This window comes from Candidatus Vesicomyosocius sp. SY067_SCS001, from assembly GCF_014706615.1.
Lineage (GTDB): Bacteria > Pseudomonadota > Gammaproteobacteria > PS1 > Pseudothioglobaceae > Ruthia.
Window position 1 is genome coordinate 1 of sequence record NZ_CP054877.1, and the last position, 57,671, is coordinate 57,671.

Annotated in this window: 53 protein-coding genes, 3 tRNA genes and 1 pseudogene (1 of these 57 running past the window's edge); 30 read left to right on the forward strand and 27 right to left on the reverse strand. The window is 31.2% G+C overall.

The features are described from left to right. From dnaA to HUW60_RS00020, 4 genes are all read left to right on the forward strand, one after another. Entirely contained in the window at window positions 1–1,293 is a 1,293-nt protein-coding gene (gene dnaA, locus HUW60_RS00005) for a chromosomal replication initiator protein DnaA (protein ID WP_190600414.1), read from the forward strand. 216 nt (window positions 1,294–1,509) lie between these two features. Next, the gene (dnaN, locus tag HUW60_RS00010) at window positions 1,510–2,613 is read left to right on the forward strand and encodes a DNA polymerase III subunit beta (protein WP_190600415.1); all 1,104 of its coding nucleotides are present in this window, start codon (window positions 1,510–1,512) and stop codon (window positions 2,611–2,613) included. A gap of 78 nt (window positions 2,614–2,691) precedes the next feature. Beyond that, window positions 2,692–5,109, forward strand: a complete 2,418-nt coding sequence (gene gyrB, locus HUW60_RS00015) for a DNA topoisomerase (ATP-hydrolyzing) subunit B (RefSeq protein WP_190600416.1) — start codon at window positions 2,692–2,694, stop codon at window positions 5,107–5,109. Window positions 5,110–5,128: 19 nt separating this feature from the next. Beyond that, window positions 5,129–6,007: a phosphoribulokinase gene (locus HUW60_RS00020; protein ID WP_190600417.1), complete on the forward strand. Its 879-nt coding sequence runs from the start codon at window positions 5,129–5,131 to the stop codon at window positions 6,005–6,007. A gap of 50 nt (window positions 6,008–6,057) precedes the next feature. Here HUW60_RS00020 and leuS read toward each other — a convergent pair whose 3' ends face one another. Next, on the reverse strand, window positions 6,058–8,505 hold the full coding sequence (leuS, locus tag HUW60_RS00025) for a leucine--tRNA ligase (RefSeq protein ID WP_190600418.1): 2,448 nt from the start codon (window positions 8,503–8,505) through the stop codon (window positions 6,058–6,060). Next, the gene (locus HUW60_RS00030) at window positions 8,502–9,479 is read right to left on the reverse strand and encodes a dihydroorotate dehydrogenase (RefSeq protein ID WP_190600419.1); all 978 of its coding nucleotides are present in this window, start codon (window positions 9,477–9,479) and stop codon (window positions 8,502–8,504) included. Before HUW60_RS00030 ends, leuS begins: the two co-directional genes overlap by 4 nt. 39 nt (window positions 9,480–9,518) lie before the next feature. Here HUW60_RS00030 and bioD point away from each other — a divergent pair, with 39 nt between their 5' ends. After that, complete coding sequence (gene bioD, locus HUW60_RS00035; RefSeq protein ID WP_190600420.1) at window positions 9,519–10,169, forward strand: dethiobiotin synthase; 651 nt, start codon at window positions 9,519–9,521, stop codon at window positions 10,167–10,169. Here the strand turns inward: bioD and HUW60_RS00040 are convergent. From HUW60_RS00040 to HUW60_RS00065, 6 genes are all read right to left on the reverse strand, one after another. Then, window positions 10,158–10,493: a stringent starvation protein B gene (locus HUW60_RS00040; RefSeq protein WP_238924476.1), complete on the reverse strand. Its 336-nt coding sequence runs from the start codon at window positions 10,491–10,493 to the stop codon at window positions 10,158–10,160. The two genes, bioD and HUW60_RS00040, sit on opposite strands and share 12 nt — an antisense overlap. Window positions 10,494–10,498: 5 nt before the next feature. Beyond that, entirely contained in the window at window positions 10,499–11,128 is a 630-nt protein-coding gene (locus tag HUW60_RS00045) for a glutathione S-transferase N-terminal domain-containing protein (protein WP_190600421.1), read from the reverse strand. A 38-nt stretch (window positions 11,129–11,166) separates the two neighbouring features. After that, window positions 11,167–11,853 (reverse strand): cytochrome c1, encoded by a 687-nt coding sequence (locus HUW60_RS00050; protein ID WP_190600422.1) that lies wholly within the window; start codon window positions 11,851–11,853, stop codon window positions 11,167–11,169. 5 nt (window positions 11,854–11,858) lie between these two features. Beyond that, on the reverse strand, window positions 11,859–13,082 hold the full coding sequence (locus HUW60_RS00055; protein ID WP_190600423.1) for a cytochrome b: 1,224 nt from the start codon (window positions 13,080–13,082) through the stop codon (window positions 11,859–11,861). Between the two features lie 13 nt (window positions 13,083–13,095). Continuing rightward, window positions 13,096–13,692: a ubiquinol-cytochrome c reductase iron-sulfur subunit gene (gene petA / locus HUW60_RS00060; protein WP_190600424.1), complete on the reverse strand. Its 597-nt coding sequence runs from the start codon at window positions 13,690–13,692 to the stop codon at window positions 13,096–13,098. Between the two features lie 108 nt (window positions 13,693–13,800). Further along, window positions 13,801–14,106 carry a hypothetical protein gene (locus HUW60_RS00065; RefSeq protein ID WP_190600425.1) on the reverse strand — a complete coding sequence of 102 codons (306 nt, stop codon included), beginning with the start codon at window positions 14,104–14,106 and terminating at the stop codon, window positions 13,801–13,803. A 51-nt stretch (window positions 14,107–14,157) separates the two neighbouring features. Between HUW60_RS00065 and secA the strand changes: the two genes are divergently transcribed. After that, complete coding sequence (gene secA / locus HUW60_RS00070; RefSeq protein WP_190600426.1) at window positions 14,158–16,857, forward strand: preprotein translocase subunit SecA; 2,700 nt, start codon at window positions 14,158–14,160, stop codon at window positions 16,855–16,857. 774 nt (window positions 16,858–17,631) lie between these two features. Continuing rightward, on the forward strand, window positions 17,632–18,660 hold the full coding sequence (gene pyrC, locus HUW60_RS00075; protein ID WP_190600427.1) for a dihydroorotase: 1,029 nt from the start codon (window positions 17,632–17,634) through the stop codon (window positions 18,658–18,660). A 389-nt stretch (window positions 18,661–19,049) separates the two neighbouring features. On the opposite strand, the gene ribF is transcribed toward pyrC, so the two are convergent. The 7 genes from ribF to HUW60_RS00110 all read right to left on the reverse strand — a co-directional run bounded on the left by ribF (window position 19,050) and on the right by HUW60_RS00110 (window position 25,612). Further along, a complete protein-coding gene (gene ribF / locus HUW60_RS00080; protein ID WP_190600428.1) occupies window positions 19,050–19,952 on the reverse strand; it encodes a bifunctional riboflavin kinase/FAD synthetase in 903 nt (300 codons plus the stop codon). A 502-nt stretch (window positions 19,953–20,454) separates the two neighbouring features. After that, entirely contained in the window at window positions 20,455–21,510 is a 1,056-nt protein-coding gene (gene metA, locus HUW60_RS00085) for a homoserine O-succinyltransferase MetA (RefSeq protein WP_190600429.1), read from the reverse strand. Continuing rightward, window positions 21,510–22,346: an ATPase gene (locus tag HUW60_RS00090; RefSeq protein WP_190600430.1), complete on the reverse strand. Its 837-nt coding sequence runs from the start codon at window positions 22,344–22,346 to the stop codon at window positions 21,510–21,512. The genes metA and HUW60_RS00090 overlap by 1 nt, the downstream gene beginning before the upstream one ends. Before the next feature lie 28 nt (window positions 22,347–22,374). After that, window positions 22,375–23,562 (reverse strand): alanine transaminase, encoded by a 1,188-nt coding sequence (gene alaC, locus HUW60_RS00095; RefSeq protein WP_190600431.1) that lies wholly within the window; start codon window positions 23,560–23,562, stop codon window positions 22,375–22,377. A gap of 30 nt (window positions 23,563–23,592) precedes the next feature. Next, a complete protein-coding gene (locus tag HUW60_RS00100) occupies window positions 23,593–23,919 on the reverse strand; it encodes an FKBP-type peptidyl-prolyl cis-trans isomerase (protein WP_190600432.1) in 327 nt (108 codons plus the stop codon). Between the two features lie 11 nt (window positions 23,920–23,930). Next, a complete protein-coding gene (locus tag HUW60_RS00105; RefSeq protein WP_190600433.1) occupies window positions 23,931–24,731 on the reverse strand; it encodes a DUF2797 domain-containing protein in 801 nt (266 codons plus the stop codon). Between the two features lie 5 nt (window positions 24,732–24,736). Next, entirely contained in the window at window positions 24,737–25,612 is an 876-nt protein-coding gene (locus HUW60_RS00110) for a phosphoribosylaminoimidazolesuccinocarboxamide synthase (protein ID WP_190600434.1), read from the reverse strand. A gap of 110 nt (window positions 25,613–25,722) precedes the next feature. On the opposite strand from HUW60_RS00110, the gene HUW60_RS00115 reads away from it, so the two are divergent. Beyond that, window positions 25,723–26,340, forward strand: a complete 618-nt coding sequence (locus tag HUW60_RS00115; protein ID WP_190600435.1) for a hypothetical protein — start codon at window positions 25,723–25,725, stop codon at window positions 26,338–26,340. Here HUW60_RS00115 and HUW60_RS00120 read toward each other — a convergent pair. From HUW60_RS00120 to uppS, 4 genes are read right to left on the reverse strand one after another with little or no spacing between them, the layout of a single operon-like run. Next, the gene (locus HUW60_RS00120; RefSeq protein ID WP_190600436.1) at window positions 26,300–27,472 is read right to left on the reverse strand and encodes a M23 family metallopeptidase; all 1,173 of its coding nucleotides are present in this window, start codon (window positions 27,470–27,472) and stop codon (window positions 26,300–26,302) included. The two genes, HUW60_RS00115 and HUW60_RS00120, sit on opposite strands and share 41 nt — an antisense overlap. Beyond that, on the reverse strand, window positions 27,447–28,598 hold the full coding sequence (dxr, locus tag HUW60_RS00125) for a 1-deoxy-D-xylulose-5-phosphate reductoisomerase (protein ID WP_190600437.1): 1,152 nt from the start codon (window positions 28,596–28,598) through the stop codon (window positions 27,447–27,449). The genes HUW60_RS00120 and dxr overlap by 26 nt, the downstream gene beginning before the upstream one ends. Continuing rightward, a complete protein-coding gene (locus HUW60_RS00130) occupies window positions 28,595–29,395 on the reverse strand; it encodes a phosphatidate cytidylyltransferase (RefSeq protein ID WP_190600438.1) in 801 nt (266 codons plus the stop codon). The genes dxr and HUW60_RS00130 overlap by 4 nt, the downstream gene beginning before the upstream one ends. A 7-nt stretch (window positions 29,396–29,402) precedes the next feature. Continuing rightward, on the reverse strand, window positions 29,403–30,104 hold the full coding sequence (gene uppS / locus HUW60_RS00135) for a polyprenyl diphosphate synthase (protein WP_190600439.1): 702 nt from the start codon (window positions 30,102–30,104) through the stop codon (window positions 29,403–29,405). Between the two features lie 85 nt (window positions 30,105–30,189). Between uppS and hisF the strand changes: the two genes are divergently transcribed. The 4 genes from hisF to HUW60_RS00155 are packed head-to-tail and all read left to right on the forward strand — an operon-like array spanning window position 30,190 to window position 32,642. Then, entirely contained in the window at window positions 30,190–30,957 is a 768-nt protein-coding gene (gene hisF / locus HUW60_RS00140; RefSeq protein WP_190600440.1) for an imidazole glycerol phosphate synthase subunit HisF, read from the forward strand. Window positions 30,958–31,011: 54 nt separating this feature from the next. After that, the gene (locus HUW60_RS00145) at window positions 31,012–31,542 is read left to right on the forward strand and encodes a redox-active disulfide-containing membrane protein (protein ID WP_190600441.1); all 531 of its coding nucleotides are present in this window, start codon (window positions 31,012–31,014) and stop codon (window positions 31,540–31,542) included. 14 nt (window positions 31,543–31,556) lie between these two features. After that, entirely contained in the window at window positions 31,557–32,450 is an 894-nt protein-coding gene (cyoE, locus tag HUW60_RS00150; RefSeq protein ID WP_190600442.1) for a heme o synthase, read from the forward strand. Beyond that, window positions 32,451–32,642 carry a DUF2970 domain-containing protein gene (locus tag HUW60_RS00155; RefSeq protein ID WP_190600443.1) on the forward strand — a complete coding sequence of 64 codons (192 nt, stop codon included), beginning with the start codon at window positions 32,451–32,453 and terminating at the stop codon, window positions 32,640–32,642. It begins immediately after the preceding gene. Window positions 32,643–32,759: 117 nt separating this feature from the next. Here HUW60_RS00155 and HUW60_RS00160 read toward each other — a convergent pair whose 3' ends face one another. Together HUW60_RS00160 and HUW60_RS00165 are read right to left on the reverse strand one after the other, a co-directional pair. Beyond that, entirely contained in the window at window positions 32,760–33,749 is a 990-nt protein-coding gene (locus tag HUW60_RS00160; protein ID WP_190600444.1) for a COX15/CtaA family protein, read from the reverse strand. A 99-nt stretch (window positions 33,750–33,848) separates the two neighbouring features. Further along, on the reverse strand, window positions 33,849–34,673 hold the full coding sequence (locus HUW60_RS00165; protein WP_190600445.1) for a DUF2189 domain-containing protein: 825 nt from the start codon (window positions 34,671–34,673) through the stop codon (window positions 33,849–33,851). A gap of 209 nt (window positions 34,674–34,882) precedes the next feature. Here HUW60_RS00165 and coxB point away from each other — a divergent pair, with 209 nt between their 5' ends. The 10 genes from coxB to HUW60_RS00220 all read left to right on the forward strand — a co-directional run bounded on the left by coxB (window position 34,883) and on the right by HUW60_RS00220 (window position 43,667). Beyond that, window positions 34,883–35,992 carry a cytochrome c oxidase subunit II gene (gene coxB, locus HUW60_RS00170; RefSeq protein WP_190600446.1) on the forward strand — a complete coding sequence of 370 codons (1,110 nt, stop codon included), beginning with the start codon at window positions 34,883–34,885 and terminating at the stop codon, window positions 35,990–35,992. 25 nt (window positions 35,993–36,017) lie between these two features. Beyond that, window positions 36,018–37,619: a cytochrome c oxidase subunit I gene (ctaD, locus tag HUW60_RS00175; RefSeq protein ID WP_190600447.1), complete on the forward strand. Its 1,602-nt coding sequence runs from the start codon at window positions 36,018–36,020 to the stop codon at window positions 37,617–37,619. A gap of 90 nt (window positions 37,620–37,709) precedes the next feature. After that, complete coding sequence (locus HUW60_RS00180) at window positions 37,710–38,243, forward strand: cytochrome c oxidase assembly protein (protein WP_190600448.1); 534 nt, start codon at window positions 37,710–37,712, stop codon at window positions 38,241–38,243. Window positions 38,244–38,260: 17 nt separating this feature from the next. Then, window positions 38,261–39,145: a cytochrome c oxidase subunit 3 gene (locus HUW60_RS00185; RefSeq protein WP_190600449.1), complete on the forward strand. Its 885-nt coding sequence runs from the start codon at window positions 38,261–38,263 to the stop codon at window positions 39,143–39,145. Window positions 39,146–39,210: 65 nt separating this feature from the next. Then, complete coding sequence (locus tag HUW60_RS00190) at window positions 39,211–39,438, forward strand: twin transmembrane helix small protein (protein WP_190600450.1); 228 nt, start codon at window positions 39,211–39,213, stop codon at window positions 39,436–39,438. Beyond that, entirely contained in the window at window positions 39,435–40,136 is a 702-nt protein-coding gene (locus HUW60_RS00195; RefSeq protein WP_190600451.1) for an SURF1 family protein, read from the forward strand. The genes HUW60_RS00190 and HUW60_RS00195 overlap by 4 nt, the downstream gene beginning before the upstream one ends. 117 nt (window positions 40,137–40,253) lie before the next feature. Then, window positions 40,254–41,672 carry a cytochrome-c oxidase, cbb3-type subunit I gene (gene ccoN / locus HUW60_RS00200; RefSeq protein ID WP_190600452.1) on the forward strand — a complete coding sequence of 473 codons (1,419 nt, stop codon included), beginning with the start codon at window positions 40,254–40,256 and terminating at the stop codon, window positions 41,670–41,672. Window positions 41,673–41,686: 14 nt separating this feature from the next. Continuing rightward, complete coding sequence (ccoO, locus tag HUW60_RS00205) at window positions 41,687–42,418, forward strand: cytochrome-c oxidase, cbb3-type subunit II (RefSeq protein WP_190600453.1); 732 nt, start codon at window positions 41,687–41,689, stop codon at window positions 42,416–42,418. A 156-nt stretch (window positions 42,419–42,574) separates the two neighbouring features. Then, window positions 42,575–43,477, forward strand: a complete 903-nt coding sequence (gene ccoP / locus HUW60_RS00215; RefSeq protein ID WP_190600455.1) for a cytochrome-c oxidase, cbb3-type subunit III — start codon at window positions 42,575–42,577, stop codon at window positions 43,475–43,477. 114 nt (window positions 43,478–43,591) lie between these two features. Next, window positions 43,592–43,667 (forward strand) — tRNA-Thr (locus HUW60_RS00220). Between the two features lie 185 nt (window positions 43,668–43,852). Here HUW60_RS00220 and HUW60_RS00225 read toward each other — a convergent pair. Together HUW60_RS00225 and HUW60_RS00230 are read right to left on the reverse strand one after the other, a co-directional pair. After that, window positions 43,853–44,101: pseudogene (locus tag HUW60_RS00225) on the reverse strand (hypothetical protein); the annotation flags it as partial. Window positions 44,102–44,204: 103 nt separating this feature from the next. Then, window positions 44,205–46,472, reverse strand: a complete 2,268-nt coding sequence (locus HUW60_RS00230; protein WP_190600456.1) for a DNA translocase FtsK — start codon at window positions 46,470–46,472, stop codon at window positions 44,205–44,207. Window positions 46,473–46,520: 48 nt separating this feature from the next. Here HUW60_RS00230 and trxB point away from each other — a divergent pair, with 48 nt between their 5' ends. Then, a complete protein-coding gene (gene trxB / locus HUW60_RS00235) occupies window positions 46,521–47,465 on the forward strand; it encodes a thioredoxin-disulfide reductase (protein WP_190600457.1) in 945 nt (314 codons plus the stop codon). A gap of 21 nt (window positions 47,466–47,486) precedes the next feature. Continuing rightward, window positions 47,487–47,562 (forward strand) — tRNA-Phe (locus HUW60_RS00240). 292 nt (window positions 47,563–47,854) lie between these two features. Here HUW60_RS00240 and HUW60_RS00245 read toward each other — a convergent pair. From HUW60_RS00245 to HUW60_RS00255, 3 genes are read right to left on the reverse strand one after another with little or no spacing between them, the layout of a single operon-like run. After that, window positions 47,855–48,814 (reverse strand): aspartate carbamoyltransferase catalytic subunit, encoded by a 960-nt coding sequence (locus tag HUW60_RS00245; RefSeq protein WP_190600458.1) that lies wholly within the window; start codon window positions 48,812–48,814, stop codon window positions 47,855–47,857. Then, entirely contained in the window at window positions 48,795–49,223 is a 429-nt protein-coding gene (gene ruvX / locus HUW60_RS00250) for a Holliday junction resolvase RuvX (RefSeq protein WP_190600459.1), read from the reverse strand. The genes HUW60_RS00245 and ruvX overlap by 20 nt, the downstream gene beginning before the upstream one ends. Beyond that, window positions 49,220–50,404, reverse strand: coding sequence for a lytic murein transglycosylase (locus HUW60_RS00255; protein ID WP_190600460.1), 1,185 nt, complete (start codon window positions 50,402–50,404; stop codon window positions 49,220–49,222). The genes ruvX and HUW60_RS00255 overlap by 4 nt, the downstream gene beginning before the upstream one ends. 12 nt (window positions 50,405–50,416) lie before the next feature. Between HUW60_RS00255 and HUW60_RS00260 the strand changes: the two genes are divergently transcribed. Beyond that, window positions 50,417–51,340 (forward strand): FAD:protein FMN transferase, encoded by a 924-nt coding sequence (locus HUW60_RS00260; RefSeq protein ID WP_190600461.1) that lies wholly within the window; start codon window positions 50,417–50,419, stop codon window positions 51,338–51,340. A 660-nt stretch (window positions 51,341–52,000) separates the two neighbouring features. Then, window positions 52,001–52,396: a fluoride efflux transporter CrcB gene (crcB, locus tag HUW60_RS00265; RefSeq protein WP_190600462.1), complete on the forward strand. Its 396-nt coding sequence runs from the start codon at window positions 52,001–52,003 to the stop codon at window positions 52,394–52,396. Here crcB and gshB read toward each other — a convergent pair. Continuing rightward, a complete protein-coding gene (gshB, locus tag HUW60_RS00270) occupies window positions 52,390–53,352 on the reverse strand; it encodes a glutathione synthase (RefSeq protein ID WP_190600463.1) in 963 nt (320 codons plus the stop codon). The two genes, crcB and gshB, sit on opposite strands and share 7 nt — an antisense overlap. Before the next feature lie 38 nt (window positions 53,353–53,390). Between gshB and HUW60_RS00275 the strand changes: the two genes are divergently transcribed. The 4 genes from HUW60_RS00275 to infB all read left to right on the forward strand — a co-directional run. After that, window positions 53,391–53,467 (forward strand) — tRNA-Met (locus HUW60_RS00275). Between the two features lie 100 nt (window positions 53,468–53,567). Continuing rightward, the gene (rimP, locus tag HUW60_RS00280; protein ID WP_190600464.1) at window positions 53,568–54,029 is read left to right on the forward strand and encodes a ribosome maturation factor RimP; all 462 of its coding nucleotides are present in this window, start codon (window positions 53,568–53,570) and stop codon (window positions 54,027–54,029) included. A 40-nt stretch (window positions 54,030–54,069) separates the two neighbouring features. Then, window positions 54,070–55,545, forward strand: a complete 1,476-nt coding sequence (gene nusA / locus HUW60_RS00285) for a transcription termination factor NusA (protein ID WP_190600465.1) — start codon at window positions 54,070–54,072, stop codon at window positions 55,543–55,545. A gap of 52 nt (window positions 55,546–55,597) precedes the next feature. Then, on the forward strand, window positions 55,598–57,671 hold the 5' portion of the coding sequence (gene infB / locus HUW60_RS00290; RefSeq protein WP_190600466.1) for a translation initiation factor IF-2. It continues 377 nt past the right edge of the window; 2,074 of the gene's 2,451 nt are visible here — the first part of the coding sequence; it begins with the start codon at window positions 55,598–55,600; the stop codon falls past the right edge of the window.

Consider the following 57,671-nt stretch of genomic DNA (forward strand, 5'->3'; position numbering starts at 1 on the left):
ATGTCTCAAACTTGGTCACAATGCCTAAACACTCTTAGAGATAGTATCCCACTTTCCCAATATAGTGTGTGGATACAACCCTTAAAAGCACTTGAAAATAAAAACACATTATCTTTATTGGCGCCTAATTCACAAGTACTTAACTACATTAATAAAAATCTTAAGTCCCAAATAAAAAATGCAGTTACACAACATAATAAAAATTTAAAAATTTTTATCGGTATTGCATGCAATCCAAATACACAACAACACACAACACCTTTGTTTGAAGACTATACATTTAATAATTTAGTACTAGGAAATGCCAATCAAATGGCATATGGCGCTACTAAGCAAATTGCTGAAAATATAAAAACCTCACCGTACAATCCTTTTATTATTTATGGTAGCTCAGGACTAGGTAAAACACACTTAATGCAGGCTGCTGGACACCTAGCAAAAGAAAAAAATCCAAATATTAAAATAATTTATGTACCATTAATGGATTTTGTTAGAAACATTACCTCTAGCTTAAGACATAACTCCATTGAAAAAATTAAAAATTTTTATCAATCTACTGATTTATTATTAGTTGATGATATACATTTAATTGCAGGCAAAGAAAAATCTCAAGAAGAGTTTTTTCATATTTTTAATTTTTTATTCAGTGGTAAAAAACAAATCATATTTACATGCGACCAACCACCAAAAAATATTAAATCATTAGAAGATCGCTTAAAAACTAGATTTTCACAAGGTTTAAATTTACATCTAACTCCACCAGAACTAGAAATGCGTGCTGCTATTTTACTTAAAAAATCACAAAATAAAAGAATTAACATAAACTTAACAGAAGATACAGCATTATTTATTGCTGGCCATATTGCCTCTAATATTAGAGACCTTGAGGGAGCTCTTCTTAAACTCAAAGCTTTTGTTGATTTTTCAAAAATCAATCATAGCTTTATCTCTAAAGAAATAATTGAATTAGCTTTAGGAGATCTAATAAAACCCCAAATAAAAAATATTGATATTAATGATATCCAAAAAGAAGTAGCTAAACATTATGCCTTAACTATTTCTGATTTAAGTTCAAAATCCAGAAAACAACATACAGTACTTGCTAGACAAATGGCAATGTTTATTTGCTATGAACTGAGCTCACTATCACTAACAAAAATTGGAAAACATTTTGGAAATAGAGATCATTCTACAGTCTTACACGCTATTAAAAAAATTAAAGAAAAACATATAGAAAACATTGAAATAAAAAATGACTACGAATTAATAAAAATAAAATTAGCAAACTTATAAACATATCCAAACTAAAACTTATTTTAACTGTTAATAACATTAACAACATCAACACTTTTAAAAAATTATAAACATATCCACATTTTTTTACATAAAATACTTGATAGTTATCAACAAACTAAAACTTTATTTTTAAATGAAAAACAACTCTTATTAACATAAAATAACCATACTAATAATAATAATAATATTTATTCTAAATAAAAGGATTTTCTAATGAACATACAACTTAGCGTTAAAGAACTATTAGAACCTTTACAAACTGTTATTAGTGTAATTGAAAAAAAACAAACATTACCTATTCTTGCACATGTTCTTATTCAACTTAAAAATAATTTATTAACTTTAACAACAACAGATATGGAGATTGAGATAAAAACTTCTCAAATTATAAAAAACAAAGAAAAAATTTCTTTTACAATATATGCAAAAGATTTAATTAATATTATTAATAAATTACCAGAAAATACAATTCTTAACTTTAATATTAATTTTAGAAAAATTAATATTAAAGTTAATAAAAATTCATTTGAACTTAATACTTTTAAACATAAAGATTTTCCTTCATTACCAAAAATAAAAAATAAAAACATAATTAAAATTAAAAGAAAAATTTTAAAAAATCTAATTGAAAATACAAGTTTCTCAATGGGTAATCAAGACATTAGAGCATATTTAAATGGATTATATTTTGAAATTAATAAAAATAATATCATAGTTGTTGCTACTGATGGACATAGACTTTCTATCGGAAAAATAAAACAAATTAATAACTCTTTCAATAAAAAAACTGTAATTCTTCCAAGAAAATCAATACTTGAATTTAGTAAATTACTTAATAAAAATAAAAATGAAGAAATTAATATTTATACATCAAATAACTATTTTTATCTTATTACTAATAATACAACTATAATTAGTAAGTTAATCAATAGTAAATTTCCTAATTATTTACCAGTAATCCCTACAGATTTTAATAATACTATTATTATTAATCGGCTAAATTTTTTAAATTCACTTCAACAAGCTTCAATTTTTGTTGAAAAAAGAACTAAAGGTGTTAAATTAATATTCAAAAATTCACAATTATATATTTTTTCAAATTCAGAAAGGGGACAAGCAAAAACACAAATTAAAACTAAAAATTTCAATAAAAAAATTGAAATTGAATTTAACATTAATTATTTAATCTCAATTTTAGAAAAATTAAGTACCAACGAAATTAATATGATAATCCCTAAAGAAAAAAATAAATCATGTTTATTACATAGTATGAATGATGATATATATCAATATATTGTTATGCCTATGCGACTCTAATATCTTATAAATTCAAAAACATAAAAAATATGATTTATTTATTTGCATGGTATAATAATTTAATTTTTTACAATATGCATGTCTAAAAAACAATCACAAAATTCACAAGAATACAAAGCTTCTAGTATTAAAGTTTTAAGAGGATTAGATGCAGTACGAAAACGTCCTGGTATGTACATTGGTGACACTAATGATGGTACTGGATTACATCATATGGTATTTGAAGTTATTGATAATGCAATTGACGAATCCTTAGCAGGATATTGTTCAAAAATTAATATTATTATTCATGAAGATAAATCAGTTTCAATAAGTGATAATGGTAGAGGTATTCCTGTCGATATTCACCCTGAAGAAGGAATATCTGCCGCAGAAGTAATTATGACAATACTTCATGCTGGAGGTAAATTTGATAATAATTCTTATAAAGTATCAGGAGGACTACATGGAGTAGGTATTTCAGTTGTTAATGCATTAAGTGAATGGGTTAAATTAACAGTATATCGTAACAATAAAATTTACTATCAACACTATGATAAAGGTATACCTAAAAAACCAATAGAAATAATTGGAAAATCAAATAAAACAGGAACAAATATTCATTTTAAACCTAATATTCATATTTTTTCAAATACTGAATTTAATTATGATATCTTAGCAAACCGTATTCGTGAATTATCATTTTTAAATTCAGGTGTTCATATTGAAATTGAAGAATTTTCAACAGAAAAAAAAGATATTTTTAAATATAAAGGAGGTATTAAAGCATTTATAAAACACCTTAATAAAACAAAAACTCCAATTCATAATGATATTATTGAAATAAATACTGAACGTAAAGAAATTAAAATTGTTGTTGCATTACAATGGTCTGATTCTTATCAACAAAGTATTTATTGTTTTACTAATAATATTCCACAAAGAAATGGGGGTTCTCATTTAGCTGGGTTTAGAGGAGGGTTAACTAGAACAATTAATAACTATATTGATAACTCTGATATAGCTAAAAAAGAAAAAAATTCAATAACAGGTGAAGATACACGTGAAGGATTAACAGCAATAATTAATATAAAAATACCTGATCCAAAATTTTCATCACAAACTAAAGATAAATTAGTATCTAGTGAAGTAAGAGCACCTATAGAATCAATAATAAATGATAAACTAAATGATTATTTTTTAGAAAATCCAAAAGAAGCAAAAACCATTATTAAAAAAATTCTAGATGCCTCACGTGCACGTAATGCAGCTAGAAAAGCAAGAGAAATAACTCGTCGTAAAGGTTTATTTGATATCTCTAACTTACCAGGTAAACTAAGCGACTGTCAAACAAAAAATCCTATCGAAAGTGAAATATTTTTAGTTGAAGGTGATTCTGCAGGAGGTTCTGCTAAACAAGGACGTAATCGACGTACACAAGCTATTTTACCTCTTAAAGGAAAAATATTAAATGTTGAAAAAGCACGTTTTGAAAAAATTCTATCTTCAACAGAAGTTGGTACTTTAATTACTGCATTAGGATGTGGTATTGGAAAAGAAGAATATAATCTTAATAAATTACGTTATCATAAAATTGTTATTATGACTGATGCAGATGTAGATGGTGCACATATTCGTACTTTACTACTCACTTTTTTTTATCGTTATTTACCAGAACTAATTGAAAATGGATATTTATATATTGCACGTCCACCTTTATATAAAATAAAAAAAGGTAAAAAAGAACGTTACTTAAAAAACGATCAAGAATTAAATGACTATTTATTACAAGAAGGAATTAATAATTCATATTTATTCGTTTCAAAAAAAACACCTCCTATTGAAGGAATAGAATTAAAGTTTTTAATAAAAGAATATTATAAAATTAACAATATTTTTAATAAATTATCTAAACATTACAATTTAAACTTACTTAAAGCAATTGCTAATTCAAAACCTATTGATGATTTAACTAATTATAAAAATATAAATACTTGGTGTTCAAATTTAACAGAAAATTTAAATAAAAATCTAACACTAGAAAAAACACACAAAGTTATTTATAATAAAAATACTAATGAAGTTGAATATACATTATATATATATGGAGTTAAAATTGATCATACAATATTAAATTCAGTTTTTTTTAATTCTTTTGATTATCAAACTATTAAAAAATTTGCTAAAAAGATTGAAAATCTTATTACTCAAGAATCTTATGTAAAAAATATAAATAAAAAAATTAAAGTTCAATATTTTAGTCATGTAGTTGAATTTTTAATGAACAATGCTAGAAAAGGACAAAGTTTTCAAAGATACAAAGGGTTAGGTGAAATGAATCCTAAACAACTTTGGGAAACAACTATGGATCCTAAACAAAGAACTTTATTTAAAGTTAAAATTGAAGATAGTATTGTTTCTGATCAAGTTTTTTCCACCCTAATGGGTGATGCTGTTGAACCAAGAAGAAATTTTATTAAAGATAATGCTTTGTCAGTTAATAATTTAGATTTTTAATAAAAATAAGGAGATAATTATGTCAAGAAAACATCCAGTTATAGTAGTAACAGGATCATCTGGCGCTGGAACAACCTTTGTAAAACGTGCTTTTGAACATATTTTTAGAAAAGAAAGTATTAATCCTTTGATTATTGAAGGAGACAGTTTTCATAAATATGATCGCGATTCAATGAAAAAAAACGTTAAAAAACAAGAAGATTTAGGAAATAATTTTTTTTCTCATTTTGGACCTGATGCTAATTTATTTGAAAAAATAGAACAATCTTTTAAAGATTATAGTGAAACAGGGAAATGTAATCGTCGTTATTATCTACATTCTGAAGAAGAAGCTAATAAACATAATCAACGCCTAAATACTAATCTAAATCCAGGTGAATTTAGCCCTTGGGAAAAAGTAGGTAATGGTACGGATTTATTATTTTACGAAGGTTTACATGGTGTTATTGTTACAGATAGTGTAAATATGGCTCAATATGGTGATTTAAAAATTGGGGTTGTACCTAGTGTTAATCTTGAATGGATTCAAAAAATTCATCGTGACAATACAGAAAGAGGTTATTCAGCAGAAGAAACAGTTAGTACAATTTTACGAAGAATGCCTGACTATATTAACTATATAACACCACAGTTTTCTCAAACAGATATTAATTTTCAACGTGTAGCAACAGTTGACACTTCTAATCCTTTTATTGCTAGAGATATTCCAACACCAGATGAAAGTTTTATAGTAATTCGATTTAATGATCTAAATAAAACTTCTGTTGATTTTTCATATTTATGTAGTATGATTAATGGTTCTTTTATGTCTAGACGTAACACCATTGTAATTCCAGGTGGAAAAATGAGTTTAGCAATGGAAATTATTCTTTATCCTATTATTAAAAAAATGATCTAAACTAACTATTATTTAAATAAAAATATTGTACATGTAATCAAGTATATATATTATTTAGTTACAACATTTACTAATTTATTATGAATAATAATTATTTTAACAATATTTTTATTTTTAATAAACTTAATAATATTTTTATTTTTAAGTACTTTACTTTCAAGTACTTTACTGTCAATATTAATCATAATCATCATTTTATCACGTAATTTACCATTAACTTGTACTATGATTTGTACTTTATTTTCCACCAATGCTTTTAAATCAACCTTAGGCCAAGTTTCATTAATAATTGCATTCTTATTACCTAATTTAAGCCATAAATGATGACAAATATGGGGGGTTATTGGACTTAAGGTAAGTAAAATAATATTAATTGATTCAGATCTTAATGCTATTGATTGTGTATCCATTTTGGTAAACTTATTCATTATATCAACTGATTCCATTAATATAGAAATAGCTGTATTAAAAGTGTATCTACGATTAATATCATCAGTAATTTTTACTAAATTTTGATGAATCTTTTTTCGAATATATTTTTGTGTTTTATTAAGAAATTTAATATTTAAATGATCAACAACATATTCTTTAGTATCATTAATATAAACACTTACTAACCGATAAACCTTTTTTAAAAATCTATGAGCACCTTCAAGACCTGAATTATTCCATTCTAAATCTTGTATTGGAGGTGCTGCAAATAAAATAAATAAACGTACCGTGTCAGCACCATATTTCTTAATCATTTTTGTAGGATCTACTGTATTCCCTTTAGATTTACTCATTTTAACACCATTTTTTAAAACCATACCCTGAGTAAGTAAATTTTTAAATGGCTCGTCATATTTTATTAAACCTTCATCTCGTAACAGTTTATTGAAAAATCTTGCATATAAAAGATGTAAAATAGAATGTTCAACACCCCCGATATATTGATCAACTTCTAACCAATAATCTGCACGTTTATCGAGCATAGCATTATTATTATTATTACAGGTGTAACGTGCAAAATACCAAGAAGACTCAAAAAAAGTATCAAATGTATCCGTTTCTCGACGCGCCTTAGAACCACATTGTGGACAAATAGTTTGATAAAAATTTGGCATTTTTTTTATCGGTGAACTAACATCATAAAATTTAACTTTTTCAGGAAGAATAACAGGTAAATCTTTAATTTTGACAGTGACTGAACCACAATACTTACAGTTAATAATTGGGATAGGACAACCCCAATATCGTTGTCTTGATATCCCCCAATCACGTAAACGATAATTAATTTTTTTATTACCTAAATTTTTTTCTATCAAAACTATAGCAATACTTTCACATGCTTGGTCAAAACCCATTCCATTAAATTCTCCGGAATTAAACAATTCTCCTTTATTGATAATAGGCCCTTTATCAATGTTTTCATTTTTATTAATAACTTGCTTAATAAAAATACCGTATTTTTTAGCAAATTTAAAATCTCGTTTATCATGTGCAGGTGCGCTCATAACTGCACCTGTACCGTAACTTATTAGTACAAAATTAGTAATCCAAATAGGAAGCTCTTTATTTGTGATTGGGTGTACACATTTAAATCCTGAATCAATACCTTTTTTATCTATTATTTCATTTAAAATCTCAGAAGTTTGTATAGTTCTACATTCTTCAATAAAAGATTGAACTTGATAATTATTTTTTCCTGATTCTAATGCTAACGGATGCTCAAATGAAATAGCTAAATAGGTGACACCCATTAGTGTATCTGGTCGAGTAGTATAAATTATAAGAGAATCAGAATTCCTTCTAGAAAAAATAATTTCTAAACCAACAGATTTACCAATCCAATTTTTTTGCATAATCTTAACAGAATCAGGCCAACCATGAAGTTTATCTAAATCATTAAGTAATTCCTCTGCATAGTTAGTGATACGCATAAACCATTGTGGGATTTCTTTTTTTTCGATCAGAGCATTAGAACGCCACCCACGTCCATTAATCACTTGTTCATTTGCTAACACTGTTTGATCAACAGGATCCCAATTAACAATAGCTTTTTTCTTGTATATTAAATTTTTTTTAAATAATTTAATAAACAACCATTGTTCCCAACGATAATAATTTGGATGACAAGTCGTAATTTCACGAGACCAATCATAGCCAAAACCCAATTGATTTAATTGAGTTTTCATATAGTTAATATTTTTATACGTCCATTTAGCTGGGGATTCTTTATTTTTTAATGCTGCATTTTCAGCTGGCAATCCAAATCCATCCCAACCAATAGGTTGCATAACATTCTTACCTTGCATTCTTTGAAAACGAGAAATAACATCACCAATACTATAATTACGTACATGTCCCATATGTAATCGTCCAGATGGATAAGGAAACATGCTAAGACAATAATATTTTTCTTTTGAAGAATCTTCTATTACTTCAAAAGATTTTTTTTCTTGCCAATATTTTTGAGCTTGTTCTTCAATTTTTTGCACATCATATTTTAAATTCATAAAATTATTGATTTATCTAAATAAGTATCATATTGAGATGTATTAGAATTAAGTTTTAGTGTACCTATTAAATCATTAATACTGTTTAAATTATTATTATTTAAATACTCACTAATACCATTATTAATTTTATGACAAACTAGTGGATCATAAAAAATAGCAGTACCTATACCAATAGTAGAAGCTCCTGCAATTATAAATTCTATTGCATCATTAGCAGTCACAATACCACCTTGACCAATAATAGGAATATTATAATTTTTACTAACTTGATAAACTTCATAAACTTTTAACAAAGCCATTGGCTTAATAGCCGGTCCAGATACTCCACCTTGATTATTACCAATAATTGGTTTTTTAGTTGTAATATTAATAGCCATACCCATAAGGGTATTTATGACTGCTAAACCATCAGTACCTGCATCAATACAACGTTGGGCACTAAAAGCAATATCAGCTTGATTGGGCGATAATTTAGTAATAATAGGTTTAGTAGTATTTTTTCGGCAAATTTCTACAACTCTATAAGACATATTTGGATCATTACCAAAAGCAACTCCTCCTTTTTTAATATTAGGGCAGGAAATATTAATTTCAATTGCGTGAATATCTGTATTATCAAAACGTTTAGTAATTTCGCCATACTCTTTAAAGGATGAACCAGAAATATTGATAATAAAATTAGTTTCAGTTTTATCTAGTTTTGGTAGGATTTTATTAATTACCACATCAGCACCAGGATTTTGTAGTCCAATAGAATTAATCATACCACAAGGTGTTTCAGTTACTCGATGTGGAATATTTCCTAAACATGGTTTTAAAGTTGTACCTTTAAGACAAATAGCACCTACATCAGAATTAGTAAATCCATCAATATTTGTATATTCTTTACCAAAACCAACACAACCTGATAAAAGAACAATAGGTGAATTAAAGAAAAGTCCACAAAATTGATTTTTTAAATTATTATTCATGAATAATATTATACATTTTTACTGTTAAAATTATTATTTATGAAAGGACTATTCATTAGCGGCAGCGGGACTAATGTTGGTAAAACATTTATTGCCCAATATTTAATTAGATTTTTAACAAATATTCTAAAAGTAAGTGTTAGAAAGCCAGTTGAAAGTGATTGTAAAAATAAAAATGGAAAATTGATACCAAAAGATGCTTTATTATTATCTAAAGCTTGTAATATTATTGAGTCAATTGATAAAGTATGTCGATATAAATTTAAAGCATGTAGTAGCGCACAAATAGCAAGTAAAGCTGTAGGATTAAAGCTTACTTTAGATAATTTAGTTGATGCTTGTGTAGCAGATGAATTTGTTATTGTTGAAGGGGCTGGGGGGTTACTATCTCCAATAGCAATTAAAACATTAAATAGTAATTTAATTCAATCAATTAATGTACCAGTAGTACTGGTGATTAAAGATGAGTTAGGTGCAGTTAATCAGGCATTACTTAGTATTAATGCAGCTCAGCGTTATAAGCTAAATATAAGTATGGTGGTGTTAAATCAAATCTACCCTAATTTACTAGATAATAAAAAAGCAATTAATCAATATACAAATGTTAATATTGTGGTATTTAATCACAATGATTTAAAATCTTTTGAAAGACAAATTGAAAAAATCCTACTAGGGAGTTTAATCAAGTAATCTTAAATTAGATTTTTCTTCAGTTTCAAAAAACATGCCTTTGCCGTTTTCACTTGCATAAATACTATTAATTGCATTAATAGGTATAAAGATATTAATTAATTTTTTAGAAAATCTTGCTTTAAAACTAAGATTATCATTACTTATAATTAAGTTATAAGTCGCGTTACTTGCAATATTGAGAACAATTTTGTTTTGTTGAATAAATTGTTTGGGTACAATAACACTTGAATAGGTACAATCAACCAATATATGAGGAGTTAATTTAGCATCCTCTGTCCATGCGTGATAAGCCCTGATTAAATATGGAGCTATAGAAAGCATGATACTTAATTATATTCTTTTTCACAATCGGTTAAACTTGCTTTAAAACTATCCCTAGTAAAAAGTCTATTTGCATAATCTATAACATATTTTCCTGGTTTTCCTAGTTCAATTTCTAGTTTTTTTAAACGCCATAATAAAGCACCTAAACAAGCATCTACAATAGTCATGTCATCACTTTTAAAAAAAGGTTTATAAGCAAATAAAGGTACTAATTCAATTAGGTTACTTTTTAAAACTTTACGTGCCTTATCAGCGTTTTTTTTACTACCTGATTCAATAATATCTGCCATCTCAAACCAACAATTAGGTGCTCTAGTGAATCTGAAAATAAGTAATCTTTTTTCAGATTTTTCAATAGGATCTACAGATAGTAATGGGGGAAATGGGAAACGTTCATCAAGGTATTCCATCACTACTGAAAGATCGTATAAAACAATTCCTCTGTCAAATAAAGTGGGTAATGATTGACAAGGGTTAAGTTCTAAAATTTCTTCAGGAATTTCTTCAATTTTTAAATTTATAACTTCTCTTTCAATATTTTTTTCAGCCATGATAAAACGTACTACATGAGAACGTATGTCTTTAGGTGAGGAATAAAGTGTTGTCGAAGCAGGATTAGGTTTTGTTAACATAATATGTATTTACCTTTAAAAAAATCTTGATTTAAAAATTAATGTTTAGCACGCCATTTTCCATATTTGATATCTTTCCAGTATTCTTTTTTTAAAAAATAAGAAAAAATAAATAAAATAAATAAAAAACCTATTACTTTAATACCAAGATTAAATCGTACTAATTTAGACGGCTCACCAACATAATCTAAAAAGTTAGTAATATCTCTAATATCTTGATCAAATTTTTTACTAGATTTATCTTGTTTTAATTTCCATAAAACATCTGGCATAGAAGCATTTTTTAGTATATGGTTATTTACACCAAATATACGTGAATTATCTTTATAAAAACCATGTAAGTAAGAGTATATCCAGTCTACTCCTTTTGAACGTGATACTAAAGATAAGTCTGGACTTTGTCCAAACCATTGGTTAGCATCAGTAACTGACATAGCAGATGTAATTGTTTCGCCAATTTTTTCATTGCCTAAAATAAAATGCTTTTCAATATCTGCATAAGAAATATTTAAGTCTTTACCAATACGATTATAACGCATGAATTGGATTGAGTGACAGCCAGAACAGTAATTCATGAATAATTTTGCACCCCTTTGCAATGATTTTTTATCATTAATATTAGTATTAGCCTGATCTAGATGAAATTCATTGCCTAATACAGAAGTATTAAAAGAGAATATTAAAATTACAACCGTTATTAGTAATGTATGTACTTTATTTTTCATTAAATTTACCCCGTTACTCTTATCGGTAACGACTTAGTTTTTCCAATGGAGGTAAACCAGGGCATTAAGATAAAAAAGCTAAAATAAGTAAATGTAAACACTTTTGCTAGTAACGCATTAATTGGCGTTACCGGCTGCATACCTAAGTAACCAAGTATGATAAAACTAAGAATAAAAATCCCCAAAGCAATTTTATAAGGCCATGAACGATATCGAATTGATTTTACCTTAGATCTGTCTAACCATGGTAATGCAATTAGAATTAACAGTGAAGCAAACATACCAACAACGCCTGGGAATTGTGAACCAAACATAGGTGGTATAGCTCTTAATATTGAATAGAAAGGTGTTAAATACCAAAGTGGCGCGATGTGGTTAGGTGTTTGAAGTGGATTTGCTTCAATAAAGTTAGAACTCTCTAAAAAATATCCATTCATTGCTGGAGCAAAGAATACTACAGCTGAGAAAATCATTAGAAATACTACTACGCCTACAATATCCTTAACACTATAGTACGGATGAAATGGAACTCCATCTTTAGGAATTCCATCTTTATTTTTATTTTTTTTAATTTCTATACCGTCTGGATTATTTGAACCTACTGTGTGTAATGCAACAATATGCAAAAATACCAAAATAACTAAAATCAATGGTAAAGCAATTACATGCAATGAAAAAAAACGGTTTAAAACAGGATCTCCAACAGCGTAGTCACCCAAGATAAAAGTTAAGATGTCAGGACCAAATATTGGTACTGAACCAAATAGAGAAATAATAACTTGTGCTCCCCAGTATGACATTTGCCCCCATGGTAATACATACCCCATAAAGGCTTCTGCCATCAATGCAATATATAGAACCATTCCTAAAATCCAAATTAACTCACGGGGGCTCTTGTATGAGCCATAAAGCAAACTACGATGTATATGTAAATATATAACAATAAAAAAAGCAGAGGCACCTGTTGAATGTAAATAACGAATAAGCCAACCCCAGTTAACATCACGCATTATATATTCTACTGATGCAAATGCATTGATAGCATCTGGTTTAAAGTGCATCGTCAAAAAAATTCCTGTTACAATTTGTATTACTAATACCAACATGGCTAATGAGCCAAAAAAATACCAAAAATTAAAATTTCTAGGTGTGTAATACTCTGCTAAGTGTTCATTCCAAACTTTAGTTAATGGAAATCTTTGATCAATCCAATTTTTGTTATTATTCATATAATTCTCCTGATTATGCTTTTGGATCAATGCCAATTCGAATTAAAGAATCGGCAACAAAATGATAAGGCGGGATAACTAAATTTGTTGGGGCTGGAACACCTGTATAAACCCTTCCTGCTAAATCAAATTTAGAACCATGACAAGGACAATAAAATCCACCCTTCCATGAGTCTCCCCCAAGATCAGAAGCGCCTAATTCAGGTCTATAGGTGGGCGAGCAACCTAAATGAGTACAAATGCCAATAATAACAGCAACATTAGGATTTATTGAACGATAAGGGTTTTTAGCATATTTTGGTTGTTGAGAAATTTCATTACTATTAGGATCAGTTAAAATGCTATTTAGTGATGTCAAATTTTCAATAGTTTTTTTATCACGTTTAAAAATCCAAACAGGTTTTTTTCGCCATAAAACTCTAACTAATTGTCCGTTGTCTAATTTACTTATATCAACATCAATAGGTGCGCCAGCAGCTTTTGCTCTTGCTGAAGGCATCCATGATGATAAAAATGGTACTAAAACAAAACCAACGCCTATCGCACCAACAACACTTGTGGCGCTAGTTAAAAATCGCCTTTTTTTTAAGTCTATCTCTTGTTCTGACATATGGGCTAAAATCCTTTATTAAAGTTGGTAAATAAAATATAATTTTAAACCCGGATTATTATAATATATATTAACTTTATTTGATAGATAATTAATGTTAGAGTATTATTAATTAATATTAATTTTAATTTCTACATGTGTTATAGATTCAAGTGCTGGTATTTGTATCAAAATTTCTAGTAATTTCACTATTTGTTTTTCAGCTCTAAAATAAATAGCATGATTATTAGTTATTAGGGTTGCTGTGTTATCTTTAATTAAGCATAATTTAATAAACGGTTTTAGTTTGTTCGGTAAAATCTTATTAAGCTCAATATTGATTTGATTATAGGATTTTGCTTTAGTAAACAATTGTCCAAGCCTACCATTAGGTACAAAATTTGCGAGATTTGTTATGGTTTTATACTGACACATTCATCTATCTATGAGAAAATAAGTTTTTAAGGTTTATTTAAACATATTTTAATGAGTATTATAAATAACATTCTATCAAAGATAGTTGGTTCTAGAAATGATCGACTTATCAAAGTTTTATATAAAACTGTTGGTCAAATTACTGAATTAGAGTTAAATATGCAATCACTTAGTGATGAACAACTTAAGTCTAAAACTCAAGAATTTAAAGACAGATTGAATAAAAAGGAAACTTTAAACTCAATTCTTATTGAGGCATTTGCCGTGATACGAGAAGCATCAATCAGGGTATTAGATCTTAGACTTTATGATGTGCAACTAATTGGTGGCATAGTTCTAAATAATGGTAATATTGCAGAGATGGGTACAGGTGAGGGTAAAACTTTAGTAGCAACCTTACCAGCCTATCTTAACGCTCTTAATGGTAAGGGTGTGCATATAGTCACTGTGAATGATTACTTAGCATTTCGTGATGCTCAGTGGATGGGAAAAGTATTTAATTTTTTAAACATGAGTGTGGGTATTATTACCTCAAATATGTCATATGAAAATAAACAAGCTGCTTATTTATGTGATATTGTTTATGCAACTAATAATGAGTTAGGTTTTGATTATCTTCGTGATAATATGGCATTTACTTCTGAAGAAAAAGTACAACGAATGCTTAATTTTGCCATTGTAGATGAGGTAGATTCAATTTTAATTGATGAGGCTAGAACACCTTTAATTATTTCTGGTCCAACGGATGATTATGCTCAAATTTACCAGGCTATTAATCATATGATTCCTAATTTTACTAAGCAAACAGAAAGAGAGTCTGGAAAAGAAATAGTTATTGAGGTAGCAGGTGATTATATTGTTGACGAAAAACATAAACAAGTATTTTTAACTGATAATGGTCATGGTAAAGCTGAGCGTTTATTAATTGATGCGGGTGCTTTACTAGAAGGTGTTAGTCTTTATGATGCAAGTAATATTTTATTAATGCAACATATTAACTCAGCATTGCGAGCACATATTTTATTCCAAAAAAATGTGGATTATATTATCCAAAATGATGAAATTGTGATTGTCGATGAATTTACTGGTAGAACTATGTTGGGTCGTCGTTGGTCAGAAGGATTACATCAAGCTATTGAAGCTAAGGAAAGAGTAAGTATTAAAAAGGAAAACCAAACGCTTGCTTCAATTACTTTTCAAAACTATTTTAGGCTTTATAAAACACTCTCAGGTATGACAGGTACTGCTGATACTGAAGCTGTAGAATTTCAAGATATTTACGGATTGGAAACCGTGGTTGTTCCGCCTAATAAGCCATCTACGCGTGTAGATAAATCAGACTTAATTTATTTAACAACACAAGAAAAATTTAAAGCTATTGCTCTTGAAATTGCTAATTGTCAGAAAACTGGACAGCCAGTTTTGGTAGGCACTAGTAGTATTGAAAATTCAGAATTAATTTCCACTTTGTTAGAAAAAAATAATATCCAACATGAAGTTTTAAATGCTAAGCAGCATGAGCGAGAAGCTATTATTATTGCTAATGCTGGTAATATTGGTGCAGTTACTATTGCAACTAATATGGCGGGTAGGGGTACGGATATTGTGCTAGGCGGTAAATTGTTTGAACAAGCAACAGGTAAGCAAAAAACTGACTGGCAGAATCGTCATAATGACGTTATTAAAGCAGGTGGGTTACATATTGTGGGTACAGAACGTAATGAGTCACGTCGAGTGGATAATCAATTACGTGGTCGTTCTGCGCGTCAAGGAGATGTAGGTTCAACTCGTTTTTACTTATCATTAGAAGATAATTTAATGCGTATTTTTGCTAGTGAGAAAATGTCATTAACGATGCAAAAGTTGGGTATGAAAAAAGGTGAATCAATTGAACATAAAATGGTTAATCGTGCTATTGAAAATGCTCAAAAAAAAGTAGAAGGTATGAATTATGATGCACGTAAACATCTTTTAGAATATGATGATGTTGCTAACGATCAAAGAAAAGTCATTTATCAATTACGTGATGATTTGATGAGTGTTAATGATGTTCAAGCCCGATTTATTAGTATTAGGGAAAAAGTCATTAAACAGCTTTTTTCAGATTATATTTCATCTGAATTGATGGAAGAGGATTGTAATGTTGAAGGATTTTATAATGCTTTGAAATCAGATTATTCAGTTGATTTACCATTGCAACAATGGCTTGATGAAGGTGTTAATATAGATGAATTGCAATCAAAAATTATTCAAGAAATGAGTACAATTTGTGATTATAAAGAAAAAATAGTTGGTACTAAGCTTATGCGTGAATTTGAAAAAGCAGTTATGCTAAAAACTATTGACCATTATTGGAAAGAGCATTTAGCAACTATGGATTATTTACGTCAAAGTGTTAATTTACGCGGTTATGCGCAAAAGAATCCGATGCAAGAGTATAAGCGTGAATCATTTGTTATGTTTACTTCGTTGTTAGACACTATTAATATTGAAATTGTTAAATCTTTATCAAATGTTACTATTAATAAGAATACTGATATTCTCGATGTGGAACAACAAAATAATGATGATGCACAAGCAATACATAGTAACCCAAGTCAACAAATTAAACAAGCTAGTACTACTACTACTAATAATATACAAATACAAACTAACCAACAAAACACATATCAAAGAAAAGAAAAAAAAGTAGGGAGAAATGAATCTTGTCCTTGTGGATCAGGTAAAAAATATAAAAAATGTCATGGATAACTATATTGATTTAATATCAGGTATTAGTCTTAATAATGTTGTTATTAATGAAAATGGTACAAAAATATTAACCCAAGCTTGCCTTTTTTATTCTTATAAGCTAAAGTAAATTATGTTAAAGCTTACTTAAAATTCAAAGATTTTATTAGAAGATCTGGCTAAATATTGAGATTTAAGCAGCGAGTTGTTTTTCTGATACAATAAATTTATTATTACAACATACAAATCTTAAAGCAAAGAATATTAAAACAATTATACTCACACAGTCAAAGTATTTTTTACCAAGATATGTGAATACTCAATATAAATTGAGAATGGAGTTATTATTGTTGAAAAGAATATTGTTATAATAATTTAACTTTAGTATGTAAGATGGGACTTTTGAATAAGAAAATATTTTCTTCAATTAATTTTACCATCAACATATATCTATAATGGTAAAGATGGATTGATATATTAATTTATATTAGTTATTGTAATATTTAAATAACAATTAGCTAAATTTAATAGAACTAATAATAATGAGTTTTTCTAAAATAATTCCTCTAGGAAGAGAGGTTTATTTGTCTGATGGTTTACATGCTTTTTTGTTTAAACTGATTGGTTTATCAAAAATATTGACAGTAAAGTTATACTAATCAATGATTTTGGCGTATTTATAAATTATTTAGGAGCTCTTACATTTTATTTTTTGATGAAAAAACTTAGTAAATTTGTCATCAAATTTACAATCAGTAAAAGGGCTGGGGATGGAAGAGTACTTGGAAGTAATTTATGCAAATTAAAATAATTCAACCAGATGACTGTCATTTACATGTTCGTTCAGGAGTAGCATTAAAATCAATTATCGGTATGACGGTTGCGCAAATGGGTAGAGCAATTATTATGCCTAATTTAAATCCTCCTATTACTAACGTTACTCAAGCGTGCGCTTATAAAGCAGAAATTTTATCTACATTGCCAAAAGGAAATAGATTTAATCCATTGATGACCTTATATTTAACAGATAATACTACTTCTAAAGATATTCAAGAAGCTATTGATAATAATATTATAGCAGTTAAGTTTTATCCTGCTGGAGCAACGACTAATTCCGATAGTGGTGTAACTAATATTGTTAAACTTTATCCAACGTTAGAGAGTATGCAAAAACTGGGTATACCTCTTTTAGTGCACGGAGAAGTAACGCGTAGTGATGTGGATATTTTTGATCGAGAGGCAGTATTTATTGATGAGGTATTGAGTCAAGTAGTGAATGATTTTCCTGAGTTGAAAATTGTATTTGAGCATATCACCACTAAAAATGCTGTTGATTTTGTTTTAGCAAGTCATCATAAAATAGCAGCAACTATTACACCACATCATCTTTTGGCAAATAGAAATGATATGCTCGTTGATGGTATACATCCACACTATTTTTGCCTACCAGTTTTAAAGAGGAAAAATCCACATCAAATAGCATTATTGGACGTTGTAACTAGCGGTAATGTTAAGTTTTTTTTAGGTACAGATTCTGCGCCACATATGAAGACCGATAAAGAGTCTGCTTGTGGTTGTGCTGGTATTTTTAATGCACATTGTGCTATTGAGCTTTATGTAATGGTTTTTGAACATCAAAATGCACTAGATAAGTTAGAAGGATTTGCTTCAAAATTTGGTGCAGATTTTTATAATTTACCTTATAATAAAAAGATTATTACACTTAATAAGAAAGATTGGACTATACCAGCAAGTTACCCTTTTGCACATAGTAATATTGTGCCGTTTATGGCAACTAAAACACTTAGTTGGAAACTTGCTTAAAGTAAAATATAAATTTGCTTGTTTGCATTTTATATTATGAATAATGCTACTAACAATGCTATTATTATATAGGACATTTGTTATTAAAAGTTTTGTATTCTTTTTATCAAAATTTTTATACGATTTTATTACAACTAGTGTAAGTGTATTAAAATAGACTAATGAATTAATTTTAATATAACATACACTATTTTGAGTAAATTTTAGGTTGAAGAAATAAATAAATTAAATTTATTTAAAAGTAGCTTACTTAAAAAGTGTAAGTAGCGCTTTTATGCTTATTTTTAAGATTAAAAAAGCTTTATGAATTTATATATTTTAGGAATAATTGAATATTGTAAAAGTTTAAATAAGTCATTAATTAGTAAAAAAATTTTAAAGAAAACTATTCAGATTCCAAAAAAAAATTTAGCGTTTTTAACGTCTAATTTTATTTGTTCTTTTAATGCTAAAAAAGAATCAAACTTTTGTTCATCACGAATTTTATATTTAAATATAACTTTTGTATATTCGCCATAAACTTGTTTGTTAAAGTCAAATAAAAAAACTTCCAATAAGACTGTTTCACCTCCAACTGTTGGGCGTTTTCCAAGATTACATACACCATTGTAAATTTTATTATTTAATTCTACATTAACTGCGAATATACCTAATAGTGGGCTTATTTTCCTTTTAATAGGAATATTAATTGTAGGAAATCCTATTGTTCTACCTTGTTTTTGGCAAGGAATGATTTTACCTGAAATTGAAAATTTTCGTCCTAACAACTGATTTGCCAAGTAAAAATTACCTTTTTTAAGTGATTGTCTAATTTTTGAACTACTTACTCTATTAAGGTTATAAAGTACGGTTGGTGTTTTTTCTACCTCAAAATTAAAGGTTTGTAATAAAGAAAAATCACCAGTTTGATTTGATCCAAAACGAAAATCATCCCCAACTAGGCAAAGTTTAACTTTGAGTTTGTCTAGTAATATTTTATGAATAAAAGTGTTAGCAGTGAGTTGTGAAAATGAAGTATTAAAGTTAATTAATAAGTGTTCATCTACTCCAAGGCTTGTAAGTAAGGCGTGTTTTTGTTTGAAACTACTTAGTGTGGCTTGCTCATGTCCAAAAAAGTGTTGTGGAGTTGGTGAAAATGAAACAAGTACTGATGGTAAATTCATGATTTGTGCTTTGTTAACTAATGTTTTGATAATTTTCTGATGTCCTATATGTACACCATCAAAGTTGCCAATAGTAACAACACTTCCTAAATGGGGTTTTAAATTTTTTAAACCACGAATGATTTTCATAAATGTTAATTTTAGTCTAATTAATGGATAATGTTATCGACTGGTTTTGTTCTTTTTAATTTTGAGTGTTGGTTTATTATTCTAAACAACTAGTTTAGATTTAGCAGTGTCCTATAATATGGACTTTAATTTAGTGATATCGAGATATGGAATTATTAATAACTAAAATAGTTACTACTGTAGATTTCCCTAAACCAGTTAGAGGCATTGTTTAAATTTAGTTAGAAAACTACTTTTTAGAAGTTGTTTGTAGTTACCTGTAAGTTTATTACTTTGAGAGTAATATCCTAAGCATAACCATTGATCTAAATTTTTTTTTCAGATACATTAGTTAAAAAACCTAATATGTAAAGGTAATTATTAAAATTGTTAATAACTATTGTTATTTAAATTTACACAATATGATAAGGATTATATAGATGTTATTTTACTGTTTTTCAGTATATATAATGATGATTAAATTAGTAAAACTACTTCAGTAGTAGTTCTGAGGTTTAGTGCACTATTTTAAATTAAGAGGGTCATTTGGATTAATACCGTTCATAAATGGTTTTTCAATATCTTCATGAGTTGTTTGGTAAACACAACCAATCCAGTTGTTGATAATGACATTAGTGGCGTTTCCCCAAGTGTTGTCTAAGGTTTCTTTAATGAGTTGTTCAGGAAAATCTGAAATATTAAATTCTGAGGATAAAAGTTTAGTTTTATATTCGTTGAGAATAGCTTTACTTTGCTCGGTTAAATAGTGTTTAGGAAAAGGTGGATAGTTATTCCTAGTTTTTTTTAAATAGGCAATAATATCTCGCTTGTATTCCTTTAATAAGCTGATGGTATCGTATTCTGGATGGCCTTGAAAAAATACAATTCTTAATAAATCTTCACTAACTCCTAAGTGAACACCAATTTTACTTTCAACTAAAATTTTAACACCAGCGGCACTAAATTGCTTTTTTGAAATTTCATTAAAACGAGAGTGTGGAACGTTAAAACGTGTGTTGACTCCTCTCATTAAAGGGTGTTGTCGGTCTAGTATTTGGTGTGGAAATACGCCCCAACATTTTTCACCAATGGCTTTGCGTTTTTGTCCATATCTAAATTCTAAAACGGCGTGAGTTGCTAAACATGAACATAGTGTTGAAGTAACATGGTCGTACGACCAATCAACAACTTCTTTTAATTCTTCATAGAAAGATGCTTTTTGTAAATCTTCTTGTTCAAGATGCGCACCTGTAATAATTAGTGCATCAAGTCCCTGTGCTTTAATATCTGTAAAAGTTTGATAATGTTGTTTTACATGTTTGTTTACTTTTTTACCACGTTTGATTGATGGTAGTGTGAATGGATGTAAATAAAATTGTGCAATTTGATTGGAATGTCCAATAAGACGAAAAAATTGGCGTTCAGTTGCCTCAAGTGCTGCGTCTGGCATTGTATTTAATAAGCCAATATGCAATTCACGTATGGTTTGGTTATTTGCCCTGTCTTTTGACAAAATAGTTTCACCCTCATCTTTAAGACGAGAGAAAGAAGGTAGGTTTGAATGTGCAATTAGGGGCATTAGTTCATCGTTCTATAGATAAGTTCAAATATTTCGTTGGCACTTCTGCATTGATATAAGTCTTCATTGTCAATAATGTAACCATATTTTTTTGCAATTGCTTCATATTTTGGTTTGCGGTGTTCAAGTAGACGGGGAAATACCCAACGTACAAACTTGTTTGGGTTTATTTGTGCAATATAAATTAACTGATTTTCTTGGAGGTAAATTTCTAATTCATGTTTTAAGAAATTAGCCTGATAGTATAACGGTTTTGGATGTGTTTGTGCACGCTTAATCAAAGCGATCTCGTTAGTTTTGCTAGCTCTAATATAGAGAATCACCGTGTTGTCAGATAGAGTTTGATATACTTGTTCATTATCTAATTCACACAAACTACCACCTGCATCATTAATAAAATGATTAAATCCTTGTGCTTTGGCTTTTTTTATAAATTTGGGTACGTCAAGCATGGTCTTTATTTCTGCGTTTAAGTGCATCATTTGACGAGCAATAAAAGTGTCAATGGATGTACCGCCTAGTTCAGGATTACCTGCTTTTCCCAAAAAAGCAGATACTGATGATAAATTATCAAAAGTAATGTGATTTTGGATACTAATAGACTCTTTATCTAGTAAGTCTTTAAGCCATTTATCTTGTTTAATGTGGTTTTTAATGTTTCCTAAAATTTTATCATTTAAATATTCAGCACCTATGCGATAGTCACTAGAATAATGAAAGTATTTATCCTGATGACTAAGAAGTTTTGCTAAGTGTGTTTTGCCAACTCCTGACATGCCTAATAGAGTTAGGCGTTTGTGATTAGAGTTTTTAAATTCGCTGAATGATAATTTCATGATTTTGATTTTTCATCAAATCTATTTTTTATAACAAACCATCTTTTTTAAACATCTCACGAATTCCTCTAATTGCTTGACGGGTGCGGTGTTCGTTTTCAATTAATCCAAAACGTACGTATTTATCACCATAACTACCAAAGCCAATACCTGGTGATACGCTAATTTTTGCAATTTTAAGAAGTTTTTTAGTAAATTCTAGAGATCCCATTTGTTGATAGAATTCAGGAATTTTTGCCCAAACAAACATTGTAGCCTTAGGTGGTGTAACTATCCATCCAATCGAATCTAAACCGTTACATAGCACATCACGCCTATCTTGGTACATGTTAGATATTTCTTTTACACAACTTTGGTCGCCTTCTAGTGCTTCAATAGCGGCAATTTGAATAGGAGTAAACATTCCATAATCTAGGTAAGATTTAATTTTAGCAAGTGCACTGACTAAGGTTGGGTTACCTACCATAAAACCTACACGCCAACCTGGCATGTTGTAGCTTTTTGAAAGCGAAAAGAACTCAACAGAAATCTTTTTAGCCCCCTCTACCTGTAAAATACTTGGTGCTACGTAGCCATCAAATACAATATCTGCGTAAGCTAAATCTTGTACTACCCAAATTTCATGTTTTTTGGCTATTTTGATAACTTTTTCAAAAAAATACAATTCAGCACATTGTGTTGTTGGATTAGATGGATAATTTAAAACTAGCATTTTTGGTTTGGATAAAGTATTCTTAATAGAGAGCTCTAATTCTGCTAAGAAATCATCATCTGGACCACAAGGTACATACTTAATCTTTGCACCTGCAAGCACAAAACCATATGGATGAATAGGATAAGCAGGGTTAGGTACTAATACTGTATCGCCACTGTCTACAATTGCTTGTGCTAAATTATATAGTCCTTCTTTAGAGCCAATAGTTACAATGGCTTCAGTTTCTGGGTTAATATCAACATTAAAGCGATTTTTATACCAATTACTAATCGCCTTCCGTAACCGTGGAATTCCGCGGAAAGTAGCATATCGATGTGTATCTTTACGTCGAGTTGCCTCTACTAGTTTTTCAACAATATGATTAGGCGTTGGTTGGTCAGGATTACCCATACCAAAGTCAATAATATCTTCACCACGGGCACGTGCCTTGGCTTTTAGTTTGTTAGTAACTGCAAAAACATAGTCAGGTAGTTTTTTTATTCGTGGGAAATCATTATTCATTGTTGTTTAGTTTGTGTTAGTTATAATAGATTATTGAATTGTTAATAATTCAACCTCAAAAATTAGTGTGGTATTGGACGGGATTAGATTACCTGAACCCATTTCACCATAAGCTAGTCTTGAGGGTATGGTGAGTTTTCGTTTGCCCCCAATACACATACCATTAATACCTTGGTCCCAGCCGAGGATTACTTGTCCAACCCCAAGTTTAAAGTTAAAAGTTTCATTTCTATCAACACTTGAGTCAAATTTCTTACCATTAGTAAACCAGCCAGTATAGTGCATTGAAATAAAATCCCCCGTTTTACAAGTAGCCCCCGTACCTATTTCTAAATTTTGTATTTCTAAATCTTCCATGTTTACTTTTCCTAATATATTATTGTAATATGATGCGAACTAAATTTTCTAATATTTAACACCCCTGTGTTAAGTAATAAATATTGCCCTTTAATACCTTGTAAAATACCTTTAATTTTAGGGGTTTTTTCGAAATTTAATGAGCTAATTTTGCTAGGGTATTTTACCACAGGGTAGTTAATTGTTAAAACTTCATTATCCAGTATGATTGCTCTAAAATCACTAATTAAGTGGGGTATTTTTTTAAGCAAATTATTGTTGGTTTTTTTTAGATTAGTTTGCTCTATCTCGTTTTTAAGCATTTTTCGCCAGTTAGTTTTATCATTGACATAATTTTTAAGTGCTACCTCAATTTTTCCTGATTTAAGTCGATTATCAATCTCAAGTATGGGTAATGCAGTAATTGCACCTTGGTCAATCCAACGACTAGGAATATTGCTTTTACGAGTGATTCCAACTTTTATTCCAGATGAATTAGATAAATAAACAATATGTGGATTGAAGCAATTATCTAGCCCCCACTCTGGTTCACGACAAGTTCCAAGGTGGTGATGACAGGTTTCTGGTTTTATAATGCACAAATCACATCTTGCTAAACTTTGACAACAAGAATAGCAGAATCCTTGAGAGTAAATTTTATTGGTATATTTTTTACAATTTGAGCAAACAATTTCTCCATTAAACTGAAGACTGATTTGTTCACCTACTAAGTCGTTCATATTTAGTAATTTACTACCAATTGGTAGTTGATACTGTACCATGTTACTGATTAAATAGGTATGCATTTTTTTAATAATTCCATTAATTTGCATGGTTTTTAATATTGCATTAATCGTTGCTGAACTTCTTTGTATTTGTCAGCAGTTTGTTGAATGATAGATTTTGGTAGTGTTGGTGCAGATATACTCTTATCCCAGTTTATTGTTTCTAAATAATCACGTATAATTTGTTTGTCAAAACTTTTTGGGCTATTCCCTATTTGATAATCAATCTTTGACCAAAAACGTGATGAGTCAGGTGTTAGTACTTCGTCCATTAAAATTAGTTGGTTGTTTTCATCCAACCCAAATTCAAATTTAGTATCGGCAATGATAATGCCTCTTTCTAAGGCGTAATTACCAGCGAAGTTATAGATTTCTAGACTAACTTGTTTGATTTGTTGTGCTAATCTTTTACCTACAATTTCAACTGTTTGAGTAAAATCAATATTTTTGTCATGCTGGCTTATAGTAGCTTTGTTTGATGGGGTGTAGAGTGCATATGATAATTTTTCTGCTAAGCGTAAGCCTTTGGGTAATTTAATACCACATATTTTTCCTAAGGTTTGATAATCCTTCCAACTAGAGCCTGTAATGTATCCACGAACAATAGCTTCAATAGCAATAGGTTTGAGTTTTTTGACAATAATACCCCGATCTTTTATTAAGTCTGCTTCTTCGTCACTTAAAATACTATTAAGTGATTCAAGTGTTAGATGATTTTTAATAATATGTCTGGTTTTTTCAAACCAGAAATTTGCCATTTTGGTTAGGATTAAACCTTTATTGTTAATGGGCTCATCAAAGATTACATCAAAAGCACTAAGTCGATCTGTAGTCACGATCAGTATACGCTTATCATCAATATCGTAAATATCTCTAACTTTACCTTTTCGAATCAGTGGTAGACTTAAGTTTGTACTAAATAATGTCATTAGCTTACGTGTATATAATTTGTTTAATTTAAATGTTATTTTAATCAATTGTACAGCCCGGCTGTAAATTATGATAACTTAAGCCATGGTAAAATAATAATTAAGTTGTTATGTTAATAAAAATTCTAATTATTTGCGTGTTTGTTCATAATTTGGCAATTGCTTCAACGTTGTCAAAAAACGCATTACAGCTTATCAAAATTGGTCATGAAATTAGCTCACGTGATGTTACGTTAAGAGGACAATATTTTTTACTAAAAAGTGCTTTTGATTTAGGTGATTTTGATGCTATGTATGAAGTTTCAAAACAAGTTAGATACGGAAGTAAGCTAATGGGATATGTTCCTTTAGAACGTGTAGCCAATGAGATTCTTATTAATTTAGTTCGTAAAAGTTATGATCCAGCCTTATATGAATATGCATTAAATTTACTTGATGGTAGTGATGGTTTTATTAAGAATGAGTTTTTGGCTTTACATTTATTTGAGGAGTCTTTTAAAGTTCATGGTAATGCTAAATCTGCATTAATGGCTGCTATTATCTGCAATGAATCTCTAGTACCAGGTGCTAAGAGATTGAATTATATTAATGAGTTAATTACATTTGCGATATTAAATAATGTTGCAGGCGCACAAGCGTATCAGAATCAATACATAAGATTGGACTATTTATCTGATTTAAATCCACCTAATTGGCGTATTTGGGTTGATACTCAAGTTTTAAACTAGATAAAATTTTATTAATTTTGGTTTTAAATTTTTTTATATTGATATGATCTATGCCTTTTTGCGCAGGTACTTTGTAAGTGATAGGGTTTCTTCTTTTACCTTTGTGATGTAGCTCGTAATGTAAGTGTGGACCTGTTGAGTGACCTGTTGAACCGACATAACCAATTATTTGACCTTTTTTAATCTTTTTATCTTTGTACAGGTTATTAGCATATTCTGATAAGTGTGCATAAACAGTAGTGTAATCAAAATCGTGTTGAATGATGATGACTTTGCCAAGTGAACCTTGTCTACCTTTGGTAGTAATTATGCCATTGGCAGTAGAATAAATAGGCGTGCCATGTTTAGCTGCATAGTCAATTGCTCGGTGTGGACGCCAAGTTTTTAATATTGGGTGATAACGCTTGAGTTGAAATTTGGAACTAATACGCTTGTATTTTAGGGGAGCTCTTAAAAAAGAAGAGTTTAGAGAATGGCCAAAGCGATCAAAGTAACTAGTATGTCCATGTTTATTTTTGTATGCAAAGGCCTCAATAGATTTATTATTTATAATGCTTTGATAAATAATGGCTGCTGGTTTTATACCTCCATCATTAACAATGATAAATCGGTCGCCTTTTTTAAGATCAGTATGAAGATTTAATTGCCATGAAAGTGCTTTAATAACATAGTTAATAGTACTAAAACTAATTCCTGCTTTTTGTGCATCAATACCAAAGGAATTACTTATATTAACCACAGTTGTGGATGAATTGCTAAGTATTTTTTTGGGTTGTTTATTGAGAACGGTGGAAAAGTAATTACCATTAAGCACAATATCTAGATTAATCATGTTGTTCAGTTGGTAAGTTAAAGATTTAAAATGTTGATTTTTGTGTAATCTAATAATTAATTTGTGACCAATGTTTAAATGGTTAAGTTTTTTATTATTTTTATTAGCAATAAGTAGATTGATAAGTAATCGATTAGAAAGCCCAAGTTCGGAAAAATACTGACTTAGTGAATCACCATGTTTAATAGTGAAGTGATATGTATTGTTGTCAGTATAAGCAGGAGTGAATATCATGCTAAAAAACATAAGTATTAGTATGGTAATTTTGTAAAATTTATCCATACTGTTTGATAATTTCATGAGCTATTTCACGAGCAATAAGATCATTGTTAATTACCTCTTCTAAAGAGTTTAGTGTTGCGTGTTTCATAGTGCTTAGTGTTTGGTCGATGATTTTTGGTATATCTAAAAAACTAATTTTATGGTTAAGAAAATGCTTAACTGCAATTTCATTAGCTGCATTCATGGTAATCATGGCATTACCACCTTTGTTAAGTGCTTCAAATGCTAGTTTAAGGCAAGTAAATTTTTCAAAATCTGGTTGATAAAACTCTAAGGAAGCTGTGCTAGTTAAGTCAAGTTCAGAAACGCCAGAGTTCATTCGTTTTGGATAACTCATTGCATATGCAATAACTGTCCGCATATCTGGATTTCCTAGTTGAGATAGTGTTGAACCATCTTTGTAAAAGACTGATGAATGAACAATGCTTTGTGGATGTATAACCACATCAATTTGTTTTGGTGTGAGTGAAAATAAATAATGAGCTTCAATTACTTCTAATCCTTTGTTCATCATAGTAGCAGAATCAACTGAAATTTTACGTCCCATTGACCAGTTCGGGTGTGTACAGGCCTCATTCGGAGTGATATATTTAAATTGGCTAATTGGTGTGTGTAAGAATGGCCCCCCACTAGCAGTTAGTTGAATTTTATTTAATCCTGATTTGCCACTTTTTAGGCACTGAAAAATTGCACTGTGTTCTGAATCAACAGGAATTAGTTCGGCATTAAATTCTTTTACTGTTTTCATAAAAATATCACCAGCTAATACTAATGATTCTTTATTTGCAAGCATAATTCTCTTGCCAGCTTTGGCACCACAAAGTGCTGATGACATACCAATAGCGCCGACAATAGCAGCCATAACATAGTCAGTATCTTGATGGGTAACAATTTTATCCAAGGCTTGAATACTACTAAGTACTTGGGTGTCAGTAGTGATAGCATTTGATAATTTTTCAGCAGATTGTTCATCTACCATAATGGCATAACTTGGTTGATATTTGTTGCATAACTTAATCATTTGCTCCCAGTCAGTGTTAGCACTCAGAGCAAAAATATTAAATTTATCAGGATGTAGATCTACCACAGATAGCGTGGATTTTCCGATAGAACCAGTCGCTCCAAGTAAGGTTATGTTTTTCATATTAAGCCAAGTCCTAGTAAGAAGAATGGTGCTGTTGCTGTGAGAGAATCGATTCGATCTAAGATTCCTCCATGTCCAGGAAGGATTTGTCCACTATCTTTAATATTTGAGATACGTTTAAATAAGCTTTCGAATAAATCACCTAATACTGATATATTAGCAACAACAACCGTTAATAGTAAATAACTTAAATATTGATTAGTTGCTATATTTTGATTTTGTAAAAATATCATCATTATCACTAAAGCAACACTAATGCCACCTATTACGCCTTCAATTGATTTTCCTGGACTTAATTTTGGTGCTAATTTCCATTTACCAATTGCTTTACCAGTAAAATAAGCACCAGAGTCAGCGCCCCAAGTAATCAACATAAGTAGTAAAAAATATTTAGATCCATATTGTTGTTTCAAAGTGATTAGCGCAATCCACATAGGTACTAATAACAATAATCCATTTATAATACGAACAATAAGTGGGTCAAACCAAAAATTAGTTTTACTTGGATAACTTAACACCCAATATAAATTAATTGTCCACCACAAAACAGACAGGTAAAGTATAAATGGAATAACTTGTGTATTTTTTTGAATAATAAGTGCAGATACCACGATACTAAATACTAATAGTATTCTAGCGATTAAGCACTTAAATTTAATTAAACGGGAAAACTCCCATGCGCCCAATGCTGTAAAAATTAAGAGTAGTTGTGCGAAGTAATAATTAGGCATAGCGAATATAGCCCAAATTATTAGTGGTGCTAAAATGAAAGCAGTTATGATTCTTTTTGTTAGCATAATTTTTTTAAAGTCTTGTACCAAAACGTCGATTACGATTATTAAAGCTATTAATAGCTTTTTTTAATTCAGATTTGTTAAAATCTGGCCATAGTGTTTTTGTGAAATAAAATTCACTATAAGCAATATCCCACAATAAAAAATTACTAATTCTAAGCTCGCCACTGGTACGGATTAACAAATCGACATTTGGTTCATTGGCTAATGACAGGTATTGTGAAAAGTTTTTTACATTAATATCATTGGCTTTTATGTCTCCGGCAACAGCTGCTTTTGCTATTTTAACTGCTGCTTGAGTAATATCCCATTGGCCGCTATAATTGGCTGCAATTATTAGTGTTAATCCAGTATTGTTTGCAAGTAGAGCTTGTGTATCAAGAGCTACTTGTTGAATTTTGATAGGAAATAAAGACATATCACCAATTATTTTTAGTTTAATGTTGTGCTTATTAAGTTTTTTTACCTTTTGTTGAAGCATATCAAGAAATAATTTAAACAATAAAGAGACTTCTTTAGTCGAACGGTTTTTATTCTCACTACTAAAAGCAAATAGAGTAAGTGTTTTAATACTGCGTATTGAACAAGCTTTAACAACATTACGTACTGCTTGAATTCCTTGTTGATGTCCTAGAATACGGGGCAAAGAGCGTTTTGATGCCCAACGACCATTACCGTCCATTATAATTGCGATGTGTTTAAGCGTACTCATAACAAAGTTAGATTATACCTATAGCATTACAAACAGTCAGCAAACACAGTTAATATAGAACTGATATACGGTAAAATTTATAATTATGAGTCTAGCAATAAGAATTATTCCCTGTCTTGATGTATGTAATGGTCGTGTAGTTAAAGGTACTAAGTTTATTGATATTAAAGATGCAGGAGACCCGGTTGAAGTAGCTAAGCGTTATGACTTAGAGGGTGCTGATGAGATTATTTTTTTAGATATTACTGCATCAATTGATGGTAGAGATACCATGATACATACGGTTGAAGCAATTGCCGAGCAAGTATTTATTCCATTGACTGTAGGTGGTGGTATTCGTAAAGCGGCAGATGTACGTGCTATATTAAATGCAGGAGCAGATAAGATTACTATTAATTCTGCTGCTATTTTTAATCCTAATTTAATCAACCATTTAAGTGAAGAATTTGGATCACAATGTATTGTCATTGCTATTGATGCAAAGAAAATCGATAATAATAAATGGGGAATATTTACTCATGGTGGACGAAAATATACAGGGATTGATGCTATTGAGTGGGCGAAGAAAATGACTTGTGGTAATAATGGTGCTGGTGAGGTGTTGCTTACCTCAATGGATTGTGATGGTGTTAAGACAGGTTTTGATTTGTTACTTACCAGGGCGGTTTCTGATGCAGTAGATGTACCTGTTATTGCTTCTGGTGGTGTAGGAAATTTAGAACATTTATCTGAAGGTGTTCTACAAGGAGCTGCTGATGCAGTATTGGCAGCTAGTATTTTTCATTTTGGTGAATATACGATACAACAAGCTAAAAAAGCTATGAAAGAAAATGGTATAGAAGTCAGACTTTAGAACTTTGGTTTTTTTAAGTGTATTATATAGGCACTTTATAAGCATAAGATTTTTATGAATTCTAAAAAAGAATTATGGATATTATTAGCATCTTTTGTGTTGCCAATTGCTTTTGGAACGGCTTTTTTTTACCTAAGTCCTGAGTCTTTTACTCGTCATACGATTAATTTTGGTGAGTTTGTTAATCCTATTATTGTTACTGAAAAAGAAGATATAGTATTTACAGATGTTAATAACAACCTACAAGGTTTATGGACATTGGCTTATGTAACCAAGCAATGCGATAGTATTTGTATAAAAGCATTGCATGATATAAGAACTGTTAGAATTTTGATGAATGAAGACATGCTTCGTATTCAATGTTTATTGTTAATTACAAGTAAAGCTAAAGCACAACAAACAGATGTATTAGTTGGATATTCTAGTGAGTCACTTAGTCGACAATTTAACCAGTTTTCAAAAAATAGTTTATTTTTAATTGATCCATTTGGTAATGTGATGTTACGTTACGATTCAAAACAATTAGAAGTTAAACGTGTGATTAAAGATTTAAAACGCCTGTTGAAGTATTCACGTATTGGCTAATATAGGAGATTATAATGCCTTTAATTAGTGACTTATTAGCTTTGTGTAAACTTAAAGTGGTGGCATTGATTTTGCTTACGGCAGTGGTAGGCATGTTTTTAGCCGTACCTGCACCGTATCTACCTAACGGATTATTAGTATTAAGTGCATCAATTGGTATTAGTATGGTAGCTGCTTCAGCGGCAGTGTTTAATCATGTGGTTGATGAACAGATTGACGCCCAAATGTCTCGTACTAATCAACGCCCTTTGCCACAAGGAAGGGTGAGTAAAAATCAAGCATTAGTGTGGGGGGTATTTTTGGGATTTATTGGTCTTGGTATTTTGCAATTATTTGTTAATATTATTACTGTGGTGCTTACGTTTATTTCATTAATTGGTTACACTATCATTTATACTTTGTATCTTAAACGTGCAACCCCGCAAAATATTGTTATCGGGGGTGCGGCGGGTGCAACCCCACCTGTACTAGGATGGACAGCGGTATCTGGTACTCAGGGTATTGAATATGCTTGTTTGTTATTTTTAATTGTTTTTATCTGGACACCTCCCCACTTTTGGGCATTAGCTATTTATAGGGTTGAAGAATACAAAAAAATCGATATGCCTATGTTACCAGTAACACATGGATTAGCCTATACTAGAACGCAAATTTTATTATATACGGTATTATTATTATTAGTTAGTTTATTGCCTTATTTATCAGGCATGTCTGGGCTTATTTATTTAGTAATAACAATTGCATTGGGAGTTAGGTTTCTAGTGTATGCGATTAAGATTTATAATAATCCAGATGATAAAATAATTGCTTGGAGTACTTTTATGTATTCAATTAATTATTTAATGTTGTTATTTATTGCACTATTATTTGACCATTACTGGCTAATATTTCTTTGGGAAATTTTTTAAATGAAAAGATTAGGACAAGTATTTAAAGCAGTTGTATCTGCTATGATCGGTGTTGGTAAAAAAGAAGATTTAGTAAAAGATTTTGCACGTACTGAAAAACAAGGGCCATGGCCCTATATTATTATTGGTTTAATTATGACATTTGTTTTTATTGTTTTAATAATAGCGATTGTTAAGTTAGTATTACCATAGTTAAGTGTTTTAATGATTACATTAAATGTTTGTTATTTTTTCTGTAGGCTAGAGGATGGTTAATATTTTGATTTATTTAATAATGGAGTATGGTAATAAATAGTTAGTTGTTATGTTTTATAAAAGTTCTTTATGATGATCTTTTTTGAAAATTTTGTGTACAATAGTAACAATACTAAGCAATAATAATAATGCTATTGTATTATGTAATATTGCTATTATTATTGGCAATGAAAGAACAACATTAAGAACACCAAGTGTGATTTGTATTGTTAATAGAATAACACTTAATATTAAATTAAACCTTAAGTGGTTGTAATTTTTAAATAAATAAATAAGTAATAGCATGAATATAGTTGTTATTAAGGCACCAATACGATGAAGCATTTGAATGGCAGAACGTGCTGTATTTTCTAATATACCATACTCATAATTAGTTCCTAATGATCCCCAATATAATGCATTAGTAAAATCTAGATCAGGCGGCCACCATTTGTTTAAACAAGTTGGAAAGTATTCACCACAAGATAGCGCTGCATAGTTAGCACTTGTCCAGCCGCCTAGAATGATTTGTAAACTTAGCATGGTTAGTGTTATTAATAATACAAATTTATGTTTTTTTAAAACGTATTGGTAAGTAGTTGGTGTTTTTTTTTGATTTAAGAACATCCAAACAAGTAATACAGTAGTTAAAAACCCCCCTATTAAATGTAAAGTAACAATACCAGGATGTACTAAAAATGTAACTGTCCACATACCAAACGCGCCTTGTAACATAACAAAAAAAGCGCTAAATCCAGGTAGTTTTAATGATTGTTGGTGTTGTAGTTTTCCTTTTAGTGCTAAGAAAAATAGAATAAGTATTGTCAATCCAAGTGTTGAGGCAGCATAGCGATGTAACATTTCTTTCCATCCTTTTACAATATTTATTGGACGAGAAAAACCTTGAATGGTAGTACCATCTTTGGCGTCAGGTACACTTAATTGACCATAACATCCTGGCCAGTCTGGACAGCCTAACCCAGCATCACTTAGGCGTGTGTAAGCACCTAGAATAACAACAATGAGTGCTAAAATAATTGAAATTTGTAGTGTTTTTCTAAACATTTGTTTGTTAAAAACAACCTCTTTTCTATTTTGTACAAGTAATTTTTTTAGAATAAAGAACTTCTAAATAAGAAATTAGAGTATTTCTTATTTGAATTGTTATTTTAATTTGTTAATCAAAGATTTATATGCATGCCAAGTGGCATGTGCTAATATTGGAACAGTAACCACCATACCTAAAAAATATGGTGTTAATAAACTAGCTAAAACAATAATACCAACAATTGGCACCCATATCAACATTACAATTTTATTTGCTAATGCAGTTCTAATGCTGGCATTAGCAGCTGTAAATGGATCAATATTTTGGTCTAATACCATAGGGAAAGAGAACCAACTAATCATAAAAGATATCCAAGCAGTAACGGTAGTAAAAATACCATAAATGACTAAAAATAACGGGTTATTTAAATTGATAATATCATCTAAGATAGCTTCTATAATTGTTTGATTTTGATTGACAAAAGTATCGGTATTTAGTATTGCATAAATAAGTGGTGTAAATACCATCCACATAATTGCTATAACAATTAAAATAATAGATAAAAACAATGAAGGGTAAGAGCCATTGGCTTTGAAGGCAGATTTAATAACAGTTAATATAGATCTAAAAGAAAGCTCTTCTCCAGCAGATAAGCGTTTTGATGCATCATACATAGCCATAGCGGAAATAGGACCAAATATAATTACCACCATAGCTAATAAAGGTGCTGCAATATCGCTAAGCGTGGGTGAATGTGATAAAAAATCCCAATAAAAATAAGTAAATGAAGTAAATAATGTGCCATAAAATAATGCCAATGCTGGGCATTTTGTAAAATCTTCCACACCTTGTTTTAACCATGTGAAGGGAGCGCTATAACTAATTTTCTTAGTATAAACTTTTTTGTTTATATTCTTAGTCAATCTGGGTGTTTGTAGCATTTTTAACCTCCTGAAATTAATGTGTAATATCACCCATATTAAAACAGACCTTTTTATACCTGTCAAGAAGATAAGTTAAATATTTTGACTTAGAATTAAGGAAATTTATTATTATTTGTGAATGAGAAAAATAATTGTGTATCATGGTATAAATTTTCAATACACTAGTGTATTGAAAATTATAATATTTTTATATAGGGGAGAAATTTATGAGTAAATTGACATCTTATTTAGGTGGTTTGATTGCAATAGTATCAGTAAATGTATTTTCTGAATATGATTTGAATATGACACGTGGAGTTACCTCGGTTAGTCGAGATATTTATGGATTACACATGATGGTTTTTTGGGTTTGTGTTGCTATTGCTATTATTGTATTTAGTGTTATGATTTACTCATTGATTGTACACCGTAAGTCTCAAGGTTCAGTAGCTGCAAATTTTCATGAAAGTACAAAAGCTGAATTGCTTTGGACAGGCATTCCTATTATCATCTTAGTATTAATGGCAATTCCTGCTTCAAGCACATTGATTGATTTAGAAGACACTTCTAAAGCGCAAATGACCATTAAGATTACAGGCCATCAGTGGAAATGGCAATACGATTACCCTAAGGAAGGTATTAGTTTTATTTCTAATCTTAAACAAAATTCTAAAGATGCTATTTACTCTAAAAATAAACATAAGAATTATTTGTTAGAAGTGGATAATAATTTAGTGTTACCGGTAGATACTTCTATTCGTTTCTTAATCACCTCAAATGATGTTATTCATAACTGGTGGGTACCTGATTTTGGTGTGAAGCAGGATGCTAATCCAGGTTTTATTAATGATGCTTGGGCAAAGATTGATGAAATAGGTACCTATCGTGGTCAGTGTGCTGAACTTTGTGGTAAAGATCATGGTTTTATGCCTATTGTGGTTGATGTAGTCTCCAAAGCAGATTATGCTCAATGGGTATTAAAGCAACAGATAGCTAAAGCAGCAACACTTACTCAATCAAGAAAAACTTGGAGTGAGAAGGATTTAACAAGCTTGGGTAAAAAAGTTTATAACACAAATTGTTCTAGCTGTCATGGTATTGCCGGAGAAGGCATTCCTGGTGTTTTTCCAGCACTTAGAGGTAGTTCTGTTGCAACTGGTGATATCAAAAAACATATAGGAATTGTTTTGCATGGAAAGGCTGGGACTGCTATGGCTAGTTATAAAAATATACTGGGAGATGCTGATATTGCAGCAGTAATAACCTTTGAAAGAAGTTCTTTTGGTAATCAAATGGGTGATTTGGTTCAGCCATCAGATATTAAATCTGCACGTTAATTTAGAGTAATTAAGGAGAAACAATATGACAACAATAACTGCTTACACTAACCATCACAGTCCTGAAAAAGGTTTGATGAGATGGATTAAGACAACTAACCATAAAGATATTGGATCGTTATATTTATGGTTTGCATTTATCATGCTGTTAGTTGGTGGTGCAATGGCAATGGTTATTCGTATGGAATTATTTCAACCAGGTATGCAATTAATTAATCCACAATTTTTTAATCAAATGACAACCATGCACGGTTTGATTATGGTTTTTGGTGCGATTATGCCAGCATTTGTTGGGTTGGGTAACTGGCTTATTCCAATGATGATAGGAGCGCCTGATATGGCATTACCAAGAATGAATAATTGGTCTTTCTGGATTCTACCATTTGCTGGTGGTATTTTACTAAGCACATTTTTTATGGAAGGTGGTGCACCTGCGTTTGGTTGGACATTTTATGCACCACTGTCAACAACATTTGCACCAGATAGTACCGATTTCTTTATTTTTGCAGTACACTTGTTAGGCTTTTCTTCCATTATGGGTGCGATTAATATTATTGCAACAGTCGTCAATATGCGCGCACTAGAAATGAAGCTTATGGATATGCCATTATTTGTATGGACATGGCTAATTACCTCATTTTTACTTATTGGTGCGATGCCAGTACTTGCGGGTGCGGTAACTATGATGTTGACAGATCGTAATTTTGGCACAGCATTTTTTGATGCAGCAGGTGGTGGTGACCCTGTTATGTTTCAGCATATCTTTTGGTTTTTTGGTCATCCTGAGGTTTATATTATGATTTTGCCAGCATTTGGCGTAATTTCACATGTTATTCCAACCTTTGCTCGTAAACCTTTGTTTGGTTATTCATCAATGGTTTATGCTACTGCATCGATTGCATTTTTATCCTATATTGTTTGGGCGCACCATATGTTTTTAACTGGCATGCCAGTTGCTGGAGAGTTATATTTCATGTACGCAACCATGTTAATTGCAGTACCAACTGGTGTTAAAGTATTTAACTGGATCTCAACTATGTGGAGAGGTTCTATGACTTTTGAGACGCCAATGTTATGGGCTGTTTCATTTGTATTTTTATTTACGATTGGCGGTTTTTCTGGCGTAATGGTAGGAATTGCACCAGCAGATATTCAGTATCATGATACTTATTTTGTAGTTGCACATTTCCATTATGTTTTAGTGACTGGTGCATTATGGTCTATTATTGCAGCAACATTTTATTGGTTGCCTAAATGGACAGGTAAAATGTACAATGAAACTTTGGCACAGGTGCACTTTTGGTGGGCAGTTATTTCAGTAAATGTTTTGTTCTTTCCTCAACACTTTTTAGGGCTTGCTGGTATGCCTAGGCGTATTCCTGATTATTCGTTACAGTTTGCTGATTTTAATATGATCTCTTCTATTGGTGGCTTTGCATTTGGTACATCATTTATTTTATTCACCTATATTATTATTGATTGTATTCGTAATGGTAAGCCAGCAGATGCTCGTCCTTGGGAAGGTGCTAAAGGTTTGGAATGGACCTTAGGTCCAAAGGCACAGTATCATAGCTTTAATAAACCACCAACAAGAGAATTAATTAAGCAAGAATCTCAGAACTCTTAATGAAAAATAAAAATCAACAAGGTGTGGTAATTACTGTAGTAATTACTAGCGCTATTGCAGTAGGTGTGTTTATAGCAACCATTGTATTGTATGGTTGATATAAGTGTTCGGAAAAAAATAACAAAAATATTTTGGATAAAATTAATTTTATCACCAATATTAATGTTTGCTTTTGCTTATGCAATGGTACCTATTTACGATGTATTTTGTGAAATTACTGGATTTAATGGTACAACAGGTAGAATTAATAGTGAACAAACATATGCTATAGATGAATCGCGTAGGATTGAGGTAAGTTTTTTTGCTATGACAATGGGAGGTTTTCCAGTGCAGTTCAGACCTAAGATAAATTCAATGGAAGTAATACCTGGTAAGTTTTATACTACTAGTTATATTGCTAAGAACAATACTGATAAAGTTGTTATTGGTCAAGCAGTTCCTAGTGTTGCTCCTACAGAAGCGGCATTGTATTTTAAAAAGTTAGAGTGTTTTTGTTTTAATAAACAAGTGTTTGAACCACATCAGAAGATAGAAATGACCTTAAGATTTGTTATTGAGCCAGAATTAGACGAGCGTATTAAAGACGTGAGTTTATCTTATAATTTTTTTAAGATTAAAAATTAAAAAAGGGGAGAATAAATATGAATGAACAAGAATATTATGTACCAAGTGGTACTTATTGGCCTATTATTGGTTCAATTGGTGTTGCTACTTTATTTGTAGGTTTTGCTAATCAAATGCATGGTGCTAGTTGGGGTGCTTCAATTATGGCCTTAGGCTTTAGTATTTTGGTGTTTATGATGTTTGGTTGGTTTGGTCAAGTTGTTAATGAAAGCACTAGTGGCATGTATAACAGTCAAGTTGATCGCTCATTTCGCTGGGGTATGAGTTGGTTTATTTTTTCCGAAGTTATGTTTTTTGCCGCCTTTTTTGGTGTGTTATTTTATGCAAGGCAATTATCAGTTCCGTGGTTGGGTGGTTCAGGTAATAACCTTTTCACTCCTGATTTATGGAATGGTTTTAGTTCAACATGGAAACAAATTGCTTTTAGCACTCCTGGTTTAATATTACAATCAGGTACATCAATTTCTGTGCCAAGACAACTAGTTGATGCTTGGGGACTTCCAGCTTTAAATACAGCATTACTGCTTTTATCAGGCGTTACTTTGACTTTTGCACATCATACGTTGCGTAATGGAGATCGTAATAAAGTTATTGGATGGTTGGTTGCTACTATTGTTCTTGGCGTATTGTTTCTAGGATTTCAAATTACTGAATATGGCCATGCATATCATGATGGCTTGAAGCTAACTTCTGGCATTTACGGCTCAACATTTTATATGTTAACTGGTTTTCATGGTTTCCATGTAACAGTTGGTGTAATTATGTTAACTGTTATTCTTTATCGTGTACAAAAAGGACATTTTAGTGCAGATAGCCACTTTGGCTTTGAAGGTGTTGCTTGGTATTGGCATTTTGTAGATGTAGTGTGGTTGGGTTTATTTATCTTTGTGTATTGGTTGTAGTTAGTTATAAAGTTGATAAAAATATTTTATATTTGGTTTTTTAGTTTATTTCATCGGAAAAACTAATGACACAAATTATCATAATCATCATTATTATCGCTATCTTAATAGCACTAAGTATAGGTTTATTTGGTATGCTTAGAGGTGGGAAAACTGGTTCTAATAAAATGTTTAAATCATTAGTAATACGTGTAGTATTGTCTTTATCTTTGTTTATTATCGTTATGTTTTCTGCTTATATGGATTGGATAGAACCCAATATAATTATTATGGATGCATTTTCTTTTCAGTGATTAAGCATACTATTTTTATTCCTACGATTTTAATATCCTTAATTATTTATGGATTAGTATCGTTAGGATTTTGGCAGATTGACCGTGCTGATGAGAAGCATATTATTGAGAATAAGATTATACTAGCACAACAAAAACCTGTTCAGTTGATAACAAATGTAAAAGAGGTGTTGAGTAAAGAGCATCATCAGGTGTTATTAAAAGGTCATTATGACACTGATAAACAATTTATTTATGACAATCAAATTGTTAATGGTAATGCTGGTTATTATGTGCTTACACCTTTTGTATTAAGTAATAAAACTACTATCTTGGTTAACCGTGGTTTTGTACCCTGGCATGGAAGTCGCGGTCATCTGATTAATATTAAAGTAGATAATCTAACAAGAGTTATTAAAGTTAGACTGATTAAGCCTATTGAGCGTATTAAACTTAAGCAAGAATTAATCACATCAAATTTTCCTGTATTAATACAGTCTTTAAATTTAGATGAGTTATCCTTGTTATCTGATTATCCAATTATTGCTATGTTAGCGCGTCTTGATATTGAAGATAGTGATGGATTTTTTAGGCAATGGGAACCTTTTTATGGTAGTGTGGATAAGCACTTAAGTTATGCATTGCAATGGTTTTTAATGGCTTTAGTGTTAGGTATTATTTCTTTAAGATTATGGATAAATAAAAATAAAAAAAATTGATCTATATCAAAAGAGCATGATGTTGTTGACTGCATCATAGATGCTAGTGTAGAATTTGAGCCTATTTTTTTAATATAAAGAAATAGGTTATTAATCTAAAAACATAGAGGACTATTAATGAATTTAACAGAAAAGTATGATTTAGGTGTTGTTAAATGGTTTGCTATTATGGCAACTGTTTACCTAGTAATAGGAACACTACTTGGTGTATACATTGCTTCTGAATTAGCTTTCCCATTTCTTAATGATTTAGGTACAGATTTACCTTATTTTCAATTTGGTCGATTAAGACCTTTGCATACTAATTCTGTGATTTTTGCTTTTGCTGGATCATCATTAATGGCGTCAGCTTTTTATATTGTACAACGTACTAATCAGACCCGTCTTTGGTCTAATAAAATGGCTTGGTTTACATTTTGGTCATGGAATACTGTGATTGTTTTAGCGGTCATTACTTTGCCTTTAGGTTTGACACAATCTAGGGAATATGCAGAGTTAGAATGGCCAATTGATATTTTGATTACTTTAGCATGGGTTTCGTATCTATATAATTTTATTATGACCATTCACATTCGTAATCGTAATAAAGTACCACATGTTTATGTGGCTAATTGGTTCTTTATGGGTATGATGGTTATGGTTACTTATCTTCATGTGATTAACAATTTATCCATTCCAGTGAGTGCGTTTAAATCTTATTCAATTTTTTCTGGTGTACAGGACGCTATGATTCAGTGGTGGTGGGGTCATAATGCTGTTGGGTTTTTTCTAACAGCAGGCTTTTTAGGTATTATGTATTATTTTGTTCCAAAACAAGCACAGCGTCCAATATATTCTTACCGTTTATCGGTGATTCACTTTTGGGCATTGATGTTTGGTTATGTTTGGTTAGGTGCTCATCATCTACAATATACAGCATTACCTGATTGGGCAGGTTCATTGGGTGCAACAATTTCATTAGCTATGATTATTCCATCATGGGGTGGTGCGCTTAATGGTATTTTAACGTTATCAGGCGCTTGGGATCGTTTACGTGAAGACTATATTTTACGTTTTTTGATTATGTCTTTAGCTTTCTACGCTATGAGTACATTTGAAGGACCGGTTATGGCGGCGAAGACAGTTAATGCCTTGTCGCATTATACAGATTGGACGATTGGTCATGTACATTCTGGTGCATTAGGCTGGAATATTATGGTGGCAGCAGGTGCTATATACCACATGATTGAGAAAATTTATAACGTGAAAATGTCACAAAAACTCTTAGGTATTCATTTTTGGATACATACGATTGGAACAGTAGTTTATATTGTAGCTATGTGGGTATCAGGCATTATGCAAGGTCTTATGTGGAGAGCGTATGATGAATATGGAACTTTGGCTTATACGTTTGCTGAATCAGTATCAGCAATGCATCCTTATTATGTTATGAGAGCTACAGGCGGTACATTGGTATTATTAGGCGCAATTATAATGTTAATTAATATTGTGATAACTATTCGTAGATCAGGTTCTGGTCAAATAGCTAATGTATAAAAAGGAAACAAACCATGGTAAATAGAAACGTAAAAGAGAGTTTACAGGTTAAACTGGAGAAGAATATTTTTGGTATGTATTTGTTTATGGCGCTATCAGTGTCATTGGCTGGTATTGTAGAAATTGTTCCTTTATTTACGAATCCTGAAACAGTTAAGGACGAAGTGATTGCAGCTGATGGTAGTATAAAAAGTTTATTATGGCTTCGTTCTAAAGGTCAAAGTTTGTCTGACTGGAAGCCTGGTGATGGTGTAAGGCCTTTGACTGCTTTAGAATTGGCTGGTCGTGATATTTATCAGCGTGAAGGTTGTTATTTATGCCACTCACAAATGATACGTCCGTTTAGGGATGAGAAAGAACGTTATGGCCATTTTTCTTTAGCGGTGGAGTCAATATATGATCATCCGTTTCAGTGGGGATCTAAAAGAACAGGACCTGATTTAGCACGACTTGGTGGTAAATATTCTGATGAATGGCATATTTTGCATTTACGTCATCCACAAGCAGTTGTACCAGAATCAGTCATGCCAAAATATCGTTTTTTAGAAAATTCTTTGGTTGATGGTGATGTAATCGCTACACACATGAGCGGTTTATCTAAAGTTGGTGTGCCTTATATAAAGGAAGATATTGTACAAGCGTCAGCCTCCGTTAAAGGAAAGAATGAAATGGATGCAATGGTAGCTTATTTGCAATCGTTAGGTAATATGATAAAATTTGAAGATGGCGTGATTTACAGAGAATAATGACTTTGGTTGATAAAATTGGTGCTGTGATAACAGTTGTTATATTTTTATTATTAGCGATTTCTTATTTTTACGCTTTTAGACCAAAAAATAAGAAAAAATTTGAATCCTTACGTAACTTTGTAAATGATAAAGATTGAGTTAAGAGGGAAAACAATGAGTGAACAGAAAAATTCTTTCCCAGATGAAAATAATACAGGGCATTTTTGGGATGAAGAAAATGATATTAGAGAGCTAAATAATCGTCCGCCAAGATGGTATATGTTGGCATTATATATGGGTACATTTGCTGTTATAGTTTATACATTTTATTATCCAACCATTCCTTGGTTTGGTGAGCATAATAAAGGTTTTGCTAGCTGGACACAAGTTAGTGAAATGAATGAAAGCGTTGCTAAATTAGAGATCTATCGTGAAGAAAGGTTTGCTGATACTGAAAAAGCTATTGCTGAAAAATCATTAGAAGAAATTGTACTTGATGATGAATTAAGAACTTATGCTATTAAAACGTCTAAAGTATTATTTGGTGATAATTGTTCGGCTTGTCACGGTGCTGCTGGTCAGGGTAATATAGGTTTTCCTGTTTTAGCTGATGATGATTGGTTATATGGAGGAACATTAGAACAAATTAGTGCTAGTATTACAAGTGGACGAAAAGGAAGAATGCCAGCACGTATGATGGGTATTTCAGATGCTGAGGCTAGTACGTTAGCTACTTTATTGATTGAAATAGGTAAAGGTAAAAAAGTAAATTCTGATCCTGTTTCTAAAGAACTATACATGAATAAAGGTTGTATTGCTTGTCATGGTCCTAATATGAAGGGCAATCAATTGTTAGGTAGTGTTAATTTAAGCGACGGTATTTATCGTTTTAAAGCAGATAATCAACATTCGTCAATTGTACGTATAATTCTACATGGTGTAAATCAAGTGAACGATCCATTAACGCAAGACGCTGTTATGCCATCATTTGGCCATTCAAGTATTATCAATGCTGCGCAAATTAAAAAACTTGCTGTTTATGTGCATCAATTAGGTGGGGGTGTTTCTGTTAAATAAAATATTTAATAATCCGTTATACTATATTTCAAGGAAATTAAAATATTTTTTATTTAAAAGTCAATTTTTTTTAAAAAAAATTGTTATCTTTGTAGGTATAATTCTATTTTTAATGCCGAAGTAGCATAGTTGGTAGTGCAACTGATTTGTAATCAGTAGGTCGCCAGTTCGAGTCCGGCCTTCGGCACCATATTTACGAGTAGGATTACATATACATGTATGATATTGTCGTAATTAGGTTGTTTTCTATTTTAAAATTGTTTGATTTAGTTTATTATTAAGACTAATAGTCTTTCAGCATGTTATTTTTAGGATAAAACTTAATTAGTTAGTTTGTTGAGTTTTATACCAATTAATTTTATTTTTGTGTGTATATTAAGGTATGTGATTGCCATTGATAGGTCGATTAATAAACCAATATAATGGAGTTTGTGTTAAGTTAGTTGTTGATATCAAACTAGCTTGTTCTAATTCAACATCAACTAGCCACAGTTTAGTATTGTTTAACAGTAGTATTTGCTTATTTGGCACTAGTGTATGCCAAATTAGTTGTTGAAGGAGATTTAAATAATAATGTACCAAGAAGTTGGTTAATAGCGCATTTGTGTTGTTATAGGTGTGTTGTGTAAAGTTAGCACTTTAGATGTTCAAATGAGCCAAAAAATTAGAGAAATCATAGTTACTATTGGCAAAATTAGAAAATACAAATATTAAAGTGCTTAGAAATTTAGTCATTAGTAGTTGTAGGTTTAGGTGCTAATACTTGTCGATTTCCAGCGCTGTTCATACTGCTTACTATACCACTAATTTCCATATCTGCAATAATAAGCGCTGCACGGTTGTAACTAATTTGCATACGGAGTTGTAGATTAGAAATTGAAGCACGTCGTGATAAGGTTACAATTTTAACAGCTTTATCATATAAAACATCAAGCTTACCTGATATATTTGATATTTTATTTAATTTACTATGAGTGTGAAGAATACCATCTATATAATTAGTTTCATAGTTGTCTTTTAAAAAATTAACCACGCGTTCAATCTCACCATCGTCAACAAAAGCACCGTGCACGCGAATAAGATGTGACATACCTGGCGTCATATATAGCATGTCACCCATACCAAGTAATTGTTCAGCGCCACTTTGGTCAAGAATGGTGCGTGAATCAACTTTTGAAGAGACTTTGAAAGCAATACGTGTTGGTATATTAGATTTGATTAGACCAGTAATAACATCTACACTTGGACGTTGTGTGGCAATAATAATGTGAATACCTGCAGCTCGTGATTTTTGTGTTAAACGTATAATAAGTGCCTCAACACGTTTAGCCTTGGTACGATCTTCTTGGGCTAATGTGCTAAGCATATCAGCATATTCATCAATAACTATCATAATCATAGGCAATACCTCTAATTCAGTTGTTGCTTTACTTTCATTAGTAGTGTTTTGATTAAATAATGGATAAAGCAAAGGTTTTCCATTATCTTTAGATTTTTTTAGTTTTTTATTAAAGCCTTCAATATGACGCACTCCAAATTTAGCTAATAATGAATAACGACGTTCCATTTCATTAACACACCAGCACAAGGCAGAAGCTGCTTGGTTCATATCTGTTACAACAGGTGTGAGCAAGTGTGGAATATCAGCATAACAAGCAAGTTCAACAATTTTAGGGTCAATCATAATAATACGTACTTCTTTTGGCTTAGCTTTGAAGAGTACGCTTAGGATCATCGTATTTAGTCCAACTGATTTACCCATACCAGTTGCACCAGAAACGAGTAAGTGCGGCATTTTTGTTAGATTGGTAATAATTGGAATACCGTTAATATCTTTACCTAAACCCATGGTTAAGACAGAATCAGATTTAATAAAATTTTCAGAAGAAAAAATTTCTTTAAGGTTGATTATTTCACGTTGTGTATTTGGGATTTCTAAGCCAATAACAGGTTTTCCAGGGATAATATCAACAATACGTACACTTTTAACTAATAAAGCACGTGCTAAGTCTTTATTAAGATTTATAATTTGACTAACTTTAATTCCAGGAGCAAGTGAAAGTTCAAATTGAGTTACGACAGGACCAGGGGTGACTTCAGTAACTAAAACATTAAAACCAAAATCTTTAAGTTTCACTTCAACTTGGCGTGACATGTTTGCTAGTGTTTCTTTAGAGTACCCACTGGTGTTGATAGTTGGCTCATTAAGTAAGTTTAAATTCGGCAAACCAGTTATAGTTAACGTATTAAATAGATTGGAGGAAATAACTTTTTTAAAACTTTTTTTTGGTTTTTCCTTGCTTTTTTTTATTTGGTTACGTATGTTAGTTTTAATACTTGATTGTTTAATTGGAGTAGAAATTTTTATAGCTTTTTTGGTTTTAACTTGTGTTCTAATATTACGTATTTTGCTAAAAAGATTATTTAATATATTACTAGTAAAGGATAAAATATTAATCCATGAATAGCTACTAATAATACTAACACTAATCATTATAATACTGAGATAAATAATTAGTGATGCAGAACCAAATGCAACACTAAAATAACGATGCATACTAATGCCAATATAGCCGCCAGATGGTCCCATATCTGTAAAGTTTTGAACTAAAAATGCTGCACTAAAAGTAATTAGTGTCATTAGTGAAATAAAACGGATAGCAATTGTTAAGTATTTTGACTTCTTTTGTTCAGCATTTTTGTGGATTTTCCATCCTAACCATATCAGTGAGACTGGTATTAAATAAGCACTATAACCTAAATTAGATAAAGATATATCACTTAAATATGCACCAAATACACCAGCAAGGTTAGTAACTGGTGCAATTAGAGCAACGTTACCTGACCAAGGGTTTTCATTAGCAGAGTAGGTAACTAAGGCGGATAAAAAAATAAGACCTATGGTACTTAAAAAGATAAATAGTATTTCACTGGCTATTTTAGTACGAGGTTTTTCTGGGTATCTTTTTGTACTTATTTTTTTATTCTTTTTCAAGGTGGTTTATAATGTTTCAAATGTATTAATAAAGTATAAAGTATTCATATGAGTGAAAATAAACATTGTAAAGTATTGATTATTGGCTCAGGTCCTGCTGGTTATTCTGCTGCAATTTATGCAGCTAGAGCTAATCTTAGCCCTGTTGTTGTGAGTGGTATGGAACAAGGTGGTCAGTTAATGAACACCACTGATGTAGACAATTGGCCTGGAGATGGTACTGGTGTTCAAGGTCCAGATTTAATGGCACGTATGAAAAAACATGCTGAGTATTTTGACACACAAGTTATTAATGATACTATCATATCAGTTGATTTTATCAAACACCCTTTTGTTCTAAAAGGTGAGATAATTACCTATACAGCAGACTCAGTGATTATTGCAACAGGTGCAAGTGCTCGTTATTTAGGTCTAGAATCAGAAGAAGAATTTAAAGGAAAAGGTGTATCTGCCTGTGCAACGTGTGATGGATTTTTCTATCGTGGAAGAAAAGTAGCTGTGATTGGTGGAGGTAATACGGCAGTTGAAGAAGCTTTGTTTTTATCAAAAATTGTTGATCATGTTACTATTGTTCATCGTAAGCATAAGTTTTCTTCTGAAAAGATTTTATCCGACCAGTTAATTGAAAAAGCAAAAAAAGGTAATATCACTATTGAATATAATCATAACCTTGATGAGGTATTAGGTGATATCACGGGAGTAACAGGGATTCGTTTAAAAGATTATAATAATAAGATAAAAGATATTGATGTACATGGTGTATTTATTGCTATTGGCCATACACCTAATACAGCTATTTTTAAAGGTCATTTAGAAATGATAAATAATTATATTAAAGTCCAGAGTGGAACACAAGGCAATGCTACACAAACTAGTATAGAAGGTGTGTTTGCAGCAGGTGATGTATCAGATCATGTTTATCGTCAGGCCATTACTTCAGCTAGTTCTGGTTGTATGTCAGCGTTAGATGCCGAACGATTTTTAGGCGTATAATTTACTGTTTATACTTGTTAAGGCCACATAGCTCAGTTGGTAGAGCAAGGGACTGAAAATCCCTGTGTCCCTAGTTCAATTCTAGGTGTGGCCACCATATTTATTTGATTGTATTAAATGTTCTTTTATTAAGACTAGTTAGAGAATTCTATTTTCGTAAAGCATTAATTTTGTTTTATCACGAAATTAAAGATTATTTTTTGTTTTTAAGTGGATTTGAAAGTTCAACAGTATGAGTAATTAATACTATTACTTTATGATAAAATGTTAGTATGTCGCCCTTAAGAAATACTCTCCTTAAGAGATAAGTTGGCGACATACTTCTTTTTAGAGTATGTATTTCTATTGTTAGTTAAAATTTTAAGCTGGTTAAAATTTATGTTTTCTAACTATTTGTTAGCAAGAATTTGCATAACTGCCATACGTATTGCAATTCCATCAGTAACTTGTTGCAATATGATTGATTGATTGCCATCAGCTACGATTGAGTCAATTTCAACACCACGATTAATTGGACCTGGATGCATAACAATAGAATCAGACTTTGTTAGTGCTAGACGTTTTGGCGTGAGTCCAAAACTATCAAAGTATTCTTGTTCATTAGGGATATTAGCCTCAATCATACGTTCTTTTTGTAGTCTTAATACTATCACTACATCGCAATCTTTAAGTCCTGGTTCAATCTCATCAAAACAACTGACTTCTGAACAAGGTTCTGAGTTGTATTGTAAGATTTTTGGGGCAATAAGACGAATATCAGTCGTTCCTAGAGTTTTAAGTGCTTGAATACCAGAGTGTGCCACACGTGAATGAATAATATCACCTACAATAGCGACTGATAAGTTTTCAAATGTTTTTTTGTGTTGGCGAATACTGAGCATATCAAGTAGTGCTTGGGTTGGATGAGCGTTAATACCGTCACCTGCGTTTAGAATGGAGACACCTTTTAGGTATTTTGCTACGTGGTGTGGTAAGCCATTTTGTTTGTGGCGAATCACAAACATGTCAATTTGCATGGCTTTAAGTGTTCGCATGGTATCAAGTAAGTCTTCATTTTTTTTGAGTGCTGAGTTAGCAAGGTCAACGTTAATAACATTAGCACTACTTCTCATTGCAGCAATTTCAAATGTGTTGCGTGTTCGTGTTGATGGCTCAAAGAATAAATTAGCAATGGACATATCATCAAGTGCTTTGGATTTTTTTAAGTTACCAGAGGCATCAATTAAGCTGTCAGCTTTATCAAGAATATGAGTTAAATGTTGTTTGGAAAGACCCTCAAGTCCTAATAGATGAATTAATTTACCAGAGTCGTTTAGTTGAATATGGTTACTAATTAAATCTTTTTTCATTGAGCCATGTTTGTAATATCAATTGTGATGATTGTTTGTCAACATTACCACGTTGTGCATTGTGATGATGATGATTGTATTTTAGAAGTTTTTTTGCTTCATTTGAGGATAAATATTCATCAATAAACTCAACTTCAATTTGGTAACGATTTTTTAATTTTTTTCCAAATGATTTGGCAATAAAAGTCATTATCTGTTCTTTTCCTTGTTGGTCAAATGGCAATCCTACAATAAATAGCTTAATATTATGACTATTAATAACTTCATCAAGTGCGATCCAATTAGTTGAATTGTTTTTATGATGTTTAATCACCGCAATACCTGTTGCTCGCATGGTTAAACTATTGGCTATTGCAACGCCAGTTCTTTTAGTGCCAATATCAAATCCTAAATAAGTATTAATATTCATCGTAGTTGTTGTAATAATTGATAGCCAACATAGCCATCAATCGGCAGGTTATTTGCTTTTTGGTATGCTCTTGTTGCGCAACGAGTTTTTTGTCCCGCTATACCATCAGGTTCACCTGCATTAAATCCAAGTTTATTTAGCGTGTTTTGAATGTATTTAATATTACTATTACTAATCGAAGGTTCGGTAATTGATTTCGCAAATAATTGATTTAAGCCTATTAAGCGATCAGATAAATGTCCTACAGATAGTGCATATAAAATTGAGCGATTCCACCTGAGAATAGCATGAAAATTTCGATAAATTAAAAATGCTGGGCCGTTATAACCCATTGGTAATATGAGAGAGGCTTGCATCATTGAGTTGGGGAGAGTAGCACCATTTATCATACGTATACCTAGTATTTGCCATTTATTTACTGTTTTTTTAGTATTTAAACTCGCTAGTTGGTAGTTAAAATCTTTAGGAATATTAACCTCACGCCCCCAACGTTCTCCTTGATGCCAACCAATATTTTTTAGAAAATATGCTGCACTGGCAAAGATATCTTCTTGTGTATGCCATAAGTCAATTTTTCCATCAAGATTAGCATCTATACCGTAAGTATCTACATTAGTGGGCATAAATTGTATACCACCCATGGCGCTTGCCCAAGATCCTTTGGCGTTCAAAGGAAGTTTGCCTTCATCGATTAGTTTAAGTAAAGTCAATAATTCATGGGTGAAAAATTCACGTCGTCGTTTATCAAAACTCAGTGTTGCGAGTGAGCGAATTATATTAATTTTTCCAACATTTTTACCATAATTAGTTTCCAAACCCCAAAGAGCTATAATAATATGAGGCGGTACGCCGTATTTTTTATGATTTTCTTGTAAAGATTTCTGGTATTGTTTAAGTTTTATTAAACCTTTATCAAGCTTATTCTGATTTACTCTTGAGTTTAGATAATGCCAAAAATTAAGGTTAAATTCTGCTTGGTTGCGGTCATATTCTAAGACTTTAGGATTTGGTGTTAAATCATTAAAAGCATTGTTAATTGTAGTTTGTGAAACACCTAATTGAATTGCTTTGCGGCGAATATCATTCAAGAATTGTGTAAAACTATGTGTATTAGATGTGTCTTTGGTATCATTTGTATACGCAGGTAATGTTAATAACAAACTGAAAATAAATTTTAACATGTCAAAATTATAATGTCTAAGGTGTTTATTGTTTTTATCTTTTTATTTTTAAGTTCTTGTGTTAGTGAAACAGTACAAACTATTATTGGTACAACCATGGGTACTGATTATAGTATCAAAGTTTTGAACACTCAAATCTCAAAGTTAATTATTGATAAACGTCTTAATGAGATTGAGAAAATATTTTCCACTTGGGATGAAAATTCCGAGCTTTCAAAATTAAACAGAGCGCCAATTAATCAATGGATAAAAGTATCAGATGAGTTGTTTTTTGTTTTACTCCAAGCAAAAGAAATATATAAGCAAACTCAGGGTTTTTTTGATCCTGGTATAGGTCGTTTAATTGATGTTTGGGGTTTTGGTGTTATTAAGACACAGGTAAAACCTAATAAGGAAAAGATAGATAAAGCACTAGCAATATCATCTATTGAGTATGTACATTTAGACGATTTACGAGTTAAAAAGCTTAAAGATATTTATATTAATTTATCTGCTATTGCTAAGGGTTATAGTGTAGATATTGTGGCAAATATGCTAATTCAGCAAGGACTTAAAAATTTTATAGTGGAAATTGGTGGTGAAGTAATGGCTCAAGGTCAGTGGACAATTGGTATTGAAAAGCCAAATAATAGCATGCCAATTGCTATTGAGTTGCAAAATTTAGCTATTGCTACTTCAGGAGATTATCGTAATTATCTTGTTTGGCAAGAAAAAAAATATCAACATATTTTAAATCCCAATACAGGATTACCTGCTAATACTGATCTAAGTTCTGTTAGCGTAATTCATAATAGCGCGATGATGGCAGATGCTTATGCAACTGCTATGATGGCAATGGGTAGTCAAAAAGCTAGAATATTAGCACAACAACTTAACTTATCAGTGGTGTTTATTTTGAATCAGTGGTACAATTTTGAAGTACTACAAATTCATTAAAATATAACCTTTATTATGGTGGTGTATTTATACTAAAACTTGTCAGTATTTTTTTGTGATTGATAAAAATAAAAATATATTTAGTCATATGTTACTTGTAGAAACGTTAAAGTTTAGAACTTTAGATGATTTTAGTTAGTTATTTTTGTTGAATATTGGTATTCATGTTGTTAGGATATTTATAACACTTGATTGTATTATATGATTATATGAAATCTATTAGACATTGGTTAAATGATTTTAATAAAAATTATTAATGGATATTTTACATGGTTAAGCTCTGGATTATACAAGGTAAAAGGATTACAGATAATAGTTGATAATGCTAAAAAATATAGAATATTATTAAGTAAGTGGTTATCTATATAATTATGTAGTATATTATGTAGATTCTAACAAAGTCTAATACTATAACTATATAAGTTATGGTTAAGACCTGAAAAACAGGATATTTGCCTAAAATGAAATAAATTGTATAATATACCTAATTTGTTTGATATTAAGTAAAATCATTGCTACGCATGTATATATCATGTATTTGATGTGCTTGTATATGGATAAACATCTGACTTAATGAGTTAGAAGAACAAGTTAATTGTCTAAAAATTTTAGGTGGAAGATTAGAATTATTGAAAAATTGAAACATTTAATAGATTTTTGATGAGTGGTTTATTCACAATTTTTGTGATTGGTGTAGGTGCAACTATTGGCGCTAGTATGCGTTATTATTTAACCCAATTAATGAATACCACACTTATATCTGACTTTCCTTATAGTACTTTGATTGTTAATATTTTAGGCTCGTTTTTGGCGGGTATATTGGTAGTTATTATATTAGAAAGAGCTACTTTACATGAGGCTTATCGGTTGATGTTGTTAATTGGTTTGACTGGGTCGCTAACAACTATGTCAACTTTATCTTTAGAGTCTATTAAAATGATTAGTTTTGGGAATTACAGTCAAGCAGGGTTTAACATCTTGCTTAATATTGTTTTATCTCTATCTGCTGCCGGCATAGGTGTGGTATTGGGTCGATATTTTTTGATTTCTCAGTAATGATTAATATTAATCATTTGTTCGATAACATTAAATAATTCACCTGCAATATTAAGATTAAACTGTTTGTCTAATTCACGAATACAGGTTGGACTGGTGACGTTAATTTCAGTAATGTAGTCACCAATTACGTCTAGCCCAACAAATATTAAACCTTTAGCTTTAAGAGTGGGAGAGATTTGACTACATAAATAATAATCATGTTTGCTTAAGGGTTGTCCAATGCCAATTGCACCTGCTGCTAAGTTGCCTTTAAAGTTACCTTTTGCGGGAATACGAGCAAGTGCATAATCAATCGGTTTACCATTAATCAATAAAATACGTTTGTCACCTTTGGTAATATCAGGCAAAAATTCTTGTACCATAATTGGTTTTTTACCATTGTTTGTTAAGCGTTTTAGCACTATATCTATTTTTATATCGTCTATTTTGAATTTAAAAATATCATGCCCCCCCATGCCGTCAAGTGGTTTAATAATAGCGGTATTTTGTATTTTGATAAAGGTTTTGATTTGCATTTGATTACTACTAATTAGTGTTTTTGGTATACAATGTGGGAAGTTTAAGGCAAATAGTTTTTCATTGGCGTCTCGTAAAGATTGTGGTTTATTAATGATTAATGTATTTTTATTTTCAGATTGTTCTAATAAATAAGTTGCATAAATATAGCTCATATCAAATGGAGGGTCTTTACGCATTAGAATAACGTTAAATTCATTAAGTGCCATTATTATATTTTTTTCTTTCTTAAACCAATGGTTAAGATTGTCATTAACTGTAGTTTTTGCACAATTAGCAAATACTGATCCATCTTGAGCAAATAAATCATAAGTATTAAAAGTGTAAATCTCCCAGCCTCGTTTTGATGCTTCTAGCATCATAGCCAAGGAAGAGTCTTTTTTTGGATTAATAGTGTTGATATTATCCATCAATACAGCAATTTTTATTTTTTTCATAATTCTTAATATTATAGTGTATAATTCACACCCTTTAGTGCGGGGTGGAGCAGTTTGGTAGCTCGTCGGGCTCATAACCCGAAGGTCATAGGTTCAAATCCTGTCCCCGCTACCAGTTAAGTACTTTTTTATTAACTTGGTTAATAAAAAGTTGATTTAAGACCCCATTTATAGGGGTTTTTTTATGCATATAAAGATAAAATTAATAGAAATATATGGCAAAAGTAACTGACAAAATTACCCATTTAATTGAACCTGTTATTGAAGGTATGGGTTATGAATTGGTGGGCATTGAATATGTTGCTATTGGTAAACATAGTATTTTGAGAATTTTTATTGATACAAATAAAAGTATTAGTGTTAATGATTGTGAAATAGTCTCTCGTCAATTGAGTAGTATTTTTGATATAGAAGAGCCGATTATTGGCCAATACAATTTGGAAGTTTCATCTCCTGGTATTGAGCGCCCATTATTTCATAAGGGGCATTATCAGCGTTTTTTAGGTTTTAATGTTAAGTTACATATGTTTAGGCCGATTAGCGGTCAAAGCAATTTTTTTGGCGTTATTAGTAGTGTTAGTGAGATTAACAATACGATTGAGTTGGTTAGTGAATTAGGAACAATTATTTTAGATATTGATTTGATTAAAAAAGCAAATTTAGTGGTTGATTTTTAAGCTCAATTAGGTAACTTGGGTAATGTAGGAGAGTAAAGTAATGGACGGTAAAGAATTATTTTTAATGGTTGAGGCGATTTCGAACGAGAAAAATATCTCTAAAGAAGAGGTGCTTGAGTCGTTAGAAAAAGCATTAGCTATTGCGACAAAAAAACGAAATAATATTGATGCATATGTTGAAATTAATAGACAAACAGGCGAGTTTTTAACCTTTAGACAGTGGATGGTTGTGGCAGATGGTGAATTATTTGTTGATGATGATGGCACTGAGTTTGATTTAGAATTACATATTTATGAAAAAAACACGGACGGTTTAGTGGTTAATGATTATATGTGTAAGCCAATTGAGACACAAGAGTTTGGCCGTATTGCGGCACAAATTGTTAAGCAAGTAATTATTCAAAAGGTTCGTGAAGCAGAAAGAGAAGTGATTGTTAATGATTTCTCCTCACGAATTGGAGAGGTTATTATGGTTACGGTTAAACGTGTTGATAGAGGCAATATTTATGTTGATATGGGCGGTGTTGATGGAATGATCCCTAAATTTGACTTGATTCCTAATGAGTCAGTACGTAAAAATGACCGTTTAAGAGCTTATATTAAAGAAGTAAAGTCTTCTATTCGTGGCGTGCAAATTTTTCTATCACGTAGTGTGTCTGAAATGATGATTGAGTTATTCAAAATGGAAGTGCCAGAAATTTCTGCAGGTGTGATTGAAATTATGGGTGGTAGTAGAGACCCAGGTTTACGTTCAAAATTAGCAGTTAGAGCTAAAGATAAACGTATAGATCCAATTGGTTCTTGTATTGGTATGCGTGGTGCGCGTGTTCAGGCGGTATCGAATGAGCTAAATGCTGAGCGTGTTGATATTATTCTTTGGGATGAAGATCCTGCACAATTTGTTATTAATGCAATGGCACCTGCTGAGGTGAGTTCAATTATTGTTGATGAAAATAAACACTCAATGGATATTGCAGTTGAGGATGAGCAACTAGCATTAGCTATTGGTCGTGGTGGCCAAAATATTAAGCTTGCTTCTCGTTTGACTGGTTGGAAACTAAATGTGATGTCAACAATTCAAGCTGACGAAGAGCAAGTACAGGAGATGCAAAAAATTAGCGATAAGCTTGCTGATCAATTAGGTGTTGATTCTGAAGTAGCTGGTGTATTGATTGAAGAAGGGTTTGACAGTGTGGATGAGTTAGTTGATGCAGATGCGCAAGTTTTAGGAAATATAGAAGAATTTGACGCATCAATGGTTGAAGAACTTCAAGAGCGTGCATCAGATGCACAATTAGTACAAGCTTTGGGAGATGCAGAAGCTTCTGAAATACTTATGAGTGTTGAAGGTGTTAATGAGGATTTGGCAAGTGTATTAATTGAAGTAGACATTTTTACTGTTGATGATTTAGCGGAGTTGTCTATTGATGAATTGCTGGATATCCAAGATATGGATATTGAAATAGCATCAAGTATTATAATGACCGCAAGAGAAAATGAAGGATGGTTTGATTAATTGAGAATGATAATTTATTTTAAGTTAATAATTATAAAAATAGGCAAGTATTATGGCACACACGGTTCAAACACTCTCTAAACTATTGAAAAAGACACCTGATGAGGTAGTTACAATTCTAGCGAATGCTGGTGTTGATGGTAAAAATTCAGACTCTGTTATCTCAGCAGAAGAAAGAAAAATATTAATGAGTAGTCTTTCAAAGCGTCCAATTAGAAGGTCTAGTATGTCTATTTTTCGTAAAGCAGGTACTAAGCCCAATACCGTTTCAGTGAGTGATGTTAAAGTAAAAGTTAGGTCAAAACGCTTGACACAGCCAATTACAATGATTGATGAACAGTCTAAAGTTATTTCTAACGAAATGGCTAATGCTGCTTTAGCTGCCTTGGATGCTGGTCGTAATGCAGATGAAATATTATTAGCCCAAGATGCTAGGCGTTTGGAAGTGGTGCGTTTGCAAAAATCTCAAGTAGAGGAGGGGCTAGAGATCCAGAGAGAAACGATTAAAAAAGTGCAAGAGAAAGAAGCTGAAAAGAAAGTTGAAAAACTAAAAACGGTAGACAAGCCTAAAGAAGGTAATAAACCTAAACGCTTACGTAATACTTCTAGTGATAATAATACTCGTAAGCAACTTCATGTCGCTAGACATAATCCCAATCGAAAATTAAAGAAAAAAGATAGAACACATTTATCACAAAAAATACAAGCAGAACAAGCGCAACATGCTTTTCAAAAACCTATTGAAAAAGTAATTCATGAAGTTGCTATTGTTGGCAATATCAAGGTAACTGAACTTGCACAAAAGATGGCTACTAAAGCTGGTGAAGTGCTTAAAGTGTTAATGAGTATGGGAGTTATGGTGACATTGAATGATGTAATTGACCAAGATACTGCCCTGTTAGTTGTAGAAGAAATGGGCCATAAAGGTATTATTAGTGTTGAAGAAACCATTGAAGATGTATTAATTGAACAGTTAAAATCTAACGAGCATAAAAGTACTAGACCTCCTGTTGTAACTATTATGGGTCATGTTGATCATGGTAAGACCTCACTTCTAGATTATATTCGTCAAACCAAAGTAGCGCATGGTGAAGTTGGCGGTATTACACAACATATTGGTGCTTATCAAGTTCAGTCAGATGGTAATGTTATTACTTTTATTGACACACCAGGACATGCGGCGTTTTCAAAAATGCGTTTTCGTGGCGCTAATGTGACTGATATTGTTATTTTAGTGGTGGCTGCTGATGATGGCGTTATGCCACAGACAATTGAGTCTATCAAACATATACAAATTGTTGGAGTACCTATGATTGTTGCAATTAATAAGATAGATAAAGAATGTATTGATGTTGATAAAATCAAGCAAGTCCTTTCAACATATGATGTGATCTCTGAAGATTGGGGTGGTGATGTTATAATGGTTCCTGTATCAGCTCATACTGGCGAAGGTGTGGATGCTTTATTAGATGCTATTTCACTTACTGCCGAGATTTTAGAATTCTCGGCAGTAAGTGAAGGTCCAGCGCATGGTACTGTACTAGAAGCACGTCTTGAAAAAGGTCGTGGTAAGGTGACCACTATTTTAGTACAATCAGGTACATTGAATAAAGGAGATATTATGATTGCTGGATTTGAATATGGCAAAGTTAAACAAATTTCGGATGATAAAGGTAAAATACTTAAATTAGCTATGCCGTCAATGCCTGTAGAAGTGTTAGGTTTGTCTGGTGTGCCCAACTCCGGTGATGAGGTAATAGTTGTAGGTAGTGAAAGGAAGGCTCGTGAGGTGGCTAATTTCAGAAAATCTAAAGACCGTGAAATGCAGTTGCAGAAACAGCAAGCATCGAAAATGGAAAATTTTCTAATGAAAATGGAAAAAGGTGATATTTCAACTGTTAATGTATTGCTTAAAGCGGATGTTAGAGGTTCAACGCAAGCATTAATTGAAGCATTAGAAGAATTATCAACGGATGAGGTTAGAGTGAAAGTAGTATCAAGTGGTGTTGGCGGTATTAATAATACTGATATTACATTAGCAGCAACTTCTAGCGCTTTAGTACTTGGTTTTAATGTACGTGCTGATGCTGTTGCACGTAAAACAGCTGACAACGAAGGTGTTCGTA

Bases quoted from the DNA above. Each gene is read 5' to 3' on its own strand.
- crcB (WP_190600462.1), top strand. From the start codon at position 52,001: ATGAGTGGTTTATTCACAATTTTTGTGATTGGTGTAGGTGCAACTATT.
- HUW60_RS00190 (WP_190600450.1), top strand. From the start codon at position 39,211: ATGACACAAATTATCATAATCATCATTATTATCGCTATCTTAATAGCA.
- bioD (WP_190600420.1), top strand. From the start codon at position 9,519: ATGAAAGGACTATTCATTAGCGGCAGCGGGACTAATGTTGGTAAAACA.
- HUW60_RS00065 (WP_190600425.1), bottom strand. From the start codon at position 14,106: ATGTGTCAGTATAAAACCATAACAAATCTCGCAAATTTTGTACCTAAT.
- nusA (WP_190600465.1), top strand. From the start codon at position 54,070: ATGGACGGTAAAGAATTATTTTTAATGGTTGAGGCGATTTCGAACGAG.
- leuS (WP_190600418.1), bottom strand. From the start codon at position 8,505: ATGAATTTAAAATATGATGTGCAAAAAATTGAAGAACAAGCTCAAAAA.
- HUW60_RS00090 (WP_190600430.1), bottom strand. From the start codon at position 22,346: ATGAAATTATCATTCAGCGAATTTAAAAACTCTAATCACAAACGCCTA.
- HUW60_RS00260 (WP_190600461.1), top strand. From the start codon at position 50,417: ATGTCTAAGGTGTTTATTGTTTTTATCTTTTTATTTTTAAGTTCTTGT.
- gshB (WP_190600463.1), bottom strand. From the start codon at position 53,352: ATGAAAAAAATAAAAATTGCTGTATTGATGGATAATATCAACACTATT.
- HUW60_RS00105 (WP_190600433.1), bottom strand. From the start codon at position 24,731: ATGCAAATTAATGGAATTATTAAAAAAATGCATACCTATTTAATCAGT.
- HUW60_RS00055 (WP_190600423.1), bottom strand. From the start codon at position 13,082: ATGAATAATAACAAAAATTGGATTGATCAAAGATTTCCATTAACTAAA.
- dnaA (WP_190600414.1), top strand. From the start codon at position 1: ATGTCTCAAACTTGGTCACAATGCCTAAACACTCTTAGAGATAGTATC.
- cyoE (WP_190600442.1), top strand. From the start codon at position 31,557: ATGCCTTTAATTAGTGACTTATTAGCTTTGTGTAAACTTAAAGTGGTG.
- petA (WP_190600424.1), bottom strand. From the start codon at position 13,692: ATGTCAGAACAAGAGATAGACTTAAAAAAAAGGCGATTTTTAACTAGC.
- ccoO (WP_190600453.1), top strand. From the start codon at position 41,687: ATGGTAAATAGAAACGTAAAAGAGAGTTTACAGGTTAAACTGGAGAAG.
- dnaN (WP_190600415.1), top strand. From the start codon at position 1,510: ATGAACATACAACTTAGCGTTAAAGAACTATTAGAACCTTTACAAACT.
- HUW60_RS00245 (WP_190600458.1), bottom strand. From the start codon at position 48,814: ATGAAAAAAGATTTAATTAGTAACCATATTCAACTAAACGACTCTGGT.
- HUW60_RS00185 (WP_190600449.1), top strand. From the start codon at position 38,261: ATGAATGAACAAGAATATTATGTACCAAGTGGTACTTATTGGCCTATT.
- HUW60_RS00100 (WP_190600432.1), bottom strand. From the start codon at position 23,919: ATGGAAGATTTAGAAATACAAAATTTAGAAATAGGTACGGGGGCTACT.
- HUW60_RS00130 (WP_190600438.1), bottom strand. From the start codon at position 29,395: ATGCTAACAAAAAGAATCATAACTGCTTTCATTTTAGCACCACTAATA.
- alaC (WP_190600431.1), bottom strand. From the start codon at position 23,562: ATGAATAATGATTTCCCACGAATAAAAAAACTACCTGACTATGTTTTT.
- HUW60_RS00020 (WP_190600417.1), top strand. From the start codon at position 5,129: ATGTCAAGAAAACATCCAGTTATAGTAGTAACAGGATCATCTGGCGCT.
- trxB (WP_190600457.1), top strand. From the start codon at position 46,521: ATGAGTGAAAATAAACATTGTAAAGTATTGATTATTGGCTCAGGTCCT.
- dxr (WP_190600437.1), bottom strand. From the start codon at position 28,598: ATGAAAAACATAACCTTACTTGGAGCGACTGGTTCTATCGGAAAATCC.
- HUW60_RS00165 (WP_190600445.1), bottom strand. From the start codon at position 34,673: ATGCTACAAACACCCAGATTGACTAAGAATATAAACAAAAAAGTTTAT.
- gyrB (WP_190600416.1), top strand. From the start codon at position 2,692: ATGTCTAAAAAACAATCACAAAATTCACAAGAATACAAAGCTTCTAGT.
- ribF (WP_190600428.1), bottom strand. From the start codon at position 19,952: ATGAAAATCATTCGTGGTTTAAAAAATTTAAAACCCCATTTAGGAAGT.
- ruvX (WP_190600459.1), bottom strand. From the start codon at position 49,223: ATGAATATTAATACTTATTTAGGATTTGATATTGGCACTAAAAGAACT.
- ccoN (WP_190600452.1), top strand. From the start codon at position 40,254: ATGAATTTAACAGAAAAGTATGATTTAGGTGTTGTTAAATGGTTTGCT.
- uppS (WP_190600439.1), bottom strand. From the start codon at position 30,104: ATGAGTACGCTTAAACACATCGCAATTATAATGGACGGTAATGGTCGT.
- HUW60_RS00255 (WP_190600460.1), bottom strand. From the start codon at position 50,404: ATGTTAAAATTTATTTTCAGTTTGTTATTAACATTACCTGCGTATACA.
- HUW60_RS00050 (WP_190600422.1), bottom strand. From the start codon at position 11,853: ATGAAAAATAAAGTACATACATTACTAATAACGGTTGTAATTTTAATA.
- pyrC (WP_190600427.1), top strand. From the start codon at position 17,632: ATGCAAATTAAAATAATTCAACCAGATGACTGTCATTTACATGTTCGT.
- HUW60_RS00120 (WP_190600436.1), bottom strand. From the start codon at position 27,472: ATGAAATTATCAAACAGTATGGATAAATTTTACAAAATTACCATACTA.
- metA (WP_190600429.1), bottom strand. From the start codon at position 21,510: ATGCCCCTAATTGCACATTCAAACCTACCTTCTTTCTCTCGTCTTAAA.
- rimP (WP_190600464.1), top strand. From the start codon at position 53,568: ATGGCAAAAGTAACTGACAAAATTACCCATTTAATTGAACCTGTTATT.
- HUW60_RS00160 (WP_190600444.1), bottom strand. From the start codon at position 33,749: ATGTTTAGAAAAACACTACAAATTTCAATTATTTTAGCACTCATTGTT.
- ctaD (WP_190600447.1), top strand. From the start codon at position 36,018: ATGACAACAATAACTGCTTACACTAACCATCACAGTCCTGAAAAAGGT.
- HUW60_RS00045 (WP_190600421.1), bottom strand. From the start codon at position 11,128: ATGTTAACAAAACCTAATCCTGCTTCGACAACACTTTATTCCTCACCT.
- HUW60_RS00145 (WP_190600441.1), top strand. From the start codon at position 31,012: ATGAATTCTAAAAAAGAATTATGGATATTATTAGCATCTTTTGTGTTG.
- HUW60_RS00040 (WP_238924476.1), bottom strand. From the start codon at position 10,493: ATGCTTTCTATAGCTCCATATTTAATCAGGGCTTATCACGCATGGACA.
- ccoP (WP_190600455.1), top strand. From the start codon at position 42,575: ATGAGTGAACAGAAAAATTCTTTCCCAGATGAAAATAATACAGGGCAT.
- HUW60_RS00030 (WP_190600419.1), bottom strand. From the start codon at position 9,479: ATGAATAATAATTTAAAAAATCAATTTTGTGGACTTTTCTTTAATTCA.
- HUW60_RS00115 (WP_190600435.1), top strand. From the start codon at position 25,723: ATGTTAATAAAAATTCTAATTATTTGCGTGTTTGTTCATAATTTGGCA.
- HUW60_RS00110 (WP_190600434.1), bottom strand. From the start codon at position 25,612: ATGACATTATTTAGTACAAACTTAAGTCTACCACTGATTCGAAAAGGT.
- HUW60_RS00180 (WP_190600448.1), top strand. From the start codon at position 37,710: ATGGTTGATATAAGTGTTCGGAAAAAAATAACAAAAATATTTTGGATA.
- coxB (WP_190600446.1), top strand. From the start codon at position 34,883: ATGAGTAAATTGACATCTTATTTAGGTGGTTTGATTGCAATAGTATCA.
- secA (WP_190600426.1), top strand. From the start codon at position 14,158: ATGAGTATTATAAATAACATTCTATCAAAGATAGTTGGTTCTAGAAAT.
- HUW60_RS00155 (WP_190600443.1), top strand. From the start codon at position 32,451: ATGAAAAGATTAGGACAAGTATTTAAAGCAGTTGTATCTGCTATGATC.
- hisF (WP_190600440.1), top strand. From the start codon at position 30,190: ATGAGTCTAGCAATAAGAATTATTCCCTGTCTTGATGTATGTAATGGT.